A 55,878-nucleotide genomic window follows, 5' to 3' on the forward strand; every position below is an offset into this window, starting at 1 on the left:
CCCACCATGCCGGTCGTCGTGTTGACGTCCACGGCGCTGGCCGTCGCCCTCGCCTTCGTGGCCGACAGCACCTTCGCCCGCACGCTGTTCGCCGCCGCGGCAGTGCTGCTGCTGGGCGTCTCGGCCGTCTCCCACCTGTGCAACGTCCCCATCAACCGGCGGGTCAAGGCCGTGCCGGACCCCACAGCGCTGCCGGACGACTGGGAGGACCCCCGCCCCCTGTGGCGGCGCTGGCACTTGCTGCGTACCGCGTTGTCCCTCGTCGCCCTGGTGCTGAACGCCGCGGCGGTGACGGTCGCCTAGTCGCTCGCGTACCCGGCGTCGGGGTGCTGCGCTTGCCCACCCTGCGCCTGGGGGTACCCCCTGCTCGAAGAGCTTGGGGGAGCAGACTGCCCAAGCGCAGCAGGGGGACGCGGACGCGCCCCGTAAGGGGCGCGGGGAACTGCGCGAGCAACCACAACGCAACCCGCACGCCGCAGTCGGCAGACAGGGGCACCCCCTTAGGCGCGGTGGCCGCTCATCACCGCCAGACTTTCATCGCGAATCGGCCGGGAGGTATCGCGGTCGGGCCGATAGGGGCCCAGCTCAGCGACGGGCGCGGAGGTAGTCAACTCCCGGGCCGCGAGGGCGGCCAGCAGCGGCGCCAGGGTCACCCCACTGTGCGTCGTAATGGTGTAAAGGCCGGGCGCCTCCGGATGCGGGCCGACCAGGGGGAGGCCGTCCTCGGGGACGGGGCGGACCCCGATGCGGGTCCCGGACAGTGCGCGGAAGGCGGGCAGCAGTGCGGCGCACCGGCTGAGCAGGTCCGCCTCGGGAGGTACGGGGGTCTCCGCGGTCGGGGCGAGGAGGGCGTCGACCGGCCAGGAGATGGCGCAGACCCGGTTGCCCGGCGCCGGGCGCAGATCCACGCCGGGCGTCGCGACGATGGCCCGCAGCGGGTCGGCCAGCGGCACGGACTCGCCCACCAGCCCGGGGATCTGCCGCAGCGGCAGCCGTACCCCGGCCAGTTCGGCGATGCGCCCGGCGTCGGGCCCCGCGCAGTTGACGACGTGGTCGGCCTCGAAGCGCCGGCCCCGCGCCTCGGCGCCCCGTACCCGCCCGCCGTCCAGCAGCAGAGCGGTGACGGGGCTGTCGTAGCGGATGTCGGCGCCCAGGGCCGCGGCACGGTCGAGCAGCGTACGGGCGAGGAGGGGCGCGTCGTACCAGGCCGCTTCGTCGTGTACGACAAGCTCGGGCGCGCGGCAGGCCGCGGGGTCGACACCGGGCGCGAGGGTGCGCAGTTCGCCGGGATCGGCGGTGCGGCACGGGTGCCCCCAGCCGGCCAGGCGCTCGGCACGTGCGCGGAGGGTGCGCTGTTCCTCCTCGGTGTGGCCCCACTGGACGAGCGGTGCGGGGTGCCGCCAGCCGGCGCTGCCTCCGGTGGCGCGGACCTCCTCCTCCAGTTCGCGGTGGAGGGCCGCGCTGCGCTGGTTGAGCAGGAAGTAGGAGTGCGGGGTCTTCAGATGGGTGACATCGATGGAGAAGGTGGCGCTGGAGGTGCCCGGCGTACGGCCTCCGGCGTCCAGGACGGTGACGCCGACGCCCGCCTCGGCCAGTCTGTGGGCCGTGGCTGCGCCGATCACTCCGGCGCCGATGACGACGGCTCGGGTGGTCATTGAGTAACTCCCTTGGGGGGTGACGGTTTGCGAAGGGGTGCCGGTCACAGAACCTTGCTGAGGAAGGCGCGGGTGCGTTCATGGCGCGGGGCGGCCAGTACGTCCGCCGGCCGGCCGGTCTCGACGACGACCCCGTCGTCCATGAACACCAGCGAGTCGCCGACCTCCCGAGCGAAGCCCATCTCATGGGTGACGACGACCATGGTCATGCCGTCCTCGGCGAGCGACCGCATCACCTCCAGCACCTCTCCGACGAGTTCGGGGTCGAGCGCGGAGGTGGGCTCGTCGAAGAGCATCAGCTCGGGCTCCATGGCCAGGGCACGGGCGATGGCCACCCGCTGCTGCTGGCCGCCGGAGAGCTGCGCGGGGTAGCTGTGTGCCTTGTCGGCCAGCCCGACGCGGTCGAGCAGCTCTTTGCCGCGTGCCCGTGCCTGCTCCTTCGGTTCCTTCCTGACCTGGACGGGAGCCTCGATGACGTTTTCCAGCGCGGTCATATGCGGGAAGAGGTTGAAGCGCTGGAAGACCATGCCGATGCCCTGGCGGCGCCGGGCGACGGCCTTCTCGCTCAGCTCGTACAGCTTGCCGTCCCGCTCTTCGTAGCCGACGAGTTCGTCGCGCACATACAGCCGGCCCCGGTCGATGCTCTCCAGATGGTTGATGCAGCGCAGAAAGGTGGACTTGCCGGAGCCGGAGGGGCCCACCAGGCACATCACCTCGCCGGGCGCGACGGTCAGCTCGATGCCCTTGAGTACTTCGGTGCGGCCGAAGCTCTTGTGCACGCTCTCGGCTCTGATCACGGCGGGGGTCATGGTCGAGGTCGCTGCTGGGGTCACAGTGCCTTCTCCTCACGGTGGTTCCGGGCTGCGGCGCGCAACCGCTGGAGCGGGGTGGGCGGCAGATCACGGCTGGCGCCGCGGCCGAAGCGCCGCTCCAGATAGAACTGGCCGACATTGAGCACGGAGGTCGCCACCAGGTACCAGAAGCAGGCGACGACCAGCAGCGGGACCTGCTGGAAGTTGCGCGAGTAGATGCCCTGGATGGAGGTCAGCAGCTCCGGTACGGCGATGGCGAAGACCAGCGAGGTGGTCTTCAGCATGGAGATCGCCTGGTTGCCGGTGGGCGGGATGATGATGCGCAGCGCCTGCGGCAGCACGATGCGGCGCAGGGTCTGCCCCCGGGACATGCCCAGCGCCTGGGCCGCCTCGTTCTGGCCGTCGTCCACGGAGGTGATGCCCGCGCGGACGATCTCGGCCATGTACGCGGCCTCGTGCAGCCCGAGGCCGAGGACGGCGGCGGTGAGCTGGGTGATGAGGGTGTTGGTGTCGGCCTGGACGAACGTCGGCCCCCAGGGGATGCCGAGCCCGACGGTGGGGACGACCGCGGACAGGAAGTACCAGAACAGCAGCTGGACCAGCAGCGGGGTGCCGCGGAAGATCCAGATGTAGCCCCAGCTCAGCCGGGACAGGATCGGGTTCGTGGACATCCGCAGGATGGCGAGGACGACACCGCCGACGATGCCGAGCGCCATCGCGAGCGCCGTCAGCAGCAGCGTGGTCCGCAGCCCTTCCATGATCACAGGGGAGAACAGGAACTCGCCGACGGTCCCCCACTGCATCCGCGGGTTGGTGATCCAGCCCTCCAGCAGGAAGACCAGCAGGAAGGTGATGACGACCGCGGCGACGCGCAGCCCTGGACGGCGCAGCGGGACGGCGGTCAGCGACTCGGCCGCGCTGCCACGGTCCGCTCGGGCGAGGGTCTGGCTCATGCCGCGCCCCCGTTCACCGTGGCGCGCTCAAGGGCACCCGACTCGATGTCCCATGCTTTGAGGATCTTCGCGTAGGTGCCGTTGTCGATCAGTTTCTGCAGGGCACCGCGGATGGCCCGGACCAAGGTTCGTTCCTCCTTGTTGATCAGGATTCCGTAGGGCAGGAAGCGATACGGCTTGCCGGCCGTGCGGAGCCTGCCGTGCGACATCTCCGCCTGGTAGATGACGGTGGGGGTACCGCCGACGAAGGCGTCCGCGCGGCCCGTGGACAGGGCCTGGAAGCAGCCGACGGAGTCGGGGAAGACCAGTTTCTCCAGCTCCGGCTTGCCGGCCGCCGCGCACTTCTTGGCCTGCGCCGCCACGTCGTCCACCTGCGAGGTGCCCTGCTCGACGGCGACCTGGCTGCCGCACAGGCTGGAGAGGGAGCGGATGTTTCCGGCGGCCTTCTCGGAGGCCAGGATCGAGCTGCTGGTCTTCATGTAGTCGACGAACGTGACCTGTGACTGGCGTTCCTTCTTGTCGAGCATGGCCTGGATCGCCACGTCGTAGCGGTGGGACCGGACGCCGCCGATGATGCTGTCGAAGTTCGCCTGCACCAGGCGGACGCGGACGCCGAGGATCTGGCCGACGGCACGGATGAGGTCGGGTTCGGCGCCGATGACGGTCTTGTTGTCGATGTCCAGCAGGGACAGCGGCGGATAGTCGTTGCCGACGGCCGAGGTGAGGCTCCCTTTGTCGCGGATGTCCTTGGGGAGCAGCGCACGGAGTGCGGGGTCGGTGCGCTGCTCGGGCACCTTGGACCGGTTGACGGTGTCGGTGCCGCCACACGCCGTCACGGTCGAGGTGATCAGCGCCGCGAGCGCGAGGGGAAGTGCGGTGGCGCGGGCCCGCGGATACCTTCCGGGCACGGTGCCTCCCTTCTTCAGCTGCTGGTCAGACGACCGGTGCAGGGCTGGTGGACGCCCAATCTGCGGGATGGCGGAGGTCCGGGCAAGGTCAGAGAGAGTGAACGTTGCCAGACAGGGTGTTAAGTTCAACTGATGCTGACCCCACCGCAGCTGCAAGCCATATGCGAGGTCGTCGCCGCCGGATCCTTCCGAACGGCGGCGCAGCGCCTCGGCTACACGCCCTCCGCCGTCTCGCAGCAGATCTCCACCGTCGAGCGTGCCCTGGGCGTTCCGCTCTTCGAGCGCTCACCGCGCAGCGTGCGCCCCACTCCGGCCGGGCTCCAACTGGCCCGGCGTGCGGGACGACTGCTGGCCGACCTGGCGGCGACGGAGAACGAGCTGCGCGCCTACGCCGCCGCCGAGCGCGGGCGGCTGCGGCTGGGCAGCTTCTGGTCGGCGGGGTTCCGGCTGGTGCCGACGGTGCTGACGGGGTTCCTCCGCGACCGGCCCGAGGTGGAGGTCCGCTACGAGGAAGGTGACCCGAAGGTCACGGTGCCTGCCGTGCTGGAGGGACGGCTCGACCTGGCGGTGATCTTCGAGTACGGCGTGGTGCCGCACAGCTGGCCCGAAGGACTGGAGCACACGCTGGTCCTGGAAGAGCCGCTCTATCTGCTCCTCCCCGCCGGGCACCCGCTCGCCGGCCGGCCGCACATCCGGCTCGCCGAACTGCGGGACGAGCGCTGGATCAGCTACCACGAGGACACCGACGCCGCCCGCTGTCTGCGGCACATCTGCGCGGCAGGCGGCTTCCTGCCCGAAGTCCTCTTCCGTACGAACGACTACAACCTGCCCTACGAACTGGTCCGGCAGGGCCTGGGAGTGGCGATCGCACCCCAGCTGGCCGTCCCGGACCCGCCGGCCTCGCCCGGCACCTCCGGCACGCGCCTGGTCCGGCTCACCGACCCCACGCACACCCGCCGCGTCTACGCCACCCGGCGCACCACCGACCCCAACCCGTTCCTGCCCCAGGCCCTCACTCACCTGCACACCGCAGCGTCCGGTCTGCCCGAGCGGGCCGAGGGGGAGTGCCACACGGTCACCGGGTGATCTTCATCTGGCCCATCATGCCCATCTGGAGGTGCCCCATCAGATGGCAGTGGTACATGTACAGGCCCTCGTAGTCGCCGAAGCGGAGCTGGATGCGCGCCGACTCGCCGGCCATGACGGTGATCGTGTCCTTGAGCCCGGCCTCCGCCGCCGCGGGCGGCTTGCCGTTGCGGTCGAGGATCTTGAAGGCGTCGAGGTGGGGGTGCATGGAGTGCGGAATGCCGAACTGGGTGTCGGCATTGGTGATCTTCCAGGTCTCGGTGACGCCGAGCTTCGGCCGGATGTCGACGCGGTTGATGTCGAACGGCTTGTTGTTGATGAGGTGTTCGCCCGTCTCCGGGTCGAAGGACATGGTGAACTCGCGCTCGATCTCGGAGGTCCCGAAGTCCGGTGCGGGCCGTAGTTTCGACGGCACACTGCTCGGGTCGTCGGCGTCGCGGACCACGTCGAAGCGCATGACCTCAGGCGATTCACCCTCGTACGGGTAGGCGTTGTTGAGCACCAGCTTCCGGCCGACGCCGTAGCGGGCGAAGTCGACGACGATCTCGTGCCGTTCGCCCGGCCACAGCTGGAGCAGCCGGGTGGTGACGGGCGCCGGAAGCAGCCCGCCGTCCGTCGCGATGTGCGTGAACTCCTCGCCCTCGCCCTCGCCCAGCTGGAGCAGGAACAGCCGCTCGTTGGAGGTGTTGACCAGCCGCAGCCGGTATTTGCGGGCCGCCACCTCGAAGAAGGGCCGCGGCCGGCCGTTGACGAGGATGGTGTGGCGGTTCTCGAAGCCGTGCAGGTCCCACACCAGCGCGCCGTTCTCCGCCAACTCGGCGTCACGCAGCTGAAGCGCCACGTCGTACTGCCCCTTGGGCAGCGGCAGGCTCTCCTCGAACTCGTCGGTGACGATGTAGGTGGCCGCCAGCCCGCGGTAGGCGTTCTCCGCGTGCCCGTGGTGGGTGTGGTCGTGCATCCAAAGGGTGGCGGCGTCCTGGGCGTTGGGGTAGCGGAAGATCCGCCGGCCGCCGGGGTCCACCTGGTTCCTGGGATGGCCGTCCGAGCCCTCCGGGGTGTGGCCGCCGTGCAGATGCATGGAGAACGGCACGTTCAGCCTGTTGATCTGCTCGATGACCACCGGCCTGCCCCGCCGGGCCACGATCAGCGGGCTCATCGTCCCGTTGAAGGAGCGGATCCGGGTCGTGGTGCCCGGCAGTACGGTGACGTCGGCCTCCCGGGTCGTGAGCCGGTAGAAGTCGTGGCCGGCCAGCCGCACCGGGCGGAGCGGGGCGGGCACCTTGAGCGGTGTGGTGAACGGTGACGCGGCCGCCCGTGCGGTGCCCGACCTGCTGCCGACGACGAGGCCGGCCGGTACGGCGGCCAGCACCCCGGCCGCGGTACCGGCCCTGAGCACGTTTCTGCGTGTGAGCAAGGAAAGCTCCTTCTTGCGGTCAGGCGGCGTCCCGCACCGACATCTGCGCCATGCAGGTCAGCAGCGAGCGGCGGAACGTGGCGACGAAGCCCTCGACCGTGTCGGTGGCACGGGGCCGGGACAGATAAGGCGCCAGCTTCTCCTCCACCTCGCGCACCCCCGGCTGGGTCGCCATATGGCGGGCGATGGCCTCCAGGTCGCCCTGGTACTCGATCACCCGGACCATCGTGTCGTCGCGGATGAAGACGGCGGTGGACAGGATGCGTGCCGCCTCGCCGCCCGCCTCGTCCTGGACGACGGGCGAGCCCACCCGCCGGAAGCTGCCGAAGATCTCGGAAATCTCCTTCTCGTACCCCGCCTTGATGTCGTAGGTAATGGCGGCGAACGGCATGGGCTGCTCCTCGCTATTCGCGGACATGGGCGCCCATCTCGCCGCACGCCACTCGCCGAGCACTTGAGCCCCACTCGGGAGGGCCGCGCCCCATAAGGGGCGCGGGGAACTGCTCCCCCAGACTCCGTCCGGGAGGTGCCCCCACAAGCCACGGTGGCCCGCAGCCCGCGAACTACGGGCAGGGGCACCCCGCATCGGCACCGGGAGGGCCATCAATGACGGTTCGAGCGGACTTGTAGGCGCGACTGCAACGGTGCCCGCGCTGGGCGAGGGGGCAGCCACTCGGCGATACCAGCCAAGGACGCGCTGGGCGAGGGGGCAACCACCCGGCGGCACCAGCCAAGGACACCGAAGGAGGCGGGGGTCAGTGACCACCGAGATCACGCGCACCGTCCGGGTGCACGCCGACGACGTCGAGGCCAACACCCGGCGGGGCGGCGACATCAGGACCACGCTCAGCCCGAAGACGACGGGATGCACCAGCGGCTTCGGCGGAGTGCTGAACCTGGCGCCGGGCGAGCACGTCACCGAGCACTACCACCCTTACTCCGAGGAGTTCCTGCACATCGTCACCGGCCGGCTGGAGATGACGATGGACGGGCAGGTCGTACAGCTCGGCCCGGGCGACTCGCTGCTGGTGCCCATCGGCGTACGGCACCGGCTGGTCAACACCGGAACCGAGCCCGCGCACGCCGCCTTCCACCTCTCGCCGCTGGCGCCCCGGCCCGACCTGGGGCACGTGGACACCGAGAAGGTGAGCAGGCCCGAGCAGCCCAACCCGTCGGTCGGCGGTGCCTCGTGACCGGTCGGACAGCTACCGGCCGCCGCGCGGTCGTCACCGGCATCGGCGTGGTGGCGCCCGGCGGCGTCGGCCGGGAGGCGTTCTGGAAGCTGCTGTCCGACGGCCGCACCGCGACCCGCCGCATCTCGCTGTTCGACCCCACGGGCTTCCGCTCCAGGATGGCGGCCGAGGCCGACTTCGACCCCGTCGCGGCGGGGCTCGCTCCCCGGCAGATCCGCCGGATGGACCGGGCCGCGCAGTTCGCCGTCGTCAGCACCCGCGAGGCGGTCGAGGACAGCGGATACGACTTCGCCGCCGCCGATCCGGCCCGTACCGGGGTGAGCATCGGCAGCGCCGTGGGCTGCACCATGGGCCTGGAGGAGGAGTACGTCCTGCTCAGCGACGCCGGCAAGCACTGGCTGGTGGACCACACCTACGGAGTGCCGCATCTGTACGGCTACATGGTGCCCTCCACGCTCGCCGTCGAGGTCGCCTGGGAGGTCGGCGCCGAGGGCCCGGTCGCGCTGATCTCCACCGGCTGCACCTCAGGGCTGGACTCCATCGGGCACGGCGTGCAGCTGATCGAGGAAGGCAGCTCCGATGTGGTGCTGGCCGGGGCGACCGACGCGCCGCTCTCCCCGATCACCTCCGCCTGCTTCGACGCCATCAAGGCCACCTCGCCCAACAACGACGACCCCGAGCACGCCTCCCGCCCCTTCGACGCCGAGCGGGACGGCTTCGTCCTCGGCGAGGGCGCCGCCGTCCTCGTACTGGAGGAGAAGGCGGCGGCCGAGGCGCGCGGGGCGCGGATCTACGGCGAGATCGTCGGCTACGCGGGCCGCAGCAACGCCTTCCACATGACCGGACTGAAGGCCAACGGACGGGAGATGGCCGAAGCCATCCGGGTCTGTCTCGACCGCGCGCGGCTCGACCCCACCGCCGTCGACTACATCAACGCACACGGCTCCGGCACCAAGCAGAACGACCGCCATGAGACGGCCGCGTTCAAGCGCAGCCTGGGTGAGCACGCCTACCGGGTCCCGGTCAGCTCCATCAAGTCGATGGTGGGCCACTCGCTGGGCGCCATCGGCTCCATCGAGGTGGCGGCCTGCGCCCTCGCGCTCGACCGGCAGGTCGTGCCGCCCACCGCCAACCTGCACAACGCCGACCCCGAGTGCGACCTGGACTACGTACCGCTCACCGCGCGCGAACACGACCTGGATGTGGTGCTCAGCGTCGGTAGCGGCTTCGGCGGCTTCCAGAGCGCCACCGTGCTGGCCAGGCCCGGAGTTGTGGCGTACGAGGGGAGGGCCGCATGAGCCCCACCGCGACCGCTCAGGCAACGCCCGGCTCCGCGACCGGCGTCACCACCCCGACCCGGGCCCCCGTGATCACCGGGCTCGGCGTGCTGGCACCCACCGGCATCGGCACCGAGGAGCACTGGAGCTCGGTGCTGGCGGGCCGCTCGGCCATCGACCGGATCACCCTGTTCGACCCGACGCCCTACCCGGTACGGCTCGCCGGGCAGGTGCCCGGGTTCGTGGCCAAGGAGCGGGTGCCCAGCAGGCTCATCCAGCAGACCGACCGCTGGACCCATCTGGGGCTCGCGGCGGCCGAGGCCGCCATCGCCGACGCCGGGGTCACCCCCGCCGAACTGCCCGAGTACGAGATGGCCGTGGTCACCTCCAGCTCCTCCGGCGGCACCGAGTTCGGCCAGCACGAGATGGAGAACCTCTACCAGCACGCACCCGACTGGGTGGGCGCCTACCAGTCCATCGCCTGGTTCTACGCGGCCACCACCGGCCAGATCTCCATCCGGCACGGACTGCGCGGCCCCTGCGGAGTGCTGTGCTGCGAACAGGCCGGCGGGCTGGATGCCATCGGCCAGGCGCGGCGGCTGATCCGTACCGGCGCCAAGCTGGTGATGACCGGCGGCACCGATGCCTCCCTGTGCCCGTACGGGCTGACGGCGCAGCTGACCACCGGGCAGCTGTCCACCGTGCAGGACCCGGCCCGCGCCTATCTGCCCTTCGACGCCGAGGCGTCCGGCTATCTGCCCGGCGAGGGCGGTGCGCTGCTCGTCGTCGAGGACGCCGACGCCGCCGAGGCCCGCGGTGCCGAGCACATCTACGGCCACGTACTGGGCTACGCCGCCGCTTTCGACCCCCCGCCGGACTCGGAACGCGGTCCCGTGCTGGCCCGTACCGTCCGCACCGCGCTGGCCGATGCCCAGCTGGACGCCGCCGATGTGGATGTGGTCTTCGCCGACGCGCTCGGCGTTCCGGAGGCGGACCGTGCCGAAGCCGAGGCGCTCGCCGAGGTGTTCGGACCGCGCGGAGTACCGGTCACCGCGCCCAAGACGCTCACCGGCCGGCTCTACGGCGGGGGAGCCGCACTGGACGCCGCCACGGCGCTGCTCGCACTGCGCGACCAGACCGTCCCGCACACCGCGGGCCCGGCCGCGGCAGCGCCCGGATACGAGATCGACCTGGTGCTCGGCGAGCCCCGCCGGACCGCACTGCGTACCGCGCTGGTCGTCGCGCGCGGCCACGGCGGCTTCAACGCCGCACTCGTGCTGGGGCACCCGCAGGGACAACCCGAGAAGTGAGGAGGGACCGCCATGGCGGGCCACACCGACAACAGCATCGTCATCGACGCGCCGATGGACCTGGTCTGGGACATGACCAACGACCTCAAGTCCTGGCCCCAGCTGTTCAGCGAGTACGCGGCAGTCGAGGTGCTGGAGGAGAACGACGGCGAGCAGGGCCGCGAGATCATCTTCCGGCTCACCATGCACCCCGACGAGGACGGCAACGCCTGGAGCTGGGTCTCCAAGCGCGTCCCCGACCCGAAAGCCCGCCAGGTGCGTGCCCACCGGGTGGAGACGGGGCCCTTCGAGTACATGAACATCTACTGGGAGTACCTCTCCGAGGGTGACGGCGTGCGGATGCGCTGGGTCCAGGACTTCCATATGAAGGAAGCCGCGCCGGTCACCGACGACGGCATGACCGAGCATCTCAACCGCAACACGGCCATCCAGATGAAGCTCATCAAGGAGAAGGTCGAGGCAGCGGCGGGGCGGTCGTGATCGCGTATCTCGCCCCGCTCGTCGTCCTGCTCAACGGGCTGGCCGCCGGAGTACTGTTCGGCACCCAGCTCGGCGGCTGGCCGCTGCTCGCGGAGCTGCCCGCCGACCGGTATGTGCACGCACACGCGTTCTTCGCCACCCGCTACGACCCGGCCATGCCGATCTGCCTGCTCGGCACCCTGGCCGGGGACATCTGGCTGGCGACGGTCAGCCCGCACGCGGTGGCCCGCGGTCTGTTCGTCGCGGGCGCCGCGCTGGCGGCGGCCACCATCACCATCTCGCTCACCAAGAACGTCCCGGTCAACAAGTGGGTGCGCACCCTCGACCCGGACAACCTGCCCGCCGACTTCGCCGACCACGACCCGCGCCGGCACTGGGGCACCTGGAACCAGCGCCGCAGCGCGCTGACCGTCCTCGCCCTGGTCGCCAACTGCGCGGCCCTCACGCTGCTGCTGTGACAGACGACCGCTTAAGGAGAAACTCATGGATCTCGGCCTCAAGGGCAAGAAGGCCCTGGTCACCGGCGGTACCAGGGGAGTGGGCCGGGGCATCGCGCTCGCCCTGGCCGAGGCCGGCGCCGATGTGCTGACCTGCTACCAGCAGGAGAGCGAAGCCGTTGCCTCGCTGGAGGCGGCCCTCAAGGAGACCGACGGCGACCACCACGTGGTCTGCGCCGACGTCTCCGACCCCGACAGCGTCGGCGCACTGATCGCCGAGGCCCGCACCCGCTGGGGCCGGCTCGACCTGGTCGTCAACAACGCGGGCGCCATCAGCCACATCCCCTACACCGAGCTGCCGCTTCAGGAGTGGCGGCGCATCGTCGACACCAACCTCACCGGCGTCCACCTGGTCACCCAGGCGGCGCTGCCGCTGCTGCGCGAGGGCTCGTCCGTCGTCAGCATCGGCTCCAAGGCGGTGGAGGCGGGCATCCCGCTGCGCTCCCACTACACCGCGACCAAGGCGGCGCTGGTGGGCCTGAACCGTTCGCTGGCCAAGGAGTTCGGCAGTAAGGGCATCCGCTTCAACGTCGTCGCGCTCGGCGTCATCGAGACCGAGAACCTGCACAAGATGCCCGAGGACCAGCAGAAACTCATGATCGAGCGGTACAGCGCCAAGACCGCGCTGGGCCGGCTCGGCACCCCCGACGAGGTGGCCGGCGCCGTTCTCTGGCTGGCCAGCGACCTTTCCCGCTATGTCACCGGCGCCACCATCGGCGTGGACGGAGGGATCTCCTGATGCTTACGGAAACCCAGCGCGAAGGCCAGTTCCGGGTGCTGCTGCGGATGCAGATCAACCCGGGCATGGAGGCCGACTTCGAGAAGGTGTGGCGCGGCAGCACCGAGGCCGTCACCGGCCACCCCGCCTGCCTCGGCCAGTGGCTGTCCAAGTCGGCGGACGAGGAGTCCACCTACTACATCGTCAGCGACTGGATCGACGAGCCCGGCTTTCGCGAGTTCGAGACCAGTGAGGCGCACCTCGCCCACCGCGAGCGGCTGCACCCCTACCGCTCCCAGGGCTCCTTCAACACGATGACGGTCGTCGCGCACGTACCCGGCAAGGCGGGCACGGATGCCCGCTGAGGTCCGCGTACTGGTCTACCAGGCGGCCTACGACGACGAGCAGCTGGCCGCGGTGCGCGCGGCGTACCACCAGGTCAGCAAGCGGATGGCGGAGACACCCGGCATGCTCGGCAACGAGCTGCTGCGCTCACCCGCCGACCCCACAGCGCTCGTCGTCGTCAGCCGCTGGTCCGACATGGCGGCCTTCCGCGAGTGGGAGGAGGGCGCCACCCACAAGGACGACACATCGCCGCTGCGCCCGTACCGGGACACACGGCTGAAGGTGCCGTTCGGCATCTACGAGGTGGATGCGGAGTACTGATGACAACCTCCACCGTGCTGAAGACGGAACAACCCTCCTGGGTCTCGTGCACCAGTTGCCGCTCCCTCGTCTACGGCAAGCGGTACAAGCGCCTGCTGCACGTGTGCCCCGAGTGCGGGGCACACGCCCGCCTGGACGCGCCCGCGCGCATCGCGCAGCTCTTCGACGAGGGCAGCATCCACTACCTCGACGTACCGAAGACCCAGCACAACCCCCTCGACTTCGTGGACCAGCGCCCGTACGACGAACGGCTTCAGCAGGCCCGTCACAAGACGGGCCAGCAGGACGCGGTACTCGCGGTACGGGGCCGTATCGAAGGGCGCCCCCTCACCGCGGCCGTGATGGACTTCCGCTTCTTCGGCGGCAGCCTCGGCGTCGCGGCGGGCGAGGCGGTCACCACCGCGGCCGAGCACGCGCTGAAGGACCGCACCCCGCTCCTCCTCGTCACCGCCTCAGGGGGTGCCCGGATGCAGGAGGGGGCGCTGTCGCTGATGCAGATGGCCAAGACCAGCAACGCGCTGGCCGAGCTGGACGAGTCGGGGCTGCTGACCGTCACCCTGGTCACCGACCCGACGTACGGCGGGGTCGCCGCCTCCTTCGCCACGCTCTCCGACGTGGTGGTCGCCGAACCGGGCGCCCGGATGGGGTTCGCCGGGCCGCGCGTCATCGAGCAGACCATCCGCCAGCAGCTGCCCGACGGCTTCCAGACCGCCGAATTCCTCCGCGACCACGGCCTGGTGGACGACGTATGGGAGCGCGGCGAACTGCGCGCCCGGCTGGCCCGGCTGCTCGCCGTCTCCGACACTCCGGCACCGGCCTGGGGAAGCGGCGAGGAGGACCCCGTCGTCCGTGACAGCCAGCTGCTGGACCAACTGCCCGCCTGGGACTGCGTACAGCTCGCCCGCGAGGCGGGCCGGCCCACCACGCTGGAGCACATCGGGTTCTGGCTCGACGGCTTCGTCGAACTGCACGGCGACCGGGCGGGCGAGGAGTGCGCGGCGATCGTCGGCGGGATCGGCTGCCTGGACGGCCTGCCGGTGATGGTCGTCGGGCACCAGAAGGGCCACACCACGGCCGAGTTGGTGGCCCGGAACTTCGGCATGCCCTCGCCCGCCGGCTACCGCAAGGCGGCCCGGCTGATGCGGCTGGCGGCCAAGCTGCGGATTCCCGTCGTCACCCTGATCGACACCCCCGGCGCCTATCCGGGACTGACCGCCGAGGAGACCGGCCAGTCCGGCGCCATCGCCGAGAACCTGCGGCTGATGGGGTCGCTTCCGGTGCCGGTCGTCGCCGTGGTGACCGGCGAGGGCGGCAGCGGCGGCGCGCTCGCGCTGGGCGTCGCCGACCGCGTGCTGATCTGCGCGAACGCGACGTATTCGGTGATCAGTCCGGAGGGCTGCGCGGCAATTCTGTGGAAGAACGCCGCGGAGGCGGCTGTCGCCGCGGATGAACTCGCCCTTGATGCCGCGTCGTTGCTGCGGCTCGGCGTGGTGGACGGGGTGATCCCCGAGCCCGAGGGCGGCGGTCATGTGGACACCGCCGCGCTCAGCGACTCCGTGCGGAGAGCTGTTGTCGCGGCGCTGCGCGAGTTGCGGGCCGCGCCGGATGCGGAGTCGGTGCCGGCGCGGAGACGCCGTTTTCGGTCCTTCGGACTTGCGGAGGGCTAGTGGTGGCCGGTGAGGGGGTGCGTGCCCCTGTGCGTTTCTTGCGGGCTGCCCGTCCGCTGTGGTTGCTCGCGCAGTTCCTCGCGCCCCTGACGGGGCGCCCACGTCCTTCCCCCACTGCGCTTGGGCAGTCTGCGCCAGGGGCGCAGGGTGGGCAAGCGCAGCCCCCATGCCGGGCACGCATTATCAACTGAGAGGCACTCATGAGTGAGCTCACAAAGACACAGGGCTCCGACGACACGTTCGCCGGTCTGGACTATGACGACAACAGCCTTGCCCTCACCGATATCTGCCGGAGCATTGCCGAAGTCGTCCGTGTGGGACCTGACCGGCCGCGCCGGGTGCGGATCGCGCTCGGCGCGGCCAGCGTGGAGGTCGAGTGGGAGAGCGGCCAGACCCCCGCACCGTCGACTGTCCTCACGCCGCAAGGCGAACTCGGCGTCGGGGGGGAGGCCCTCGAAGGGCACCGCGAGTGTGCCCCTCTCGTCGGCACCTTCTACGCCGCTCCCGCGCCCGGCGCACCGCCCTTCGTACAGCCGGGCGACCATGTGGAGAAGGGCCAGCAGCTCGGCATCATCGAGGCGATGAAGCTGATGAACCCGCTGGAGGCCACCCGCCCCGGACGGGTCGTGGAGGTGCTGGTCGGCGACGGCGAACCCGTCGAGTACGGCGAGCCGCTGGTGCTCATCGACCCCGACGCCGCCGACGGCGGCTCGGACGAGGGGGCGTGACATGGGCTTCGGCACTGTCCTGGTCGCCAATCGGGGCGAGATCGCGATACGTGTCATGCGGACCTGCCGCGAGTTGGGCATCCGCACGGTGGCCGTGCACTCCACGGCCGACAAGGACAGCAGCCATGTGCAGGCGGCGGATGCCGCTGTGCAGATCGGCCCGGGGGCGCCCCGTAAGTCGTATCTGTCGGCGCCCGCCGTGATCGAGGCGGCGCTGCGCGCCGGGGCCGACGCGGTGCACCCGGGCTACGGATTCCTCTCCGAGGACCCGGACTTCGCGGAGATCTGCGCGGAGAACGGGCTGACGTTCATCGGCCCGCGCCCCGAAGTGCTGGCCCGGCTCGGCGACAAGGCCGTCGCCCGGTCGCTGATGACGGATGCGGGGCTGCCGGTGCTGCCCGGCAGTCCCGGCACTGTCGACAGCGCCGCCGAGGCGTCCGACCTGGCGTCCCGGATCGGCTACCCGCTGATCATCAAGGCGGCGGCCGGGGGCGGGGGCCGCGGGATGACCGTCGTACGCGGCTCAGCGGATCTGCTGCCCGCCTACCGGCAGACCCGGGCGACCGCGCAGGCGGTCTTCGGCGACAACCGCGTCTACATGGAGCGGTACTGCGACAGCGCCCGCCATATCGAGGTACAGGTTCTCGCCGACGGGCACGGCACCGTACTGCACCTGGGGGAGCGGGACTGCTCCGTACAGCGCCGGCACCAGAAGCTGGTCGAGGAGAGCCCCGGACCCGGACTGCACCCGCAGCTGCGCTCGGCCATGGCCCGGGCCGCGGTCCGCGGTGCGCGTGCCATCGGCTACACCGGCGCGGGCACCTTCGAGTTCCTGGTGCATGACGAGGGCTTCTCCTTCATGGAGATGAACTGCCGCATCCAGGTGGAGCACCCGGTGACCGAGGCGGTGTACGGGGTCGATCTGGTACGCGAGCAGATCCGGGTCGCCTCCGGCGAGGCGCTGACCATGAGCCAGGAGGACCTGGTGCCGCGCGGGGTGGCCGTCGAGTGCCGGGTCAACGCGGAGGACCCGGCACGGGACTTCGCGCCGGCGCCGGGCACCCTGGACGAGTTCGTCCCGCCGGGCGGCCCGTTCGTGCGGGTGGACACCCACGGCCGGGCAGGGTGGAAGGTGCCACCGCAGTACGACTCGCTGCTGGCGAAGGTGATCTGCTGGGCGCCCGAACGGGACGAGGCGCTGGACCGGATGGACCGGGCACTGGCCGAGTTCCGGATCGCGGGACCCGGGGTGCACACCACCATCCCGCTGCTGCGCGAGATCGTCGCCGACCCCGTCTTCCGCGCGGGCCGGCACATCACCTCCTTCCTCGACAGCCGGGGCTGAGCTCGGGCCGGTGGACGGAGCCCGGCGAGGCACCCCGCGCCACCGAGAAGGGCGCCGCCGCAGGCGTACGACAAGAACGTCATGCGCTACGGCATCTTCCGCGCCATCGAACCCGAGTGAGGGAGCCCCGCCACCCCGGTCCGTCACCGTGGCCGGGCGACGGCGGCGGCGAACTCCGCCACCAGGCCGGCTGCTTTGCCCACGCCGCCATCGGCCAACGCACGGATCAGCGGTGAACCGATCACCACCCCGGCCACGCCCGGCCGGCGGACAACGCCGGCAGCCAGGGCGGGCGTGGAGATCCCGATACCGGTGAGGACCGGAGTCGTCGGGGCCGCACGCCGGACGGAGGCAACGAATGAGGACAGGCTGTCGAGGTCCAGGCCGTCGGAGTAGCCCGTGCGTTGACCCGCGACTGCCGGGGCATAGACGAAACCCGTGGCGGCCCGGCAGGTGGCGAGCAACTCGGCTGCCGACGCCTCGCGGGCGGCCAGCAACGGGGCACTGATCCCGGCCTGGGCGGCTGCGGCCGTCCAGGCCGGGACGCTCTCCGGTGGAACGTCGGGGATGAGGCATCCCGCAGCGCCCGATGCAGCCAGCTGGTCGGCTGCGCGCTCCGGGCCGTACGCAAGGACCGTGGCCCAGTAGCTCATCACGATGACGGGCTTGCCGGTGAGCGCGGACACCTGACGCACCGTTGCGAGCGTGACGCCGATGCCGTACCCCGCACGCCGTACCTGGCGATGCGCCGCGGCGATAGCCGGGCCGTCGAGCCACGGATCCGCCGCTGGAGCACCAACCTCCAGCAGACTTGCACCACTTCGCGCATAGGCGACGAGTACGTCCACGCCTGCGCGCTCATCCGGGAAGCCCGCCACCGAGAACGCCCCCAGGACAGGCTGCTGTTCAGCCTGCAGACCGGACAGTCCGGTGGCCGGCCGGCGTGCGTCGGGGCTGGTGGTGCCGCGTATGTCCATGCCAGGCATCATCGAACCCCCGTGCGATCAAGTCCGTATCGACGTGATCATGACTGGTCCCGACGATCAGCGCTACCCTCTTGCGTTGCGTTTGGTTGAACTTTCACAGTGGCCCACCCGGCTTGGGGGGAGTTGCGCCGCGCCAGGGGCGCGGGGAACTGCGCGACCAGCCATGGGGGACGGCGTTGCGGACCTCGGCGACGGCGTGTGCGGCGCCGTGTTCGCTCCTGCCGACGGCTCGCTGCCACTCACGACCAGAGCCCCTGCCCTGAGTTCAGGGCCGGGGCTCCGGTCGTGCGGAAGAGTGGTCGGTCAGCTCTTGGCTTCCTCCGTCTCGCTCTCCTCGCCCCAGCTCTCGTAGCCGCGCACCTCGCGCGGCATCGTCTGGGCGAGCAGTGCGACGACGGCGAGGCCACCGACCGTGAACCACACGAAGCGCCCGAAGGTGTCGGTGAACATCTCGGCGCGGCTGTCGTCGACCGCCTTGTCCACGGCGTGCTGCACCTTGGGGTCGCTGCCGGCCTTCTCGAACACCGGGCCACAGCTCTTCGGCTGCTTGTCGGGGTTCTCCTCCTCGGCGTAGTCGAGGAAGCACGGGCGCAGCTGGGCCGAGAGCTCGCGCGCCTCGGACGCCGAGGCGCCGGCGGCGGTCAACTGGGTGCGCAGCTGCTTTTCGTGCCCGTCGAAGGCGCCGGGTGCGGCGTTGGCGAGTGGCGTGAACAGCAGGACGCCCAGCAGCGCGGCGCCCGTCGCGTTGCCGAGCTGTACGGCGGCGCTCAGCGAACCGGCGGCGGCACCCGCATCCCGGCCCGCCACGTGCGCGCCCGCGACGGTGAAGGCCGGGCCGATGACGCCGCCCATGCCGATGCCCGCCAGGAACAGTCCCGGGGCCAGCTCCCACCAGCTCGCGCCCGGCTCCAGGGCCAGCGCGAACCACAGCATGCCGCCGGCCATCACCACCGCACCGGCGGTGAGCAGATGCCGCCCCAGCTTGCCGACCAGACCGTCGGCGGCGCCGGAGGTGAGCGCTGCGCCGATCGCCCACGGCAGGAAGAGCAGCCCGGTACGCATGGCGCTGTAGCCGAGGCCGATCTGCAGGGTGAGCGAGATCGCGAGGAAGAAGCCGATCATCGTGGCGTCGAAGACGAACAGAACGATGGTCCCCGCGCTGAATCCGGGCTGCCCGAACAGCCGCAACGGCACCAGTGACGAGTCGTCCCTTCGCTCCTTGGCGCGGGCGTGCAGCGCATAGCCGGCCATGACGACCGGCGCTGCGACCATGGCAATGATCATCCAGCTGGGCCACCCGTCGGTGCGCCCCTGCACCAGCGGGTACAGCAGGAGCAGCAGGCTCGCACTGACCAGTACCACTCCGAGGATGTCCATCCGCAGCGGGAAGTCCGATTTCGTCTCCGGCACCAGCATGGAGGCGGCGAACAGCGCGGCAATCCCGATCGGCACATTGACGAGGAAGACCGCGCGCCAGCCGAGTCCCAGCACGTCGTAGGCGACGAACACGCCGCCCAGCAGCGGCCCCGCCACCGCGGCCAGCCCGGTCACGGCGCCGTAGGCACCGCTGGCGCCCCCGCGCTCGCTCGCCGGGAAGATCGCGTAGACCGTTGCCATGATCTGGGGGACCATCAGCGCCGAGGCGATGCCCTGCACCGCGCGCGCGGCCACCAGCGTCTCGACATCGGGCGCGATGCCGCACACCAGCGAGGAGACCGTGAACAGGCCGATGCCCAGCAGGAAGATCCTCTTACGGCCGTAGCCGTCCCCCATCCGGCCGCCGGTGATCAGCCCCAGACCGAACGCCAGGGTGTAGGCCGTCACCACCCACTGGGATGCCGCGTAGCCGGCGTCCAGGTCACCTCGGATGTCGGGTAAGGCGATGTTGACGATCGTGACGTCCAGCAGGTCCATGAAGGCCGCGGCGAGCAGCACCCCGAGCGCCAGCCAGCGCTTGGGGTACGGCCCGGCCGCCGGGGTCACCGAGTTGTCCGCTGTGGTGGTCATGTCTCAAACTCCGCACTGTCGGTGCTATGAGGTTGTGGGCGGTCGGGGGTTTCGGGACGGGTCATGGGCGGGGCCGTCACCAGGCGACGGGCAGCTCGTCCAGACCGCGGATCAGTGACCCCGTACGCCAGGTGAGATCCTCCTCGGGTACCGCCAGCCGCAGGCCGGGAAAGCGGCCGAGGAGCGTGCCGAGCGCGATGTGCAGCTCCATCCTGGCGAGTTGCGCCCCCAGACAGAAGTGGGCGCCGTGTCCCATCGCCAGGTGGTGGTTGGGCTCCCGGTGGAAGTCCAGCTCGTCGGGGTGGTCGAAGGCGGCCGGGTCACGGTTGGCGGCACCCAGGTCCACGATCACCGCTTCGCCCGCGGCGACCGGCACCCCGTGCAGCACCGTGTCCTCGGTCACCAGGCTCGCGAACGCCGAGCCCGCGCCGGTGGGCACGAACCGCAGCAGCTCCTCGACGGCCCTGGGCCACAGCTCGGGGTGCTCGCGCAGCTCCTGCGCGCGTGCGGGATTGCCCAGCAGGACGTAGGTGAAGTTGGTGATCTGGTTCAGGGTGGTCTCGTGGCCCCCGATGAGCAGCGCCACCCCCAGCCACACCAGTTCCTGCTCGCTCAGCTTGTCGTCGTCGTCCCGTGCCGTCACCAGCGCACCGAGCAGATCGTCGGTGGGGTCGGCGCGGCGCTCGGCGACCAGTTGGGCGAAGTAGCCGAAGAAGTTGCCCATGGCGGCCCTGACCTCGTCCGAGTCGAAGGCCGTGGTGCCCATGATCCCCTCGGTGAAGGCGCGGAAGTGCTTCTCGTCCTCGACGGGTACGCCCATCACCTCGCAGATCACCCGCACCGGCAGCGGCACCGCCAGATGCCGCACCAGATCGGCGGGTGCGCCCTGCGCCACCATGCCGTCCAGCAGTTCGTCGACGGCCTTCTGGATGCGGGGGCGCATGGCCTCCACCCGGCGCGCGGTGAACGCCTTGCTGACCAGGCGGCGCAGCCGGGAGTGCTCCGGCGGATCGAGCGTCATGATCGTTCCGGCGGGCGGGGGTTCGGGCAGCAGCCGGGGTATCGCCGGGTTCTCCGCCGCCGCCGCGCGGCTGACGGCGGGCGAGGACATCACCTCGCGCACCGCCTCGTAGCCGGTCGCCAGCCAGGCGCTGCCGCCGTGCGGCATCGTCACCCGGGTGAGGGGGGCCTCGGCGAGCAGCCTGGCGTAGCCGGGGTGCAGATCGAGGCGCGTGGGCTCGCCCAACGGGTAGTCGAGGGGCGGTGGTTCCTGCTGCGGTGCCGGCGGCTGCGGACCTGTCGTGGTCACACCTGGCTCCCTTCGTAGGTTGTTCGTCCATGCGGAGGTTGCAGTGATGTGACCGGCCGCACCGGCCAGGGTCCCAGCCGCGCCTCGAGTCCGGCTCGAGCGCGGCAGGACCTGTTCATGCGCCGCTCCACCCGAAGTCGTGGTTGCTGTGCGTCGTGATCTGCACGTAGTTGCCCTCGGGGTCGGTCACATACGCGTGCCGGTCCCCCCAGGGCTGGTCGCGGGGCTCCAGTACGACCGGAGCGCCCGCCTCGCGGAGTGCGCCGACGGTCTTGTCGACGTCCTCGACGATGACGGTGATGTCGAAGCGATGGCTGCCGGACGTGCCGATGTCCGGCAGCCCGGTCGAGTCGCGTACGGCTGCCGCGTCGGCCAGCGTCAGATGGAAGGCGCTCCACTTGAGCGTGATGAAGACCGGTTCCTCCTTGGTGGGGAACCGGTATGTCTCCACGAAACCGATGGTCCGGTAGAACGCGGCCATCGCCTCGATGTCCCCGGTGAAGAGGGTGGGCTGGCCGGCCCGGATGTCGTTGTCGGCGACGGCCGCTGTGTCGTCCCCTGGCACGTTGGATACCTCCTGCGGGTTCGCGGGTTCGCGGGTTCGCGGGTTCGCTGTTGGCCGGAGCGGGTGGGGTGCGACCGTCGACGAACCGCCGGACCCTCCGCGTTGTGGCTGAGCGGCGTTGCGGCGGAACGGGATTCCGCCGCAACTACCGTGCTCGGCCCGTCAGTTGTTCGGCGGCGGAGGCTGGACCTCCGCGGTGCGCTCGCCGATGTTGAAGAGGGTGCCCAGCGGGTCCTTGAAGTCCGCCGACAGGCCCCAGTGCTCCTCGGTGATGTCGTTTGCGATCTCGACCCCGCGCGACCGCAGCTCCTCGACGGTCTTGTGGATGTCGTCGCAGTAGAACGCCGTGTGCGAGCGCTGTCCTGCCGTGCTGGGCATGCCCTCGGGACGCTGCGCCAGGATGAGGATGGCCCGCTTGTCCGGCGTCACCACCTCGACCCACCCCGCACCCGGGCACTCCTCGGAGTCCAGGTGGAGCCCGAAGCCCATGGTCTTGGTCCAGAACTCTTTGGCCTTTTGCTGGTCGTCGACGAAGATGAAGATCTTGTTCACGCCGTTGATCACTGGGAGTACCTCCGCAGGACTGTGATGGGCTGTCGTCCCCAGGAGTAGCCAGCGGCCCTCGAAGATGTCTGGGGACGCGGTCGGGGCCCGCCGGGAGGCGGGCTGCCGGAGAGCTGCCCGCTACCAGTCGATGACGGTGTCCCGCCGCAGGAAGACCCCGGACGGTCCGTCGTCGGGCAGGGTGGCCGCGCGCACGATGTGTTCGGCGGCCTCCAGCGGCGTCTGCTGCGCCTCAGGCCGCATTCGGGTACGGACAAGTCCCGGGTTGATCGCGTTCACCAGTACGCCGGTGTCCTCCGTCTCCCGGGCGAGCAGCACGGTCAGCGCGTTGAGGGACGCCTTGGAGACGGAGTAGGCGGGGCACGGGCCGGGGAGGCCGAGAGCGAACGAGGCGGTGCCGCTGGAGACGTTGACGACCCGCCCCCATCCGCCGCGCACCATGTCCGGCACGAACGCCTGCGCCATCCGCCAGGCGCCCAGCAGATTGACCTCGAGCGTGCCGTGGACCAGCGCCAGGTCGATCCCGGTCGGCTGCTCGTCCCAGTCGAGCTGCACCCCGGCGTTGTTGACCAGGATGTCGACCCCGCCCACCGTGGCGTGCAGCTTGGCCACCGCCTCGGTGTCGGTGACGTCCAGCTCGGCACCGGACGCCAGCTCGCCCAGCCGCTCGGCGGCGGACCGCGCCTCGTCGCCGTCCCGTGCCGCGACGATCACGCGGTGCCCGCGCTCGTGCAGCAGTGTGGCGACCGCGTATCCGATGCCGCGATTGCCGCCGGTGACCAGAGCAGTCCTGGAGACGTCCGCCATGGGATCGCCCTTTCGGTGTCGTCGTCGTACGCGGACCGCGCGGACCGCGGCGGCACCTTGCCGCGCCCCGCTGGAGCCGCGCTCGACCGAGGGTGCGTCAAGCGCCCCGAGCACCAGCGAAATTCGAGCGTGCTTCGGCATGCTGGAGCGATGACCAGTTCGCCGCACAGCGCCACCAACGACCCCACCGGCGCCGACCAGCCCGACGCCGGAAAGCATGCCGACTCCGCGGCCGGGCCGCCCGCCCGCACTCGCGGGAAGGTCGTCCGCCGCCGCATCCTGATCGGCGCCGGCTCGCTGCTGGGCCTGGGCGCGCTGACCGGAGGCGCGTACGGCATCAACTTCGCGATGGTCTACCGCGACCGCAAGCTCTCCAACGTCGGCGAGCTGGACTTCCGTAATCGCCTGGCCATTCCCCGGCTGCTGGAGCCGGAGAAGGACAGCCGCGGCAGACGGCACTTCACCCTCAAGGCACGCGCCGGCACCAGCACCCTCGTGCCCGGCAAGAAGACGCCCACCTGGGGCATCAACGGGCCGTTCCTCGGCCCGACACTGCGGGCCCGGCGCGGCGATACGGTCTCCGTCGCGTTCACCAACGGGCTGCCGGAGACCACCACCCTGCACTGGCACGGTATGCATCTGCCCGCCGAGATGGACGGCAGCCCGCACCAGGCCGTCGCCCCCGGCTCGGTGTGGCGGCCGAGCTGGCGCCTCGACCAGCCGGCGGCGACGCTCTGGTACCACCCCCACCCGCACGGCAAGACCGCCGACCACGCCACGCGCGGCATCGCGGGACTCTTCCTGATCGAGGACGAGCACTCCGGCGACACCGGTCTTCCGCAGACCTACGGCGTGGACGACGTGCCGCTGATCCTCCAGGACCGCGCCTTCAACGACGACGGCTCCCTGTCGCTGCACGGGTACTCCTTCGGGGAGGAGCTGGCCGGAGCCGGCACCTCCGGTGTCCTCGGCGACACGATCCTGGTCAACGGCACCCACAATCCGCATATGGACGTCGCGACCCGCCTGGTGCGGTTACGCGTACTGAACGGGTCCAACGCCCGCGTCTACAACCTCGGCCTCACCGACGGCCGCTCCTTCCATCTCGTCGCCCAGGAGGCAGGACTGCTGCCGGCCCCGCTCCGGATGCGCCGCCTCCAGCTCGCACCCGCCGAACGCGCCGAGATCGTGGTGCCCTTCGAACCGGGCGACAAGGTGGTGCTGCGCAGCTACGCGCCGGACCTCGGCGTGGGTTTCCCCAGCAGCCGGCTGGACGGCGGCGAGGACACCTTCGACCTGCTCCAGTTCCGCGCCGCGAAGAAGCTGCGCGGCTCCGGCGAGCTGCCCGCCAAGGTGTCCGGAGCCCCCGGGCCGGTCACGGCACCCGACTCGGCGCGCACCAGGGACTTCGAGCTGTCCGGCTTCCAGATCAACGGGCGGACCATGGACATGAACCGTATCGACCAGGTCTCGCCCGCCCGGGCGGTCGAGCTGTGGGACGTGGAGGCCATCGACGGGGCGCCGCACTCTTTCCATGTGCACGGCACCAGCTTCAGCGTCGTCTCGTACGACGGCCGGCCCGTGCCCGAGCGGCTGCGCGGCCTCAAGGACACCGTCTATCTGCCGCAGCAGAAGACGCTACGGCTTGCCGTGCCGATGCCCGAGTACACCGATCCGGCCACGCCGTACATGTTCCATTGCCACATGCTCAAGCATGAGGACCAGGGCATGATGGGCCAGTTCACCGTCGTCAAGCCCGGAACGGAGCGCTCCGCGCCGCGGCGCATTTCGGGGGGCCATCACTAGCCGCCTCCGATGAGGGGGTGCCCCTTCCCGAGGCGCGCGGACTGCGAGTGCGTCGTGGCTGGTCGCGCAGTTCCCCGCGCCCCTTCGGGGCGCAACTCCCGCTGCGAAGCTTGGGCAGTCTGCGCCAGGGGCGCAGGGTGGGCAAGCGCAGCCCTCCATGCCGGGTACGCAAACTCCGCGGGGCAAGCTTCCCGCGGTTCGAGTGGTCCGCAAGGGGGTTTTCCTACGCTCCGGGCACTGTGGCAGAACCGCTGCCCGGTCGTGATGAGAGGCGAGGACGAGCATGGGTAACCCACAAGCGCCAGGGCCGAAGCGGCAGCGTAGGGCGCTGCTCATCGGCTGCGGGATCGCCGGCCCCGTGCTGGCTCTCTTCCTCCAGCGGATCGGCGTCGAGGCCGTCATCCACGAGGCGAGCGAGGCACCACGCGACGACGTGGGCGCTTTCCTCAACCTCGCCCCCAACGGGCTCGCCGTGCTGGAAACCCTCGGCATCAGGGAGAACGTCGAGCAATACGGATCGCCGACCACCAGCACGGCCTTCCTCAACCACCGCGGCAAGCAGCTCGGGGAGAACCCCGCCGAGACCCTGCTCCTCAAGCGCGGCCTGCTCAACAAGGGGCTGCGCGAAGCCGCCGTCGAGCGGGGAATCCGCATCGAGTTCGGGAAGTTCTTCGAGAGCGTCACCCCCCAGGCCGGTGACGGAGTGACCGTACACTTCCGCGACGGCTCCACCGCCGAGGGCGACTTCATGGTCGGCTGCGACGGCATCCACTCCAGAACGCGGTACTCGGTGTTGCCCGACGCGCCCAAGCCGACGTACACGGGCGTCATCGGCACCGCCGGCTACACCCGCTCCCGGTACGGTGCGCCCGAGGACGGCACGATGCGGATGTCGTTCTGCCTCGACGGGTTCTTCGGCCATCAGACCACGCCCGGCGGGGAGATCTACTGGTTCGAGAACTACCACCAGGCCCACGAGCCCGAGCGCGGTGAGATCGAGGCCGTCACCCACGAGGAGTGGCAGCGGCGGCTGCTGGCCAAGCACCGCAAGGACCACTTCCCGGTGCCGCAGCTCATCGAGGACACCCCGGCCGGCATCCTCGGCTACCCCATCTACGACATGCCGTCCCTTCGCACCTGGTACAAGGGGCGGGTCTGCCTGGTCGGTGACGCGGCGCACGCCACCTCGCCGCACGTCGGGCAGGGCGCCTCCATGGCGATGGAGGACGCAATCGTGCTCGCCAAGTGTCTGCGGGACCTCTCCGATGCCGAAAGCGCCTTCGCCGCGTTCCAGGCCATCCGCCAGGGGCGTGTCGAGAAGATCATCAAAGAGGGCCGCAAGACCGGCAACCAGAAGGCCGCCACCAACGGCTTCCAGCGCGCGGTGCGCGATCTGGTATTGCCCTTCTTCCTCAAGCTCGGCGTCAAAGCGACCCAGCCCGTCTACTCCTACCGCGTCCCCTGGGACGAGCCGGTGACCGCCGCCCGCGCCTGAGTACCGCAACCGGCCGAGGGGCGCGCCCGATTCACGGGCGCGCCCTCTTGCGTGCCGGGGTCGGGCGGCGGCGTGCCGACGCCCGGAGTTTCGAGGCCGCCTCCACCGCCGCTCCGGCACCCCGGCGCACCGTGCCGGGGAGGGTCCGAGCCTTCACCCGACCTGTCCAGGACCCCGGAGGAATTGGAGAAGTTCATGCGTGGTTCCACCCAGATCCTCGTCATCGGGGGCGGGCCTGCCGGGTCCACGGCGGCCGGACTGCTGGCGAAGCAGGGCTTCGAGGTCACCCTGCTGGAGCGTGACCAGTTCCCTCGCTACCACATCGGTGAGTCGATCCTCCCCTCGTGCCGGCCGATCCTGGAACTGCTCGGCGTCTGGAAGAAGGTGGAGTCCCACGGCTTCCAGCCCAAGGGCGGCGCCTACTTCTTCTGGGGACCGGAGGAGTGGGAGGTCAAGTTCGACAGCCTGGGCGAGGACGGCACCAACGCCTGGCAGGTCGTCCGCTCCGAGTTCGACGAACTGCTGCTGCGGCACGCCGAGTCGCTGGGCGTCGAGGTCGTGGAGAACATCACCGTCAAGGAGCTGGAGTTCGACGGCGAGCGTCCCGTCGCGGCCCAGTGGGCCGGCACCAAGAACCCGTCCGAGAGCGGACGCATCACCTTCGACTACGTCATCGACGCCTCCGGACGCGGCGGCGTGTTGGCGGCCCGGCACGTGAAGAACCGCCAGTACCACGAGATCTTCCGCAACGTGGCGGCCTGGTCGTACTGGAAGAACGTCAAGCCGCTCGACCGCGGACCCGAGGGGGCCATCGCCGTCTGCTCGGCGCCCGACGGCTGGTTCTGGGTGATCCCGCTGCACGACGGCACCACCAGCATCGGCCTGGTCACCGGCCGGGACATCTTCAACGAGAAGCGCAATCGGCTCGGCGGTATCCAGGAGGTCTACGACCAGGTGCTGGCCGAGTGCCCCGCAGTCACCAAGCTGCTGGGCGGCGCCGAGCAGGTCAGCGGGATGAAGGTGGAGCAGGACTACTCCTACACCGCGGAGAACTTCGGCCGCCCCGGCTATCTGATGTGCGGAGACGCCGCCTGCTTCCTCGACCCGCTGCTGTCCACCGGCGTCCATCTGGCCACCTACAGCGCCATGCTGGCCAGCGCGGCACTGGGCAGCGTCATCCGCGGCGAGGTCGAGGAAGAGGAAGCCTGGCACTTCTTCAACACCGTCTACCGGCACGCATACGAGCGGCTGCTGGTGCTGGTCTCGGTCTTCTACGAGAGCTACCGCGGCAAGGAGCACCACTTCTACAACGCCCAGAAACTCACCTCCTCACAGCGCGAGAACCTCAACCTCCAGGACGCCTTCGACCGCATCATCACCGGCATCGCCGACATGGAGGACGCGCAGGACGTCTACGCGAGCGTGCACGCCCACCTCAACGGCGCGGAGAGCGGTGACCCCAACCCGCTCGCCAACCTCAACAAGGTGCACGAGCAGAAGCAGGCCCCCATGAGCGAGCAGAACGCCGTCGGCGGGCTGTACCTCTCCTTCCGCCCGTATCTGCATCTGGCGCGGGCGACGGGAGCCGAGGCCGAGGGAGGACCCGCAGCATGACAGCCGCAAGCACTGCACCGCGCGAGGACCCCGGCAGCGGGTCCGCCTCGCTGCGCCCCTGGCCCAACTGGTTCCGCACCCTGTTCATGAGCGACCTGTGGGAGCGCTTCGGCTTCTTCGGAATGCAGGCGATCCTCGTCCTGTTCGCCGTTGCGCCCCGCGACGAGGGCGGGCTGGGGCTCGCCAAGGCGGACGCCGCCGCGCTGTTCGGCGCCTGGATCGGGCTCGCCTTCATGCTGTGCCTGCCCGGCGGCTGGATCGCCGACCGGCTGCTCGGCCCCCGCCGCACGCTGCTGCTCGGCGCAGCCGTCACCACCGCGGGACACTTCGCGCTGGCCACGCCGCTGCTGTGGCTCACCCCGCTCGCGCTTGTACTGCTCGCCGTCGGAATGGGCCTGTACAAGCCCAACCACCAGGCGCTGCTCAACCTGATGTTCAAGGACAACGGGCGCCGCGAGGCGGGCATCTCGCTGATCTACGTCGGCATCCAGGTCAGCGCACTCACCTCGCCGCTGATCGCCGGGTTCCTCGGCGAACGCGTCGACTGGCGGCTCGGCTTCGCCGTCTCGGGCACCGCCATGCTCATCGGCACCGTCCAGGTCGCCCTGGCCCGGCCGCAGTTCGAGGGCGTGGGCGAGCAGCCGGGCAGGCCGCTGGACGCGGATGCGGCGCGCCGCGTCAAACGACGCTCCGGAACCGTCGCAGGCATTCTCGTACTGCTGCTGGGCGGCATGGCGGCGACGGGTGCTCTGACGGCGGGCAGCGGCATCGCGCTGGTCGGCATGGCCTCGATCATCGCACCCGTCCTCGCCTATACGGTGCTCTACCGCAGCCGCGAGCTGGGCCCCGGCGACCGCAGGCGGCTGCGCTCGTTCCTGTGGATCTTCCTGGGCTCGACGCTGTTCTGGTCGCTGATCGCCCAGGACGGTTCGTCCCTCACGCTGTTCGCGAAGCACTCCACCGACCGCGATGTGCTCGGCTTCGAAGTCCCGGTCAGCTGGCTCCAGTCGGCCACCCCGCTGTTCATCCTCGTCCTGGCGCCCGTCTTCGCCTGGCTGCTGCTCAAGCACGGCGGCGGACGCGCGGGCGTCCCGGCGAAGTTCTCCGCCGGGCTGCTGCTGACCGGCGTCAGCTTCCTCATCATGGCCCTCGCCGCAGGGCTGGCCTCCGGCGATGACAAGGTCTCGCCGCTGTGGCTGCTGGTGGTCTACCTGATGCACGCCTGCGGCGAACTCATCGTCGCCGCCGTGGGCATCGCCGCCGTCGCCGATGTGCTGCCGCGCCGCTTCATCGCGCACATGCTCGGGCTGCTGTGGCTGTTCGCCGCGCTCGGCGGCGGCGCGGGCAGCGGCCTCGTCCGGCTGATCGACGTCATCCCCGAGGCGCTGTACTACCTGCTGCTCGCCGTCCTGGCGCTGGCAGTCGGCGGCACGCTCGCACTGCGCCGGCACACCGTGGCCCGCGGACTGGCCCCGGAGGACGCCGCGCCGCCCGCGACCGTCAAGGAAGGTGACCCCGTATGACCTCCCTCTCCCAGGTTCCGGAATCCACCACCCTCGACTCGCCGGAAACCTCGGCCCTCGCCCGGCTGGGTCTGGGCTTCGCCGCCTCCAAGCTGCTGCTCAGCGCCCTCGAACTGGGTGTGTTCACCGCCCTCGCCGAGACCGCGGACGGCACCGCTGAGGCCGAGGAACTGCGCGCCGCGCTGAGCCTGCACCCGCGGGCCGCCTCCGACTTCTTCGACGCGCTGACCGCCGTCGGGCTGCTGGAGCGGCAATACGGCCGCTACCGCAACAGCGAGGCGGCCCGCCGCCACCTGGTGCGCGGCCCCGCATACCAGGGCGGCTTCCTGGAGGGCGCGAACTTCGTGCTCTACCCGGCCTGGGGCCGGCTCACCGAAGCGCTGCGCACCGGACAACCGCAGGCCGAGGGCGACTTCGAGGCAATGCTCAGCGACCCGCAAGCGCGCCGGATGTTCCTGGCCATGCAGGACTCGCTCAGCCAGCCGCTGATCCCGCAGTTGCTGGACGCGCTCGACTGGGCCGGGTACACCACCCTCACCGACGTGGGCGGAGCCCGCGGCAATCTCGCCGCGCGCATCGTCCGGGAGCGCCCCGGACTGACGGCAACCGTCTTCGACCGCCCGCAGAACGCCGAACCGTGCGCCGAGCACGCCCGGGACCTCGGGGTACCCGAGAGCGTCACCTTCTTGGGGGGTGACTTCTTCACCGACCCCCTGCCGTCCGCCGATGTCGTCGTCATCGGGCACGTCCTCGCGGACTTCTCCCGCGACGAGCGGCGCACGCTGATCGAGAAGGCGTACGCGGCCGTCCACGACGGCGGCGCGCTGCTCGTCTACGACCCGATGAACGGCGACAAGCCCGAACTGGCCTCGCTGGTCGCCAGCCTCCACATGCTCGTGATGACCCCGGCAGGCGCCGGATACCACCCGGACCACTGCACGGGCTGGATGGAGCAGGCCGGATTCACCGAGGTGACCGGCCACCCGCTGCCTCTGGGCAACACCCTGCTGGTCGCCCGTAAACCGGCGGCATGAAGCCCTGACTCGGTAAGGAGACCGACTGTGGAGATCGGAGTGGGCCTGCCCACCACCGTGCCCGACGTCGACGGGCGGCGGCTCGTCCACTGGGCGGCCCGCGCCGAGGAGCACGGCTTCTCGACGCTGGGCGTACTCGACCGGCTCGTCTACGACAGCTACGAACCCCTCACCGCGCTCACGGCGGCTGCGGCCGTGACGGAACGCATCCGCCTGGCGACGACGATCCTGCTGGCGGCCTACCGCCCCGCCACCCCGCTGCTGGCCAAACAACTCGCCACCCTGCACGAGATCTCCGGCGGTCGGCTGACCGTCGGCACGGCGGCAGGCGGCAGGGAGGACGACTTCCAGGCGACAGGCGCCACCTACGGGGACCGTGGCCGCCGCCTGGACGCCATCCTGAGCGAGCTGCGGGCTGTGTGGGACGGCAAGGAGACGGCAACCGGCGTCGCGGGTATCGGCCCCCGCCCCAGCGGGCCCGGCCCCGAACTGATCGTCGGCGGCCACACCCCCACCGCCATGCGACGCGCAGCGCGCCATGCGAGCGGCTGGATCGCAGGCGGCAGCTCCGCCACGGCCTACGCCGACCTCGCCCAGCAGGCCCGCGCCGCCTGGCGCACCGAGGGCCGCACCGACACCCCGCGCCTGGTCGCCCTCGTCTACGCCTGCCTCGGCCCGAACGCCCGCGATGTTGCGGAGCGCTACCTCCGCGCCTACTACGCCTTCATCGGCCCCAAGGCCGAAATGGCCGCCAAAGCCGTCATCACCGACGCGGACTCGCTCCGCGAGACGGCCACGGCCTATGAGGCGGCAGGCTGCGACGAGCTGTTGGTCTTCCCCTGCACCGCCACCTCAAGCCAGCTGGACCTCCTCGCCGAGGCCGCCCTGAGCTGACACCTTCGGGCCTACCATCGGAAGTGAAGCCACCAACGCCCGAAACCCGCTGGGGTGAACGTGAGCAACTGGGCTGATCTGACGACAGGCAAGCGCATCAAGGCCCTACGGGGCTCCGATCTGACACAGCATGAACTCGCGGAGGCCGCCGGCGTCTCGTACGCGCTGGTGCAGAAGGCCGAACAGGACCGCGGAGAGCTGTCCGTCGGCTCCCTGCTCAAGCTCGCCGCCGCGCTCGGCACGGACGTTGCCGTGATCCTCGGCCAACAGGCACCGCGGCGTGGCATGAGCAGGAACACGCGAATTGCCGTCCGGCGGCTTTCTGACGCGGTGCACGACAGTGCGCTCGGCGGGTGGGAGGGCGTTGAGGAGCCGAGTACGCTCAGCGAACTGTCGGCTGCTCACGACCGTTTGGGTGCCGCCTATTGGCAGGGATCATTCGAGGCATTCAGCGAACTCGTCGCCAAGGTGCTGCTCGAAGGGCGGGCCCGGTACCTGCACGTCACAGGGTACGAACGCGAACGCCTGGGTTCGATCCTGGCGACCACCTACCAGTTCGCTTCCTCGGCTGCGCTCCTCCTCGGGCAGCGCGATCTCGCCCTGAGCGCGCTCACCTCCGCGCGTCATCTCGCGGAGGAATCTGGAGATGAGGCGTTGACCGCGCTCCTGGGATCGACGCTGTCCTGGATCTACCTGCGGAGCGCAAGAGTTCCTCGGGCAGTTGCCGTTGCTGAGCAGGCGGCCTTGCGGGTTGAACCGTCATTCAGCCGAGCCTCCCGTCCTCAGCTGCTCGCGTACGGGCGGCTGATGATCTCTGCGGCCGTAGCCGCATCGCGGCGGAGCGATTCCGTATCCGCCGACGACTATCTGTCGCAAGCTCATGCGGCGGCTGCTCGGCTCGGTGACGACGTGTCGCTGTACGGCACGCATTTCGGCCCTACCTTCGCGAACACCGAGGCCGTGGGAATCGCCGTGGCGCTCGGAAACCACGGGAAGGCGCTCCAGCTGGCCGCACGCACCGAACTGCCCCGATCCATGCCCAAGCTCGCCCGCAACCGGTACAAGCTCGACGTCGCCCTCGCACAAGTCTCGGCCGGGCTGCACGACAAGGCTGGTGACACGCTGGTCGAGGTCGGTCTCGATGCCCCGGAGTGGGTGAAGCTCCAGGCGTTGCCCGGAGTCATCGGGAAGCGGATTGCCCGGGTGTCGACGGCGCGGGTGCGGGCCATCAGCGAAGTGATCGGGGTTCCGTTGGTCGCTTGACGTGCTCCCTGGCCTAAGGTCCAGGGATTCCAGCCTGGGTCGTGTGACCCTTCCGGGGGCTTCCTGCTTCGACGCGCTGTGCGGGCATGTGTGCCCGTCTTACCGGCGCTCCACAGGCGTTTAGCGTCTCCACCCGTCCGGTGGCGACGACTCGTTGTCCTTCGAAGAGGACGTTGCGTGCTGCGTTGTGGTCACCGTCGTGCACGGTGCCGCACTCGCTGCAGGTCCACTCGCGGACGTGCAATGGTTTGGGGCCGTCCCGGAGTCCGCAGGCTGAACAGACCTGGGAGGAGGGGAAGGTCCGGTCCACCTTGGTGAGGGTGCGGCCGTGCAGAGCCGCTTTGTACTCCAGCATGCCGACGAACGTGGACCATCCCGCGTCGTGTACGGGCTTGGCGAGCCGGGTGCGTCCGAGGCCGGACACCGCGAGGTCTTCCACGTACACCGCTTGGTTGTCGCGGATGATCTGTGTGGATGCCTTGTGGTGCCGGTCCCGGCGCCGGTTGGCCACGCGGGCGTGCTGGCGTGCGACCTTGATGCGGGCCTTGGCCCGGTTCTTCGATCCCTTGGCCTTGCGGGACAGCTTGCGCCCGAGCCGCTTGAGCTTCTTCTCGGCCCGGCGCAGGAAGCGGGGGCTGTCGATCTTCCGGCCATCGGACAGGACAGCGAAGGCGGACAGGCCGAGGTTGCACGCGTTCGTGCCGGACCGGCTGTGGCCGGGGACGGCGGGTGGCAACCGGCAAGGCGAGGTGATCGACCGGAGCACCGACCCGGCGGGGTGGTGGGGGAAGGTCTACAGCGACGTACCCCTCACGACGCAATGGGACGACGGCGCGCACACGGGAAACAGCAAGGGCCGCACCCCGACCTCGTCCAACTCCATGCCGAAGATGGTGTTCGCGATGCTCGACGCCCTCAGCGTGGAACGCGGTAACCGTGTGTTGGAGGTTGGCACGGGCACCGGCTGGAATGCCGCGCTGCTCTCCTACCGGCTCGGCCCGGACAACGTCGTCACGATCGAGGTTGACCCGGCCGTCGCGGACGAGGCCCGGCGCCGGTTCACCGCGACCGAGCTCACTCCGTTGTCCGTCGTCGGGGACGGCGCACAGGGTTACCCGGACGGGGCCCCGTACGACCGGATCATCGCCACGTGCGGAATCTCCCGAGTGCCGTACGCATGGGTCGAGCAGGCCCGGACCGGCGGCTTGGTTGTGGCTCCGTGGGGCCCGCCGTACGGCGGGCAGGCCGTGGCACGGCTCCAGGCGGGGGAGGGCGGTATCGCCTCGGGCCCGTTCGTGATGTCGTCGGCATTCATGCGCCTCCGCGACCAGCGCGACCAGTTCCCCCCGACCGCGTCGTTCCCGGGCGCCGCCGACTGGCCGGCCGAGGGCGAACGGCGTACGACGGCGCTCTCGCCCGACGACATGGGCGACTGGCACCACATGTTCACACTCGGCGTGCAGGTGCCCGATCTGTTCTGCCGTGTCGAGTGTGGCCAGGGCGGCGCCTACCGGCTGTGGCTGCTGGAGATGTCCGGCCAGTCATGGGCGACCGCGGACTACGAACACGGCCGAACCGCGTACGAGGTCGTCGAGTCGGGCCCGCGCCGGCTGTGGGCCGAGGCCGAGGCCGTCATGTCCTGGTGGCGCGAGCAGGGCGAGCCGCGGTTCGAGCGCTACGGGCTGACGGTCACACCGCATGGACAACGCGTCTGGCTCGACCACCCGCGCAACCCGGTTCCCGTGCTGGTTCCGTAGGGCTCGGCACGCCAACTCGCCGTCCTCGCCCGTAAAGCCGGGTGGCACGACCAAGGGCTCTCCCTCGCACGCAACGCCGCCGAGGCGCCCGAGCTGCGCGAGGTCGACACGTGGGGCACGTCTGACCAGCTTCGGCTCCACTTGGTCGGGGAAGTTGACCGGCCCCGAGAGGGCTAGCTCTTGCCGGCGGGAGTCCCAGCGTTGGGAGCCGACTCAGTGCTCTCTGTGGAGAAGGTGAAATCCCCCAGTGCCGCCGGCCCGCCCCGGCGGCGGCCGAATACGGCGAGCAGTGGGCCGGCCATGGCGGTGGTCACCAGGGCCATGACGACCATGAGGGCGTACAACTCGGGGCCGATGACGTCGAGTTGGAGTCCCACGGTGAGGATGACCAGTTCCGTCAGTCCGCGGGTGTTCATCAGCGCGGCCAGCACCCCGCTCTGCACGCGGGGCACCCGGTTGAGGCGGGCGCCCACATAGGCGCCGGCGAACTTGCCGGTGATCGCGGTCAGCAGGATCAGCCCGAGCTCGCCCAGTTCCCGGGTACCGGTGCGGGAGAGGTCGACCTGGAGACCGGCGACGACGAAGAAGGCGGGCAGCAGCAACAGCCGGGTCACGTACTCGAGCCGGTCGGTGATCTGGAGCCGCAGCCGGCGCGAGGGGTCGCGGGGCATCACCGCACCGAACAGGAAGGCGCCGAAGACGAAGTGGGCGCCCATCCACGCGGTGGCCAGGGACGAGAGCAGCAGCCCTCCCAGCACCACGATCAGCTGGTCCGCGGTCACATGCTCACGTGCCCACCCCGCCCAGCCGGCCTGCGTCCCTGGTCCGCGCCGCCCCTCGAACAGCCGCCGCAGACAGGGCCGTACGACGAGCAGCATCACGGCGAGGTACACCGGAGCCAGCAGCATCCGCCACTGGCCGCCGCCGCCCGCGACGGTGACGACGACGGCCAGCAGCGACCAGGCGAGGATGTCGTCGAGTGCGGCACTGGCCAGCGCGATGCCGCCGACCCGGGTGCGGCCGAGCCCGCTGTCGGCCAGTATGCGGGCCAGTACGGGGAAGGCGGTGACCGCCATGGCGGCGCCGAGGAAGAGTACGAAGGCCGTCCGGCTGCTGGTGGCGTGCTGGTCGGCGAGGTACAGCGCGAGCAGCCCGCCGAGGATCAGCGGCGCCAGTACGGAGCACAGGGACACGCTCGCCGCGACGCGTTCTTTGCCGCGGAGCCGGGCCAGGTCGAGCTCGTAGCCGACCACGAACATGAACAGCACCAGGCCGAGGTCGGCCAGCGCGCCGAGCATCGGCCGGATGTCGGTGGGGAAGAGAAGCCGGGCCAGCGCGCCGTCGAACAGGGTGGGCCCGACGAGCACCCCGGCAAGCAGTTCGCCCACCACGGGCGGCTGTCCGATCCTGCGCGCTGCGGCGCCCAGCAGCCGGCTGAGCGCCAGTATGGCGGCGAGTCCGATGAAGAAGGACTGGACCTGCTCCGGAGTCATGAGTGCGCCCCCTGCGCGGTGCCGAACGGTGCCGAGCCGTCTCGGCGGGTGCCGAGCGAGCGATGCAGCCGGTCGGCCGACCAGCCGTCACGCCGTGACCGACCGGCCGGTATGCCGCGACCACCAACCGACCGGTCGACCGACCGACCGGCCGTTATGCGTGACCGGGCAGGACCGGCGCCGGACGGCGAAGGTAAGGGGGCGCACTCGACGGGGCGTCGAGGCTCAGCGGGACGGGCCCGCGGCCGCCTTGCGGTGCTGCTCCGCGTCCGGGTGCTCGTACTCCCGGCCGGGGTCGGGCAGTACCGGCCAGGTCCCGTCCCGGTGTGCGGTGCGGCAGTCGTCGATGAACTCGCGGGAGAACATCGCGGTCAGCGTCGCGACGCCGCCGCGTGCGACGCGGATCTCGCCGCGCTGGAGCGTACCGGTCAGCCGGACGACGCGGCCGTGGTGCGGGACGTGCCGCTCGCGGTCCTTGATCTTGCAGCGGCCGACCAGGGCCAGCTCCCGCTCGTCGAGAACGGCGTCCTCGGGGAGCAGCAGCTTGAGCGTGCTCCGCTCGCTCAGCAGCCGCAGCTCGATGACGCCCTCGGGGAGTTCCGCCGAGCGCAGGTCGAGGTGGACGGAGGAGCGGCGGGCGCGGACGTCGATCGTCCGGCTCCGCGTCCAGTGGCCCAGCCGTTTCACACTGGTGTAGAAGGCTTCGACCCGTTCGGTGTGGAGGTCCGGCGTGTGCTCTGTGTGCTGATTGCTCTCGCTGTGCTGGTTGCTCATCGCAGCGTTCCTTCCAGGAACCCGGGCAACAACCCGATAGTGGATGCGTACCTTGAGAACCGGCTATCTTGGTAATCAAGCTAGCCGGATGCCTTTATTTTGAGAGTCGAGATACTTGTATGTCAAGCGAAGAGATTTCTCCGCCGCAGGAGTCGAAGGAAACCGAGCTGCGCCGGCAGCTCGGCGAGGAGGTCCGCGCCCTGCAGAGCGCGACCGACGCCGTGGACGCCGCCACCGCAGACCGGCTCGGCATCAACCGCACCGACCTGCACTGCCTCGACGTCCTCACCCAGCGCGAGAGCGCCACCCCCAGCCAGTTGGGCGCCGCGCTCGGGCTGACGACCGGCAGTGTCACCGCGATGCTCGACCGGCTGGCCCGGCTGGGCTATCTGACCCGCGAGCCGGACCCGCACGACCGCCGTAAGTCCGTCGTCCGCGCCACCGAGCAGATCCAGCGCGGTGCCGACGACCTCTACGGCCCCCTCGCGGAGGAAGGTGTCGCGCTGCTGGAGCGCTACTCGCTGCCCGAACTGGAGCTCCTCCTGGACTTCGCCCGGCGCAGCCGCGAGATCCAGGAACGGCACGCGAAGCGGGTGCGGGACGACAAGCACGAGAAGTGAGCTGAGCCGCCACTCAGCCGGATGCGGGGCGCATGGGAGGGTGCGGGCCGGGAACGCGCGGGGCGGGAGCCACGCCCCCGCACAGGAAGCAGGTGTTCGCCATGCCCGAGGCCATCGCCTTCGCCGCGTACGGCGGTCCCGAGGTGCTCCAGCCCACCGGCATCGACATCCCGGAGCCCGATCCCGACCAGGTGCGCGTCGCCGTCCGGGCCGCGGGTGTCAATCCTCTGGACTGGAAGCTCCGCAGCGGCGCCCTGGCCGCCGTCATGCCCGTCCCGCTGCCGCACATCCCCGGGCTGGAGTTCGCGGGCTCCGTCGACGCGGTGGGCGACGGCGTCAGCGGCCTGGAGCCCGGCGACGAGGTCTTCGGCCGCGCCCAGTACGCCTACGCCACGCTCCTCGTCGCCGACACCGCCCTGCTGCGGCTGCGGCCGGACGATCTGGACGTTCACCGGGCCGCGGGGCTGCCCGTCGCCGCGGAGGCCGCCTACCGCGCGCTGGAGGAGCTGCACGTCGCGGCGGGGGAGACGGTGCTTGTCCACGGTGCGGGTGGCGCCGTCGGCAATCTCGCCGTCCAGTTTGCGTCGGCGCGCGGTGCGCACGTCGTCGGTACGGCCGCCGAGCGGGTGCACCGGCGCCTGGCCGATCTGGGGGCAACCCCCGTCACCTACGGAGCGGGCTGGGCGGAACGGGTGCGCGCGGTCGCCCCGCGCGGGGTGGACGCCGTCCTGGACACCTCGGGCGCCGATGTGCTGGGTGACTCCGTCAGGCTCGCCGGCGGTGGGGCCGCGAGGGTGCTGACCCTCGCCGATCCGCAGGCCGCGGAGGCGCACGGGGTGCGGTTCTCCGGGGGTGCGGCGGGGGTCAACCGCACCGGTGCGGCGCTCGATCAGGCCCTCGCCCTGAACCGGCGCGGCACGCTTACCGTGCCGCTGGCTGAGCCGTTGCCGCTTGCGGACGCTGCGCGGGCCCACCGAGCCGGCGAAGCCGGCGGCCTCTCCGCCAAGCTGGTCCTCACCACTGCTGCTGAGTAGGGGCTGCCCCTGTCTGCCGCCCGCAGCCTGCGGGTGCGCAGTGGTTGCTCGCGCAGTTCCCCGCGCCCCTTCGGGGCGCGTCCCCCAACTGCGCTTGGGCAGTCTGCGCCAAGGGCGCAGGGTGGGCAAGCGCAGCCCCCATGCGGGGTAAGCGAGATGGAACCCCGCCCACCGTGCCCGGAAGGGGTGGGTGGGCGGGGGAAAAACCGGGCCGACGCTCAGTGGGCCTTGTGGGCGATGACCAGGGTGACATCGTGGCCCAGAGCGCGGTGTTCCACGCGGGCGAAGCCCGCATCGCGCATCCACGCCGCACACTGCGCGAGGGTGTAGCCCTTCCCGTGCGGGGTCATCAGTTGAAGGTTCAGGCTGCGCAGCAGATTGCGGAGGTAGCTCTCCTCGTCGGGCACGATCACCGGGTCCCACACCAGGAAGGCCCCACCGGGCCGCACCCCGGCGAAGGCGTTCTTGACCAACTGGGCGCGCTGGTCGTCGTTCCAGTCGACCAGCGCGTGCCCCAGCATCAGCACGTCGGCCTCGGGCAGCGGCCCGGCGAAGAAGTCACCGCCATGGAAGCCGAGCTTGCCGGTCATCCCCAGCGCGGCCATGTGCGCCTCGAAGTCCCCCTCCAGCTGCGGCAGGTCGAAGACCCGCGCGTCCAGGTGCGGATGGGCCGCCACCAGCCCGGCCAGTACGTTGCCGCGGCAGCCGCCGAGCTCCAGTACGGAGCCGTACGAAGCCCAGTCGAAGACCTCGGTCAGTGCCGGGATCAGCGGCCGGCTGGCGTCCTCGGCCATACCGACCAGTCCGTCCTTCTTCTCCTCGCTGTCGTAGAGCTGATCGAACATGTCCTCGCCGGAGTACGTCGCCGCCTGCGGCTCACCGGTCCGCAGCCCCTCGGCCAGCCGCTCCCACGCCGGGTACATCACCCGGTCGGCGAGCTGCAGAAAGCCGCTGAGCGAGGCCGGGTCACCGGGCACCAACAGCTGTGCCGAAACAGGGGAGTTGGCCCAGGCGCCGTCCGCAGCCCGCTCCAGGAAGCCGAGTTCGGCCAGCGCGGCGAGGAAGTGGTCACAGCCGCGCGGGTGCAGACCCAGCAGCTCCCGCAGCCGCTCCTCGGGCTGCGGGCCCTCGGCCAGCGCGGAGAAGAGGCCGAGCCGCACTCCGGCCAGCACCAACTTCGCCGGCTGGAAGGCCATGGCCTGACCGAGCACCTGCCCGGCCCGGGCCGTCACATCGTCACCCACGAAGCCACCTCCCGGTCACGAGCCGACCGCCGAGGGGGCCGCCGCCGAGGGGGCCGCCGCCGAGGCGCGCGCCAGCACATCGTCGAGCACCGCGTCCGGGTCCACCGCGGAGGCGTCGCCCGCGGAGCGCCAGGAGACGAACGCGTCCGGCCGTACCAGCACGGCGCCGCCCGCGTTCACTCCGTACGCCGTCGCCCAGTCCCGGTCCTGGGGCCGCAGCTCCTCGTCCGGACCGACCGCGTGGGTGCGCAGCGGTACGCCCAGCCGCTCGGCCGCCTTGACCGCCGCCTTCGCCCAGGCGCCGCCGTCGGGGCCGTGCAGCAGGACGAAGTCGTCCCAGAACAGGTCGATGGTGGAGATCCGCTCGGCACCCCGGCGCAACCACACATGCGGGGCGCGGGTGCCCGGCTCACCGGTCAGCTCCAGATCGGGGGTGAGGACCTTGGAGCCCTCGGCTCCGACGATGGAGGAGGAGCGGTAGCGGTAGCCGAGCGTGATGATCACGTCGTCGACGAAGTCCTGCCGGTCCTGCTCGGTGGCGTACCCGTGCCGGATCCGGTTGCGCACCAGTGCCTGCTCGGACATCGCGGTGCCCAGCGGACGGCGTTCCGCGTCGTAGGTGTCCAGCAGCGCGTCGGTGCCCCAGCCGGCCTGCACGGCGGCCAGCTTCCAGGACAGGTTGTGCGCGTCGTGGATACCGGTGTTGGCGCCGAAGCCGCCCGCGGGCGGGTGCACATGCGCGGCGTCGCCCGCGAGGAAGACCCGGCCGGCGCGGAACGTCTCGGAGACCAGCTGGGCGCCCTGCCACGGCACCTTGTCCATGATCTCGACGTCGATGTCCTTGCCCGCCGCGCGGCGGACGATCTCCACACACCGCTCGTCGGTGTAGTCCTCGGGCGTCTCGCCCTTCTCCGGGTAGTAGATCGGCGCCGCCAGCCACGGGTCGCAGCCGTGCAGCCGGGAGAGCCCCATCAGTGAGCCGCCGGCCGAGGCGTAGCACAGGATGAACTTGCGGTCCTTGAGCAGTGTCTCCAGCTCGGGCGCCCGGAAGTAGATGCTCAGCGCGTTGAAGACGGTGCCGCGGCCCACCCGCTCGACGCCCAGCGCCTGCCGGATGCGGCTGCCCGCGCCGTCGGCGCCCACCAGATAGTCGGCGCGGATGGTCAGCCGGTTGCCCGTCGCGGCCTCCTCGGCGATGGCGGTGACGCCCTCGTCGTCCGCCTCGAAGGAGAGCAGCCGGGTGTTGAAGCGTACGTCGGCGCCGTACTCCTGGGCCTTGGCGACCAGCACCTTCTCGTAGCGGTCCTGGCCGCAGCCCATCACCCGTTCGGGGCTCACGGTGGGGCCGTCCAGCGACGGGGACTCCAGCAGCTCGGCGTTGTCGATGTCGGAGAAGGTGTCGACCTTGATGATCCCGCCCTCGAAGTAGGCGTGCGAGTTGCCCTTCTCCAGCGCGCGGATGTCCTTCCCGAGCCCCGCGGCGCGGAACAGCTCCATCGTGCGGGCCTGCAGGCCGGGGGCGCGGGGAAGCATGGAGGTGCTGTCCCGCTTCTCCAGCAGCATCGTGCGGACGCCACGCCGGCCGCTGAACAGCGCGGTGGAGAGTCCGACGGGACCACCGCCGACGATCAGCACCGGGATCTTCACGTCATACATGCATGTCCCCTCTGAACGGCTGGGCTTGGCCGGTTTCGGCACCCCTGATGAGTAGCCACGGCCCCTTGAGGGCTGCTGGAGATATGGCGGGGGCGGGCACCCGGAGCGGTCCGGAGCCGCCCCCACCGCCGTTCGAGGGGCGCTCAACTTCGCGGTGTGACCCTCCCGGGGCGGCCCTGGCGCCAGGCCATGTGCCGTTTCGGAAGGAGTCCTGCGCATGACGCACACCAGCCTGGATGTCAGCACCCCGGCCGGAATCATCCGGCTGAGCAACGCGTTCTGCGACGCGAAGGCGCTGCTGACCGCCGTCGAACTGGGCCTGTTCACCACCCTCGCCGAGAAGGGCCCCCAGACCCAGGAGGAGATCCGTAAGGAGCTGGGTCTGCACGGCCGCGGGCTGAGCGACTGGCTCAACCTGCTGGCCGCGCTGGGCCTGCTCACCCGCGAGGAGGGCGGCAGGTTCGGCAACGCCGAGGGCGCCGGCACCTATCTGGTGCGCGGCCGGAAGACCTACGTCGGCGGATTCCTGGAGCGCTCCAACCGCAACCTCTACCCCGCCTGGGGAAAGCTGTCCGAGGCGCTGCGTACCGGTCAGCAGCAGTCCGGCAGCGACTTCGAGGCAGTCACCAAGAACCCGCACATCCTGCGGCAGTTCGTCGGCATGATGGACGCCCTCACCCACGTCGTCGGGCCCGAGCTGGTGGGCAAGTTCGACTGGAGCGGCCACAGTTCCGTCCTCGACATCGGCGGCGCCCGCGGCAATCTGTGCTCCCTCATCGTCAAGGCACAGCCGCATCTGCAGGGGCACGTCTTCGACCTGCCGCCCATGGAGCCGCTGTTCGACGAGAAGGTCGCCGAGTACGGGCTGACCGGCAAGGTCACCTTCCACGGCGGCAGCTTCTTCACCGACCCGCTGCCCAGCGCCGACGTCGTCACCCTCGGACACGTGCTGCACGACTGGGACGAGAAGCAGCGCGGCGAGCTGGTCACCAAGGCGTTCGGCTCCGTCAACCCCGGTGGCGCGCTGCTGATCTACGACCGGATGCTGGACGACGAGCCCGACCACGTCGAGAACCTGGTCATCAGCCTGGACATGCTGCTGGTCACCGACGGCGGCTCCGAGTACCCGGTCTCCGAGGCCGTCGCACACGCCGAGCGCGCCGGGTTCGCCTCCACCGAAGTGCTGCCGCTGAGCGACTACGACACGCTCGTGATCTGCCGCAAGGCCGGCTGAGCGGGCCGCCCGAGAAGAGGAGTCCGTATCCCATGAGCGACCCCAGGACCGATACTCAACAGGCTCCCGAGCAGGTGCCGGTGCTCGTCGTCGGAGGCGCGGTGACCGGGCTGTCCACCGCGGTCTTCCTCGGCTGGCACGGCATCCGCTCGCTCGTCGTCGAACGCCACCCCGACACGCTCAGCCACCCGCGCTCGCGCGGCGTCAACCCGCGCACGGTGGAGCTCTACCGGCAGGTCGGGCTGGAGGACCCGATCTGGTCCGAGGCAAGTCTCGCCACCGACTTCAGCAAGCTGCTGATGATCCGCGCCGAGACCCTCGCGGGCCCGGAAATGTTCAGCGGCCCCACCGACCAGCCCGACCCCACCGGCGGCGTCAGCCCCTGCGAGTGGGCCCCCATCGACCAGGACCGGCTCGAACACCTGCTGCGCGGCCGCGCCACCGAGCTGGGCGCCGAGCTGGCCTTCGGCACCGAACTGGTCTCCTTCACCCAGTCCGACGAGGGAGTCACCGCCGTCCTCCGCGATGTCGCGAGCGGCCAGGAGCGCACCGTGCGCGCCGCATACCTCGTCGCGGCCGACGGCAGCCGCAGCCCCATCCGCCAGGAGCTGGGCATCGTCGCGGACGGGCCCGGCGAGTTCGCCACCACCCTCTCGGTGCTCTTCGAGGCCGACCTGAGCCAGGCGGCGCAGGGCCGCGACGTCGGCGTCTGCTACCTCGACAAGCCCGCGCCCTCCACCATCCTGTTCGCGCACGACGGCAAACAGCGGTGGATCTTCGCCACCGCCATGCCCGAGGGCGAGACGCTGGAGACCATCACCGAGGACCAGGCGGTCCAGCTGGTCCGCGCCGCCATCGGCCAGCCCGACCTGGACGTACGGATCGTCCCCCAGCTGCCCGCGGGCGGCGCCAAGTGGCTGAGCTTCATCATCGGCGCCCAGGTCGCCCGCGAGTACCGCAGAGGACGGGTCTTCCTCGTCGGCGACGCGGCCCATCTGGTGCCGCCCACCGGCGGGTTCGGCGCCAGCCTCGGCATCCAGGACGCCAACAACCTCGCCTGGAAGCTGGCCGCCGTCCTCGACGGCGAGTCCGGGCCCGAACTGCTGGACACCTACCAGGCGGAGCGCCACCCGGTCGCCTGGATGACGCTCCAGCAGGCCCTCGGCATGATGCAGGAGCGCACCGGTCCGGACGGTGACGGTGACGCAGCGGGCCCCGACCCCGCGGAGGCGTACAGCACCACCGTCTTCGGCTACCGCTACGGCGACGGTCCGCCGGTCCCGCCGAACGCCCTGCGCGGCGAGCCGGGCACGCGGGCCCCGCATCTGGAGCTGGACCGCGCCGGCGAGCGGATCTCAGCCCTCGACCTGTACGGCCGCGCGCCCGTGCTCCTGACCGCGGAGGGCGGCGGACCGTGGGCCGACGCCGCTGCGGCCGTCGCCGCGGAGACCGGAGTGCGGGTGGACGCCCACCGGGTGGGCGGCCCCGGCGCCACGCTGACGGCCTCCGGCGGCCGGACCGTCACCGAGGCGTACGGCATCGGTGCCGACGGCGCCGTCCTCGTCCGCCCGGACGGATTTGTCGCCTGGCGCTCCGAGAGTGCCGCCGCCGACCCGAAGGCGGCCCTGCGGGAGGCGGTGGGCTCGCTGTACCCGCGTATCTGAGTGCCTCTCACCCGGTTCCGGACAGGGGTCGGCAGCATCAGATGCTGCCGGCCCCTGTCCGCGTACTGACACCCATTAGGGTGTGCGCGGTAGTTGATTCTCCGTCGTACTCAGGGGGCCACCGCATGACCGTCACACCGAAGCCACACAGCACCGACAAGGAAGCCGTACGGAGGCCGCGGCGAAAGCTGCGCTCCTCGACCGTCGTGCTCGGCAGCATGGGCGCTCTCGCGGTGGCGCTGTCCGGCTATTCGTCCGAGCCGGACCGGCGGTGCGTCGACCCCGAGAGTTACGACGCGGTGCGCGGTTACCGCATCCTGCCGCCGAGCCAGTGCGAGACCGGCGGCGGCACCGGGGCCACGGCAGGGACCGCGGCCTTCCCCGCGGCTGCCACCGCGGGCCGTTCCACGGACGCCGGGCGCGCCGAGGAGCAGGACAAGATCTGGTACTACGGCGGCCACGAGGCGAAGGGCAGGGCCAAGGGCGGCACGTTCATCCACACGGCGGCCGTCGAACGGGCCGGCTTCGGCTGCGACGACGATGACGACGGCGGCAGCAGCGGCGGTGGCGGGTACGGCGGCTGAGGCGGCGCGGCACGGCGGCGGACGAAAGGAAGAGGAAGCCCGAGTGGAACGCCGGACCATCGCTCCCCGTCCCAACTGGCAGGAGATCGTCGAGGAACAGGGCTGCATCTACCCGCTGACGCGGTACCCCGACGGTTCGCTGCGCCCGTACTGGGACGAGAGCGCCTACTACACCTTCACCCTTCCCGAGGTGGAAGCCCTGGAGGAGGTCGTGGAGGAGCTGCACGGCATGTGTCTGCGGGCCGCCGCGCACATCGTGGAGGCGGGCCGGTTCGCGGATCTGGGCATCACCGACCCGGCCCTGGTGGACCGCGTCGCGGAGAGCTGGCGGCGGCGTGCCGAACTGCCCAGCCTCTACGGCAGGTTCGACCTGCACTACGACGGGAGCGGCGGCCCGGCGAAGCTGCTGGAGTACAACGCGGACACTCCCACCTCGCTGGTGGAGGCGGCCTCCCCGCAGTGGTTCTGGATGGAAGAGTGCTTCCCCGGCGCCGATCAGTGGAACTCGCTGCACGAGCGGCTGGTCGACGTATGGAAGAAGCAGGCGGCGCTGCTGCCGCCGGGCGCACCCGTGCACTTCGCCCACTCGGCGCGCGACGAGCTGGGCGAGGACCTGATGACGGTGGCCTACCTCCAGGAGACCGCCGAGCAGGCGGGTCTGGAGACCGTCGCCATACCGATGGAGGAGATCGGCTGGGACCGGCTCTCGGGCCGGTTCGTCGACCAGCGGCTGAAGTTCGTCCGCGCCTGCTTCAAGCTCTATCCGTGGGAGTGGCTGGCCTCCGACCGGTTCGGCCCGCACGTGCTGGAGACCCTCGACAACGGGGGCGGCACCGGCAGCACGCTGTGGATAGAACCGGCGTGGAAGATGCTGCTGTCCAACAAGGCGCTGCTGGCCATCCTGTGGGAGCTGTTCCCCGGCCATCCCAACCTGCTGCCCGCCTATCTGGACGGGCCGCGCGAGCTGGCGGCCACGACCGGGTGGGCGGCCAAACCGCTGCTGGGCCGCGAGGGCGCGGGCGTCACCCTGCACGAGTCGGGCGCCGAGCCGTCGGTACGGGACGAGCCGTGCTGCTACCAGGCCCTGTGCCCGCTGCCGGACTTCGACGGCAACCGGACAGTGCTCGGCACCTGGGTCGTGGACGGTGAGGCGGCAGGGCTGGGCATCCGCGAGTCCGCGGGCCCCGTCACGGACGAGTACGCACGGTTCCTGCCGCACGTCATCCTGTAGCGGGCACTCCCGCGATCCTGTAGCTGCCCCTGGAGGGCGTCCGCGGTCCTCAGCAGCGTCGTGGCTGGTGGGGGCACCTCCCGGCCGAAGTCCCCCAGCCTCCGGCCGGGAGGTACCCCCAGGGGAGCAGTTCCCCGCGCCCCTGACGGGGCGCGTCCACACACGGGAGGGCCCCGGCAGCTGCCGGGACCCTCCCGTGTCGGGCCGGTTCGCGCTCCGCGGGGAGGCGGTGGGCCGGAACCGGCCGGACGTCAGTCACTCCTCCGTGACGTGGATGGACTTGGTGGGGCAGCCCCGGGCCGCGCGGCGGACCTCCTCGTGCAACTCCCCGTCAGGGGTCTCGTCGAGGACGACGACCAGCCCGTCCTCGTCCTGGTCGAAAACGCCGGGCAGCCGGTACACACACAGGCTGCTGACCGCACACGTCTCGGAATTCGCCGTCACCCGGAGCATGTCACCACTCCACGGGGATCTCGGTGAAGCCCTCCATGAACCCGCCCAGCGCCCGCGGCAGTTCCTCGGCGGGCGCCGCCAGCCGGATGCCGGGGAAGCGCCGCAGCAGCGACTCCGTGGCCACCTGGAGCTCCATCCGGGCCAGCGCGGCGCCCACGCAGTAGTGGATGCCGGCGCCGAACGTCATGTGGTGGTTCTCCTGGCGGCGGATGTCCAGCTCGAAGGGCTTGTCGAAGACCTCGGGGTCCATGTTGGCCCCCTCCTCCGACAGCAGCACGCTGGTCCCCTTCTTGATGACCGAGCCGTCGGAGAGGGGGATGTCCTCGATGGCGTACCGCATGGTGCCGACCGAGGAACCCATGATCTGGGTGCGCAGCAGCTCCTCCACCGTGGAGGGCACCAGCGACCAGTCCGCCTGGATCTCCCGCACCAGCTCCGGGTGGTGCAGCAGCACAGCGGTGCCGGTGCCGATCTGGCTGGCGGTGGTCACATAGCCGGCGATGAGCAGCCCCTGGCACCAGAAGTGCAGCTCGTGGTCGTTGAGCCGGTTGTCCTCCTCGTCGCGGACCCGGATCAGCTCGCTGACCAGGTCGTCACCGGGCTCGGCCCGCTTGGCGTCGATCAGGTCGCCCAGGTACTTCCACAGGTTCTGCCGGCACTGTCCGACCTCCTCGGGCGGTAGCTTGGTGACGGACAGGAACCCGTCCACATAGGTGCGGAACTGGTCCCGGTCCTCTGCCGGGACGCCCAGCAGTTTGCAGATCACCTTGATCGGCAGCGGGAAGGCCAGCGCCTCGTTCAGCTCCACCGGCTGCGGCCCGGCCGCCATCTCGTCCAGCAGCTCGTCGGCGACCTGCTGTACGTACGGCCGCAGGGCCTCGATCCGGCGGGCGGTGAACGCCTTGGTCACCAGCGAGCGCACCTGGGTGTGCTTGGGCGGGTCCGGGTCGATCTCCGGGTCCATGAACAGGTCGTTGTCCTTGGAGATCCGCGCGCAGTCGGGCCGCGCGATGTTCCGGGACAGACGCTTGTCGGCGAACAGGGCGCGCACGTCCTTGTAACGGGTCACGAGCGTCGCCACGTCCCCGCTCGGCAGCGTCACCTCCATCGCGGAGCTGCCGTGCACGTGCCGCAGCGCTTCGGGCACCTGCATGGGCGGGGTCCAGGCGAACGGATACCTGGGCGGGGTCTGAGTGCTCACGGTTGTCCCTTCGGGTTGCGGTGATCAGGTGCGGGAGACGGGCGGGCTGTACGGGGCGAGCCGCAGGGAGCGCGTCATACGGGCCACTCCGGGCGCTCCCAGGCCGCTTCGGCGAACGCCCACTCGTGCCGGATGCCGGTACGGAAGTGCTCGACCAGCCGCGCTTCTTCGGCCGGTGAGGCGGTCTTGCCCAGCTCGTCGGCCAGCCCCATGAAGGCCCGCACCGCGTAGCCGTAGCCCTCGCCCGGGTGGTAGACCTCGATCCACTTCGCGTACCGGGAGCCTGCCGAGCGGCGCTCCAGCAGATCGTTGGAGACCTGGAAGTTGAACCACACCATCGGCAGCAGCGCCCCGACGCCCGCGGCGTACGAGGCCGCGCTGGAGGCGTTGAAGAACGCACAGTGCGCATGGGTGACCGGGCCCGCGGGCGGCATCCCGCCGGCCGACGCGGGCAGCCCCAGCCCGTCCGCCAGTTCCGCGTACTTCTCCCGCAGCCGGTCGCGGGCCTCCAGCGTGCCGGTGATCGAGCGGCCCAGCAGCGCTGTGTGCGCGTCCTGTTCGGCAGCTGCCGCCGTACGGGCCAGCGCCCGCGCGTACGCGGGCAGCAGATGCCCCGTGTCCTGTTCCACGAAGTACGTCAGTGACTCGCCCGGCAGGGAGCCGTCCCGCAGCCCCGACCAGAACGGGTGGGCCAGCACCTTCTCCAGCACCGGCGCGGCCAGCTCCTTCAGCTGATCGCTCAGCAGCATCGTCTCTCGCCCCTCTCCGTTCGCTCTCACAGATCCAGCCGGACGCGGTAGTGGCGCAGCCACGCGTCGAGCTGGAGGACCATCTCGACGTTGCGGCGCTCTCCCCACCCGTCCACGGCGATCGGCCGGTCCTCGGCGGCCAGCTCGGCGCAGGCGGGCCCGTCCAGCAGCGGCCGCACCGGACTGGCCGGATCGGCGACGACCGCGTTGAAGCGCCGCCGCAGCACCTGCCCGTAGTGCGGGTCCTGGGTGATCGGGAAGGGGCTCTTACGGCGCTGGGTCACCGACTCGGGCAGCAGGTCGGCGACGGCCGAGCGCAGCACGCTCTTCTCGCGGCCGTCCGCCGTCTTCATCGCCCAGGGGATGTTGTAGACGTACTCCACCAGCCGGTGGTCGCAGTAGGGCACCCGCAGCTCCAGTCCGACGGCCATGCTCAGCCGGTCGTCGCGGGAGAGCAGCAGCGGCAGCCAGCGCGTCAGATGCGCATGGCCGACCCGCCGCATGACCCGCTCGGTCTCCGACTCGCCGGGCACGTCGGGCACTTCGGCAACCGTCTCCGACCAGCGCTGTGCCGAATAGCCGGGAACGTCGATCTTGCGTAGCAGCCCCGGGTCCAGCAGCCCGGTGCTCATCCCGTGCGGCGCCACCCGCAGCCCCATCGTCACCCAGGGGAAGTTGGCGGTGTCCACCAGCGTCGGGTCGCGGAAGGACTGGTAGCCGCCGAAGAGTTCGTCGGCGACCTCGCCCATCAGCGCCACCGTTGAGCGCTGCCGTACCGCGCGCAGCAGCAGATACAGCGAGCGGTCCATGTCGGGGATCGGCCGGGGCAGATCCTGGGCGCGCAGCGCTGCCGCATCCACCACATCGTCGGCCAGATCGGCGGTACGCAGTACGACAGGCTCGTGGTCGGTGCCCACATGCCGGGCGACCTCGGCCGCGTACGGGGCGTCCGGGTCCTCGTGCCAGAAGTCCTTGCGGAACCGCTCCGTGTGCCCCTCGAAGTCCACCGCGAAGGTACGCGGCCGTCCGGCGCCCGCACGGGCCGCGAAGGCCGCCAGCGCGCTGGAGTCGACACCGCCCGACAGCAGCGTGCACAGCGGTACGTCGGCGACCAGGTGATCGCTGACCGACTCCTGGAGCAGCCCCCGCACCGTCTCGACGGTGCGCTCAAGCGTGTCCGGATGCTCGTGGTCGGGCAGCGACCAGTACCGCGACTCGCTCAGCACCGCACCGCCTGCGCCCTCCCGCAGCACCGCCGTATGCCCGGCCGGCAGCTCCCGGATGCCGCGGTAGACGGCGTGCCCCGGGGTGGCGATGTAGGCCAGCAGCTCGGCCAGCCCCTCCGCGTCGACCACGCACTCCAGCCACGGGTGTGCCAGCAGCGCCTTGGGCTCGGAGCCGAAGAGGAGACCGTGTGCCGTGCGCGCGTAGTACAGCGGTTTGATGCCCAGCCGGTCGCGGGCCAGCAGCAACCGGCGGCTGCGGGGGTCCCACACGGCGAACGCGAACATCCCGTCCAGCCGCTGCGCGCACTCCTGGCCCCACTCCAGATAGGCCCGCAGCACCACCTCGGTGTCCCCGGCGGTGCGGAACCGGTGCCCGAGGGCCGTCAACTGGTCCCGCACCTCACGGTAGTTGTAGATCTCGCCGTTGTGCACCAGGACCGCGAGGGTGCGTCCGTCGTGCTCGGCGGTCATCGGCTGGGTGGAGTCGTCGACGTCGATGACGGCGAGCCTGCGGTGCCCCAGCGCGGCGTCCGCGTCCGTCCATACCGCCTCGTCGTCCGGGCCGCGGTTGGCGAGGGTGCCCGCCATCGCCCGTACGGTGCTGCCCTCCTCGCTCATCTCCCGCGCGAAGTCGATCCAGCCCGCTATGCCGCACATGCGACCACCCGCTCCGCCAGCTCGCCGACGACCGTGGCGGGGGCGGGCTGCTCCAGCATTCCGTCGCGCAGAGTCCGCGCCGCCTCGCGCCGCCCGGCGCCCTCTTCGCGGTCCAGCAGCCCGGCCGCCTCCGCGCGGAGCCGCTCGGCGCTCGCCTCGTCCCTGGTGAGCACCTCACCGGCGCCGGTCGCCAGCACCCGCGCCGCGTGCCCGGCGTGGTCCGGCAACTGGGGTACGAGCAGCAGCGGCAGGCCCGCACGCAGCGAGGTGAGCACCGTGCCGGCGCCGCCGTGTGCGACCACCAGATCGGCGCTGCCCAGCAATGTGTGCAGCGGTGCGTCGAGCACGACCCGTACCCCGTCGGGCACCTCGCCCAGCAGTGGCCGCTGCGCCGCGGTGACGGCCAGCACGACCTCCGTGCCCGGCAGCGCGGCCAGCGCCCGCGCGGCGTGCCCGGCCAGGAACAGCGCGGGATCCAGCCGCGCCATCGTGTGCCCCCAGGTGATCACGACCCTGCGGTGGCCGCTGCGCGGCAGGGGCAGCGGCGGATCGGGCGGGGTGCCGGGCCCGTTGAACGGCACGTACCGCATGGGCACCCGGGGGTGCTCCGCAGGGGCGGGGGCCTGGAACCCCGGCGGGCACGGGTCGATGGTGAAGTCCCCGAACGGGTGGTAGCCCTCCGGGTCCACGCCCACCCGCTCGGCCAGCGGCGCCAGCGCACCCGGCAGCAGCGGGCGGGCCCGCGCCATCAGATCGGCGCCGTACAGCAGCCGCACGGCCGGAATCCCCGCGGCGGCAGCAGCCAGCGGGCCCGCCAGCGCGGTCGGCTCGGACACCACCACATCGGCGCCCCACCCACGGGCCGTCTCCGTGACCCCGTCGACCATCGAGTCGGCGTGCGCGGTGAACATCTGCAGCGCCCGCGGCCCCTTGCCGCCCCGCGGCGCCCGCCGGTCGGCCGTGGGGTCGTCCTTGCTGGGCAGCACATAGCCGCGCACCATGCCGACCCCGTCGACGTCCTTGCCGACTGCGGTGCCCGGCAGCCCGGTCCGCTCGATGAGGGGCAGCAACTCCGGCTGGCTGACGACCAGCACCTCGTGCCCCGCACTGCGGCAGGCCCACGCCAGCGGCACGAGTGCATACAGATGAGAGGGCCAGGCCCAGGTCGTGAACAGTACCCGCATCGCAGCCCCAAACCCTTCCGCCGCCGACTCCTGACGAGGCAGACGGTGACCCAGCGCCCTAGTGCAGGGGTCGGCGCTCGCTAGAGCGGGGCCGTTGTGCCCCGAAGGGGCGCGGGGAACTGCGCGAGCAACCACGACTCACCCGCAGACCGCGCGCTACGGGAAGGGGCACTCTCTCAGCGGCACAACGGGGACCGGGCCCTCCCGAAGCGGGGCTCGATCAGATGTCGAGCGCCGGTGGCAACGGTGTAAGGCGTACCCCGCGGCCCGGCGGCCGCAGGCCCACGCTTTGGAGGCGGACACATGGAAGCTGACTCGCGCCCACCGTTCCGCGTCATGCTGCGGATGGAGATCCACCCGAACAAGCGCCAGGAGTTCGAGAACACCTGGCGCCAGGTGGCGGCCGGCATCGCGCGCGAGCCCGCCAACCGGGGCCAGACGCTGGTGCGTTCGGTGGAGGACGAGAACGTCTACTACGTCCTCACCGACTGGGCCGACGAGCCCTCCTTCCGTACGTTCGAGCTGAGCGACGCCCACGTCGAGAACCGGCGCAGGCTCCAGCCGTTCCGCCGCGGCGGCGAGATGGTCGTCACCGAGACCGTGTACGAGGTACCGCCGGCACCGGAACCGCCCCGGAACGCGGCGCCCGCCGACCCCGCTCCCGGCGACCCCGACCCCGCTCCGGCCACCGAGCCGCTGGCCTTCGTCGGCCTGGGCAACATGGGCGGGGGCATGGCGCACCGGCTCCTGGAGACGGGACACACGCTCACCGTCCACAACCGCACGGCCGCCAAGGCCGCACCGCTGGCCGAAGCGGGCGCCACCGTCGCTGCGAGCCCCGCCGAGGCCGCCAAAGGCCGCTCGGTCGTGCTGCTCAGCCTGGCCGACGAGGCGGCGGTCGAGGAGGTGCTGTTCGGTCAGGTGGCCGATGTGCTGGCGCCGGGCGCGGTCGTCATCGACACCTCCACCGTCTCACCCGCGTACGCCCGCGAGTGCGCCGATCGGCTCGCCGGGCGCGGGCTGCGCCGGGTGGAGGCGTGCGTCGTCGGCAACCCCTTCCAGGCCCGCGAGGGCAAGCTCCGCGTCTACACCAGCGGCGACGAGGGGGACATCGCCCGGGTCGGCGGCATCCTGGACACCCTCGGGGCGCAGGTCGTCCACCTCGGAGCGCCCGGCACGGCCGCCACCCTCAAGCTCATCTTCAACCTGCTGCTCGGCGCGCAGGTGGCCTCTCTCGCCGAGGCGGTGGCCTACGGCGTCGCCGCCGGGCTGGACCGCGACCGGCTGCTGACCTCCGTAGCGGAGAGCGGCTTCAGCTCGGTGGTGCTGCGCTTCCGTGCCGAACTGATGCGCAAGGGCGCCTACGAGCCCGCGTTCTTCCGCTCGACGCTGATGGAGAAGGATCTCCGCCTCGCCCTCGGCGACGCGGCGGTGGCCGGGGTGCCGCTGCCCGTCCTCGACTCCGTACGCGAGCGCTTCGCCGGCGTCAACGAGGCGGGGGACGGCGACAAGGACGCGTCCGTACTGCTCGAACACACGGTGCACGGCGGCTGTTCGGAGGCGGCGTCGTGACCGCGCCCGAAGCGATGTTCCACCAGCTGCGCAACATCGCCCGCTCCAGCGCTGCCGCCACCCCCTCGCCGCCGCCCGACGAGGTGGAGGCGCTGCTGGACCTGGTCTTCGAGTGGTTCCGCACCCGGTTCAGCCCGGAGCGCGCCGCACGTGCGTCCGGTGTCTTCCACTACGAGATCGACACCCCGCTCGGCGTCCGCCACCGGTACGTCGCCGTCGGCGAGGGCGCCTGTACCACGTCCGCCACGCTGGACGGCGCGCCCGACGCCACCATCGGTCTGGCGCTGCCCGACCTGGTGGCGCTGGCGGTGGGGGAGTTGAAGGGCACCGACGCGTTCGTCGGCGGCCGGCTGAAGATCTCGGGCGATGTGTTCTTCGCGATGAACTGGATCGAGTGGTTCGGCGCCCGCAGCGGCCATCCGCCCGGCTCCGGCCTGGACACGGCCTGACCCCTTCCGCAGCGCTCCATCCGAGCAAGGAGAATTCCCGTGCGCATAGCCGTGACAGGTTCGATCGCCACGGACCATCTGATGACGTTCCTCGGCCGCTTCAGCGACCAACTCCTGCCCGACAGCCTGCACACGGTCTCGCTCTCCTTCCTGGTGGAGGAGCTGGAGATCCGGCGCGGCGGGGTCGCGGCCAACATCGCCTTCGGCCTCGGCGGGCTCGGACTGACCCCCGTGCTGGTCGGCGCCGCGGGCAGCGACTGGGCGGACTATCAGCTGTGGCTCAAGGAACACGGCGTCGACACCGACTCCGTGCACGTCAGCACCAGCCGGCACACCGCCCGCTTCGTGTGCACCACCGACGCCGACCACAACCAGATCGGCTCCTTCTACCCGGGCGCCATGAGCGAGGCCCGCGACATCTCGCTGCGCGAGGTGGCCCGGCGCACCGGAGGGCTCGATCTGGTCGTGGTCGCCCCCGACGACCCGGAGGCGATGCTGCGGCACACCCGCGAATGCGCCGAGCTGGGCATCCCGTTCGCCGCCGACATCTCCCAGCAGCTGGCCGTGCTGGACCGGGAGGGCGTACGGGCGCTGCTGGCCGGGCCCGCCTATCTGTTCACCAACGCCTACGAGGCGGTGCTGCTCCAGGAGCGCACCGGCTGGACCGAGCAGCAGATCCTCGGCCGCGTCGGCACGTGGGTCACCACCCGCGGCGCCGAGGGGGTGCACATCGAACAGGCGGGCATCTGCCCCGTCGACGTACCCGCCGTGCCCCTCGGGCCGTCCGCAACCGTCGACCCCACCGGGGCCGGTGACGCCTTCCGCGCGGGCTTCCTCGCGGGCCTCGCCTGGCGCCTCGGCCCCCGCCGCGCCGCCCAGTTGGGCAGCGCCCTGGCCACCACGGCGCTGGAGGTGATCGGCACCCAGACCTACACCCTGGCCCGGGCCCCATTCCTGGCGCGGCTGCGCGATGCCTACGGCGTTGAGGCCGCAGAGGAGTTGGCCCCGCACCTGGGGGCGTTGGCCTAGCGGCCGAAGGAGGGCCGGTCCGGCGGGGTCAGGAGGCCAGCCGGGAGGGGAAGCCGCCCTTGGCGATGGGCCCCCAGCGGCGCGGAGTCACCCGGATCAGTGACTTGCCCTGCTTGAGCATGGCCGCCCGGTACTCGTCCCAGTCCGGGTGTTCGCCGGAGATGACCCGGTAGTACTCGACCAGCGGCTCCACCGCCTCGGGCACGTCCAGCACCTCGGCCGCCCCGTCGATCTGTACCCAGGGCCCGTTCCACTCGTCGGACAGCACGAGCACACTCACCTCGCCCTCGCGGCGTGCGTTGTGCGTCTTGGCGCGCTCCGGATACGTCGAGATGACGATCCGGCCTGCGGAGTCGACCCCGCATGTCAGCGGCGACGCCTGCGGCGTGCCGTCCTCCCGCCGCGTCAGCAGGATGGCCCGGTGCCGGGGCCGTACGAACTCCAGCAGTTCATCGAGGCCGACCCGGGTGTTGGTAGCGATCGAAGGAGCCATGCCGTCGAACCTACGCCATGACCTGCCTCCGCTGCCCCGTGCGGGGACGGGAAGCAAGAATCCATTTGTGTCATAGGACATTTCCCGTAAGCTGCGGTCCATGGACGGACGCATCCGGGGTGCGAACGCGGCGGAGATCGCGGAGTCGGTACGGGAACTGGTCGAGACCGGAGCCCTGGCCACAGGTGCCGCACTGCCGCCGATCCGCGCGCTGGCGGCCGAGTTGGGGGTGAACCGGAACACGGTGGCCTCCGCGTACGCGCAGCTGGGGACGGCGGGCGTGGTGGAGAGCCGCCGCCGCGGAGGCACGGTCGTGCTGGGCGTGCCGGCCGTCGACGGCGAGGGGTTCGCGGCGTCGTCGGCGCTGGTGAACCTGGCCGACGGCAATCCGTCGCGGGAGTTCCTGCCGGATGTCACCGCCGCCTACCAGGGGTACGAACCCCCGCTGTACGGGCACGAACCGGTCAGCGGCGCCCTCGCCGCCTGGGCACGGCAGGCCATGAGTCCCGACGCGGAGAGCGAGCACCGGCTGGTTCTCACCCACGGCTCGCTCGACGCGGTCGAACGCTGTCTGAACAGCCACCTGACCCGGGGCGACGCGGTGGCCGTCGAGGACCCCTGCTTCCTGTCCAGCATCGGGACGGCACGCGCGAACGGCTTCCGCCCGGTGCCCATACCCATCGACGCCGAGGGCATGGACCCCGACGGGCTGCGTGCCGCCCTGGTGGCGGGAGCACGCGCGGTGGTGTGCACCCCTCGCGCGCACAATCCCACCGGTGCCGCGCTGTCGGCGGGCCGGGCCCGGCAACTGCGCGAGGTGCTGGCCGACTTCCCCGGCGTGCTGGTCATCGAGGACGACCACTTCTCGGCGATCTCCGCACAGCCGTACCACCGGATCACCCCGCCCTCCGCGCCCCGCTGGGCCCTGCTGCGCTCCGTCTCGAAGTTCCTCGGCCCCGACCTGCGCCTGTCGTTCGTACTGGCCGACCCGGCCACAG

Annotated in this window: 53 protein-coding genes and 1 pseudogene (2 of these 54 running past the window's edge); 31 read left to right on the forward strand and 23 right to left on the reverse strand. The window is 71.1% G+C overall.

Annotation, left to right across the window (positions count from 1 at the left end):
• Positions 1–303, forward strand: partial view of an anthrone oxygenase family protein gene (locus tag ACTWP9_RS14480; protein ID WP_443246726.1) — the 3' portion only. The gene continues 153 nt to the left of window position 1, outside the view; only the last 303 of its 456 coding nucleotides appear in the window; its start codon lies off the left edge, out of view; the stop codon is at positions 301–303.
• A gap of 197 nt (positions 304–500) precedes the next feature.
• Here the strand turns inward: ACTWP9_RS14480 and ACTWP9_RS14485 are convergent, their stop codons facing one another.
• From ACTWP9_RS14485 to ACTWP9_RS14500, 4 genes are read right to left on the reverse strand one after another with little or no spacing between them, the layout of a single operon-like run.
• Positions 501–1,655, reverse strand: a complete 1,155-nt coding sequence (locus ACTWP9_RS14485; RefSeq protein WP_443246526.1) for an NAD(P)/FAD-dependent oxidoreductase — start codon at positions 1,653–1,655, stop codon at positions 501–503.
• Between the two features lie 44 nt (positions 1,656–1,699).
• Positions 1,700–2,464: an amino acid ABC transporter ATP-binding protein gene (locus tag ACTWP9_RS14490; RefSeq protein ID WP_443246727.1), complete on the reverse strand. Its 765-nt coding sequence runs from the start codon at positions 2,462–2,464 to the stop codon at positions 1,700–1,702.
• A gap of 20 nt (positions 2,465–2,484) precedes the next feature.
• Positions 2,485–3,420, reverse strand: coding sequence for an amino acid ABC transporter permease (locus ACTWP9_RS14495; RefSeq protein WP_443246527.1), 936 nt, complete (start codon positions 3,418–3,420; stop codon positions 2,485–2,487).
• Complete coding sequence (locus ACTWP9_RS14500; RefSeq protein ID WP_443246528.1) at positions 3,417–4,328, reverse strand: ABC transporter substrate-binding protein; 912 nt, start codon at positions 4,326–4,328, stop codon at positions 3,417–3,419. Before ACTWP9_RS14500 ends, ACTWP9_RS14495 begins: the two co-directional genes overlap by 4 nt.
• Positions 4,329–4,460: 132 nt before the next feature.
• Between ACTWP9_RS14500 and ACTWP9_RS14505 the strand changes: the two genes are divergently transcribed.
• Entirely contained in the window at positions 4,461–5,414 is a 954-nt protein-coding gene (locus ACTWP9_RS14505; protein WP_443246529.1) for a LysR family transcriptional regulator, read from the forward strand.
• Here ACTWP9_RS14505 and ACTWP9_RS14510 read toward each other — a convergent pair.
• On the reverse strand, positions 5,404–6,828 hold the full coding sequence (locus ACTWP9_RS14510; protein WP_443246530.1) for a multicopper oxidase family protein: 1,425 nt from the start codon (positions 6,826–6,828) through the stop codon (positions 5,404–5,406). The two genes, ACTWP9_RS14505 and ACTWP9_RS14510, sit on opposite strands and share 11 nt — an antisense overlap.
• Before the next feature lie 19 nt (positions 6,829–6,847).
• Entirely contained in the window at positions 6,848–7,219 is a 372-nt protein-coding gene (locus tag ACTWP9_RS14515; RefSeq protein WP_443246728.1) for a SchA/CurD-like domain-containing protein, read from the reverse strand.
• 367 nt (positions 7,220–7,586) lie between these two features.
• Between ACTWP9_RS14515 and ACTWP9_RS14520 the strand changes: the two genes are divergently transcribed.
• The 11 genes from ACTWP9_RS14520 to ACTWP9_RS14570 all read left to right on the forward strand — a co-directional run bounded on the left by ACTWP9_RS14520 (position 7,587) and on the right by ACTWP9_RS14570 (position 16,709).
• Positions 7,587–8,021, forward strand: a complete 435-nt coding sequence (locus ACTWP9_RS14520) for a cupin domain-containing protein (protein ID WP_443246531.1) — start codon at positions 7,587–7,589, stop codon at positions 8,019–8,021.
• Complete coding sequence (locus tag ACTWP9_RS14525) at positions 8,018–9,319, forward strand: beta-ketoacyl-[acyl-carrier-protein] synthase family protein (RefSeq protein ID WP_443246532.1); 1,302 nt, start codon at positions 8,018–8,020, stop codon at positions 9,317–9,319. Before ACTWP9_RS14520 ends, ACTWP9_RS14525 begins: the two co-directional genes overlap by 4 nt.
• Positions 9,316–10,608: a ketosynthase chain-length factor gene (locus ACTWP9_RS14530; protein WP_443246533.1), complete on the forward strand. Its 1,293-nt coding sequence runs from the start codon at positions 9,316–9,318 to the stop codon at positions 10,606–10,608. The genes ACTWP9_RS14525 and ACTWP9_RS14530 overlap by 4 nt, the downstream gene beginning before the upstream one ends.
• Before the next feature lie 12 nt (positions 10,609–10,620).
• Positions 10,621–11,088, forward strand: coding sequence for an SRPBCC family protein (locus ACTWP9_RS14535; RefSeq protein ID WP_443246534.1), 468 nt, complete (start codon positions 10,621–10,623; stop codon positions 11,086–11,088).
• Positions 11,085–11,546 carry an anthrone oxygenase family protein gene (locus tag ACTWP9_RS14540; RefSeq protein WP_443246535.1) on the forward strand — a complete coding sequence of 154 codons (462 nt, stop codon included), beginning with the start codon at positions 11,085–11,087 and terminating at the stop codon, positions 11,544–11,546. Before ACTWP9_RS14535 ends, ACTWP9_RS14540 begins: the two co-directional genes overlap by 4 nt.
• Before the next feature lie 25 nt (positions 11,547–11,571).
• Positions 11,572–12,324 carry an SDR family NAD(P)-dependent oxidoreductase gene (locus tag ACTWP9_RS14545; protein ID WP_443246536.1) on the forward strand — a complete coding sequence of 251 codons (753 nt, stop codon included), beginning with the start codon at positions 11,572–11,574 and terminating at the stop codon, positions 12,322–12,324.
• Entirely contained in the window at positions 12,324–12,668 is a 345-nt protein-coding gene (locus ACTWP9_RS14550; RefSeq protein WP_443246537.1) for an antibiotic biosynthesis monooxygenase family protein, read from the forward strand. The genes ACTWP9_RS14545 and ACTWP9_RS14550 overlap by 1 nt, the downstream gene beginning before the upstream one ends.
• On the forward strand, positions 12,658–12,969 hold the full coding sequence (locus ACTWP9_RS14555) for an antibiotic biosynthesis monooxygenase family protein (protein WP_443246538.1): 312 nt from the start codon (positions 12,658–12,660) through the stop codon (positions 12,967–12,969). Before ACTWP9_RS14550 ends, ACTWP9_RS14555 begins: the two co-directional genes overlap by 11 nt.
• Complete coding sequence (gene accA, locus ACTWP9_RS14560; protein WP_443246539.1) at positions 12,969–14,636, forward strand: acetyl-CoA carboxylase carboxyl transferase subunit alpha; 1,668 nt, start codon at positions 12,969–12,971, stop codon at positions 14,634–14,636. Before ACTWP9_RS14555 ends, accA begins: the two co-directional genes overlap by 1 nt.
• A gap of 200 nt (positions 14,637–14,836) precedes the next feature.
• Complete coding sequence (locus ACTWP9_RS14565) at positions 14,837–15,364, forward strand: acetyl-CoA carboxylase biotin carboxyl carrier protein (protein ID WP_443246540.1); 528 nt, start codon at positions 14,837–14,839, stop codon at positions 15,362–15,364.
• Between the two features lies 1 nt (position 15,365).
• Entirely contained in the window at positions 15,366–16,709 is a 1,344-nt protein-coding gene (locus ACTWP9_RS14570; protein ID WP_443246541.1) for an acetyl-CoA carboxylase biotin carboxylase subunit, read from the forward strand.
• Positions 16,710–16,852: 143 nt separating this feature from the next.
• Here ACTWP9_RS14570 and trpA read toward each other — a convergent pair whose 3' ends face one another.
• The 6 genes from trpA to ACTWP9_RS14600 form a co-directional block, all read right to left on the reverse strand.
• Entirely contained in the window at positions 16,853–17,686 is an 834-nt protein-coding gene (gene trpA, locus ACTWP9_RS14575) for a tryptophan synthase subunit alpha (protein ID WP_443246542.1), read from the reverse strand.
• A gap of 312 nt (positions 17,687–17,998) precedes the next feature.
• Positions 17,999–19,702 carry an MFS transporter gene (locus tag ACTWP9_RS14580; protein ID WP_443246543.1) on the reverse strand — a complete coding sequence of 568 codons (1,704 nt, stop codon included), beginning with the start codon at positions 19,700–19,702 and terminating at the stop codon, positions 17,999–18,001.
• 76 nt (positions 19,703–19,778) lie between these two features.
• The gene (locus ACTWP9_RS14585) at positions 19,779–21,011 is read right to left on the reverse strand and encodes a cytochrome P450 (protein ID WP_443246544.1); all 1,233 of its coding nucleotides are present in this window, start codon (positions 21,009–21,011) and stop codon (positions 19,779–19,781) included.
• A 115-nt stretch (positions 21,012–21,126) separates the two neighbouring features.
• Positions 21,127–21,576 (reverse strand): VOC family protein, encoded by a 450-nt coding sequence (locus ACTWP9_RS14590; protein WP_443246545.1) that lies wholly within the window; start codon positions 21,574–21,576, stop codon positions 21,127–21,129.
• Between the two features lie 162 nt (positions 21,577–21,738).
• Positions 21,739–22,140, reverse strand: coding sequence for a VOC family protein (locus ACTWP9_RS14595; RefSeq protein ID WP_443246546.1), 402 nt, complete (start codon positions 22,138–22,140; stop codon positions 21,739–21,741).
• A 120-nt stretch (positions 22,141–22,260) separates the two neighbouring features.
• Complete coding sequence (locus tag ACTWP9_RS14600) at positions 22,261–22,947, reverse strand: SDR family NAD(P)-dependent oxidoreductase (RefSeq protein WP_443246547.1); 687 nt, start codon at positions 22,945–22,947, stop codon at positions 22,261–22,263.
• Between the two features lie 150 nt (positions 22,948–23,097).
• On the opposite strand from ACTWP9_RS14600, the gene ACTWP9_RS14605 reads away from it, so the two are divergent.
• From ACTWP9_RS14605 to ACTWP9_RS14635, 7 genes are all read left to right on the forward strand, one after another.
• Positions 23,098–24,753 (forward strand): multicopper oxidase family protein, encoded by a 1,656-nt coding sequence (locus tag ACTWP9_RS14605; protein ID WP_443246548.1) that lies wholly within the window; start codon positions 23,098–23,100, stop codon positions 24,751–24,753.
• A gap of 283 nt (positions 24,754–25,036) precedes the next feature.
• Positions 25,037–26,248 (forward strand): FAD-dependent monooxygenase, encoded by a 1,212-nt coding sequence (locus ACTWP9_RS14610; protein WP_443246549.1) that lies wholly within the window; start codon positions 25,037–25,039, stop codon positions 26,246–26,248.
• Between the two features lie 195 nt (positions 26,249–26,443).
• The gene (locus ACTWP9_RS14615; protein ID WP_443246550.1) at positions 26,444–27,862 is read left to right on the forward strand and encodes an NAD(P)/FAD-dependent oxidoreductase; all 1,419 of its coding nucleotides are present in this window, start codon (positions 26,444–26,446) and stop codon (positions 27,860–27,862) included.
• Entirely contained in the window at positions 27,859–29,385 is a 1,527-nt protein-coding gene (locus ACTWP9_RS14620; protein WP_443246551.1) for a peptide MFS transporter, read from the forward strand. The genes ACTWP9_RS14615 and ACTWP9_RS14620 overlap by 4 nt, the downstream gene beginning before the upstream one ends.
• Positions 29,382–30,419 carry a methyltransferase gene (locus tag ACTWP9_RS14625; protein WP_443246552.1) on the forward strand — a complete coding sequence of 346 codons (1,038 nt, stop codon included), beginning with the start codon at positions 29,382–29,384 and terminating at the stop codon, positions 30,417–30,419. Before ACTWP9_RS14620 ends, ACTWP9_RS14625 begins: the two co-directional genes overlap by 4 nt.
• 27 nt (positions 30,420–30,446) lie before the next feature.
• Positions 30,447–31,313: an LLM class flavin-dependent oxidoreductase gene (locus tag ACTWP9_RS14630; protein WP_443246553.1), complete on the forward strand. Its 867-nt coding sequence runs from the start codon at positions 30,447–30,449 to the stop codon at positions 31,311–31,313.
• Positions 31,314–31,373: 60 nt separating this feature from the next.
• A complete protein-coding gene (locus ACTWP9_RS14635; protein WP_443246729.1) occupies positions 31,374–32,576 on the forward strand; it encodes a helix-turn-helix domain-containing protein in 1,203 nt (400 codons plus the stop codon).
• A gap of 13 nt (positions 32,577–32,589) precedes the next feature.
• On the opposite strand, the pseudogene ACTWP9_RS14640 reads toward ACTWP9_RS14635, so the two are convergent.
• Positions 32,590–33,264 (reverse strand): annotated as a pseudogene (locus tag ACTWP9_RS14640) (RNA-guided endonuclease InsQ/TnpB family protein); the annotation flags it as partial.
• A gap of 61 nt (positions 33,265–33,325) precedes the next feature.
• Between ACTWP9_RS14640 and ACTWP9_RS14645 the strand changes: the two are divergent.
• Positions 33,326–34,333 carry a methyltransferase domain-containing protein gene (locus ACTWP9_RS14645; RefSeq protein ID WP_443246554.1) on the forward strand — a complete coding sequence of 336 codons (1,008 nt, stop codon included), beginning with the start codon at positions 33,326–33,328 and terminating at the stop codon, positions 34,331–34,333.
• Positions 34,334–34,506: 173 nt separating this feature from the next.
• Here the strand turns inward: ACTWP9_RS14645 and ACTWP9_RS14650 are convergent, their stop codons facing one another.
• Both ACTWP9_RS14650 and ACTWP9_RS14655 read right to left on the reverse strand, forming a co-directional pair.
• The gene (locus tag ACTWP9_RS14650) at positions 34,507–35,826 is read right to left on the reverse strand and encodes a cation:proton antiporter (protein WP_443246555.1); all 1,320 of its coding nucleotides are present in this window, start codon (positions 35,824–35,826) and stop codon (positions 34,507–34,509) included.
• Positions 35,827–36,051: 225 nt separating this feature from the next.
• Positions 36,052–36,600 carry a hypothetical protein gene (locus tag ACTWP9_RS14655; RefSeq protein ID WP_443246556.1) on the reverse strand — a complete coding sequence of 183 codons (549 nt, stop codon included), beginning with the start codon at positions 36,598–36,600 and terminating at the stop codon, positions 36,052–36,054.
• A 119-nt stretch (positions 36,601–36,719) separates the two neighbouring features.
• Here ACTWP9_RS14655 and ACTWP9_RS14660 point away from each other — a divergent pair, with 119 nt between their 5' ends.
• Both ACTWP9_RS14660 and ACTWP9_RS14665 read left to right on the forward strand, forming a co-directional pair.
• Entirely contained in the window at positions 36,720–37,220 is a 501-nt protein-coding gene (locus ACTWP9_RS14660) for a MarR family winged helix-turn-helix transcriptional regulator (RefSeq protein ID WP_443246557.1), read from the forward strand.
• A 101-nt stretch (positions 37,221–37,321) separates the two neighbouring features.
• The gene (locus tag ACTWP9_RS14665) at positions 37,322–38,254 is read left to right on the forward strand and encodes an NADP-dependent oxidoreductase (protein WP_443246558.1); all 933 of its coding nucleotides are present in this window, start codon (positions 37,322–37,324) and stop codon (positions 38,252–38,254) included.
• A 218-nt stretch (positions 38,255–38,472) separates the two neighbouring features.
• On the opposite strand, the gene ACTWP9_RS14670 is transcribed toward ACTWP9_RS14665, so the two are convergent.
• Together ACTWP9_RS14670 and ACTWP9_RS14675 are read right to left on the reverse strand one after the other, a co-directional pair.
• Positions 38,473–39,498 (reverse strand): methyltransferase, encoded by a 1,026-nt coding sequence (locus ACTWP9_RS14670; RefSeq protein ID WP_443246559.1) that lies wholly within the window; start codon positions 39,496–39,498, stop codon positions 38,473–38,475.
• Positions 39,499–39,513: 15 nt separating this feature from the next.
• On the reverse strand, positions 39,514–41,154 hold the full coding sequence (locus ACTWP9_RS14675) for an FAD-dependent monooxygenase (protein WP_443246560.1): 1,641 nt from the start codon (positions 41,152–41,154) through the stop codon (positions 39,514–39,516).
• A 217-nt stretch (positions 41,155–41,371) separates the two neighbouring features.
• On the opposite strand from ACTWP9_RS14675, the gene ACTWP9_RS14680 reads away from it, so the two are divergent.
• The 4 genes from ACTWP9_RS14680 (at position 41,372) to ACTWP9_RS14695 (ending at position 45,867) form a co-directional block, all read left to right on the forward strand.
• Positions 41,372–42,388 (forward strand): methyltransferase, encoded by a 1,017-nt coding sequence (locus tag ACTWP9_RS14680; RefSeq protein ID WP_443246561.1) that lies wholly within the window; start codon positions 41,372–41,374, stop codon positions 42,386–42,388.
• A gap of 32 nt (positions 42,389–42,420) precedes the next feature.
• The gene (locus ACTWP9_RS14685; protein WP_443246562.1) at positions 42,421–44,052 is read left to right on the forward strand and encodes an FAD-dependent monooxygenase; all 1,632 of its coding nucleotides are present in this window, start codon (positions 42,421–42,423) and stop codon (positions 44,050–44,052) included.
• Between the two features lie 125 nt (positions 44,053–44,177).
• Positions 44,178–44,636, forward strand: coding sequence for a hypothetical protein (locus ACTWP9_RS14690; protein WP_443246563.1), 459 nt, complete (start codon positions 44,178–44,180; stop codon positions 44,634–44,636).
• 43 nt (positions 44,637–44,679) lie between these two features.
• Entirely contained in the window at positions 44,680–45,867 is a 1,188-nt protein-coding gene (locus ACTWP9_RS14695) for a glutathionylspermidine synthase family protein (RefSeq protein ID WP_443246564.1), read from the forward strand.
• 255 nt (positions 45,868–46,122) lie between these two features.
• Here ACTWP9_RS14695 and ACTWP9_RS14700 read toward each other — a convergent pair whose 3' ends face one another.
• The 5 genes from ACTWP9_RS14700 to ACTWP9_RS14720 form a co-directional block, all read right to left on the reverse strand.
• Positions 46,123–46,320: a ferredoxin gene (locus ACTWP9_RS14700; protein ID WP_443246565.1), complete on the reverse strand. Its 198-nt coding sequence runs from the start codon at positions 46,318–46,320 to the stop codon at positions 46,123–46,125.
• 1 nt (position 46,321) lies between these two features.
• A complete protein-coding gene (locus tag ACTWP9_RS14705; protein ID WP_443246566.1) occupies positions 46,322–47,521 on the reverse strand; it encodes a cytochrome P450 in 1,200 nt (399 codons plus the stop codon).
• A gap of 74 nt (positions 47,522–47,595) precedes the next feature.
• Complete coding sequence (locus tag ACTWP9_RS14710; protein ID WP_443246567.1) at positions 47,596–48,270, reverse strand: TenA family protein; 675 nt, start codon at positions 48,268–48,270, stop codon at positions 47,596–47,598.
• 26 nt (positions 48,271–48,296) lie between these two features.
• A complete protein-coding gene (asnB, locus tag ACTWP9_RS14715; RefSeq protein ID WP_443246568.1) occupies positions 48,297–50,153 on the reverse strand; it encodes an asparagine synthase (glutamine-hydrolyzing) in 1,857 nt (618 codons plus the stop codon).
• Entirely contained in the window at positions 50,141–51,337 is a 1,197-nt protein-coding gene (locus ACTWP9_RS14720; protein ID WP_443246569.1) for a nucleotide disphospho-sugar-binding domain-containing protein, read from the reverse strand. Before ACTWP9_RS14720 ends, asnB begins: the two co-directional genes overlap by 13 nt.
• Before the next feature lie 303 nt (positions 51,338–51,640).
• Between ACTWP9_RS14720 and ACTWP9_RS14725 the strand changes: the two genes are divergently transcribed.
• From ACTWP9_RS14725 to ACTWP9_RS14735, 3 genes are read left to right on the forward strand one after another with little or no spacing between them, the layout of a single operon-like run.
• On the forward strand, positions 51,641–52,909 hold the full coding sequence (locus ACTWP9_RS14725; RefSeq protein WP_443246570.1) for an NAD(P)-binding domain-containing protein: 1,269 nt from the start codon (positions 51,641–51,643) through the stop codon (positions 52,907–52,909).
• Positions 52,906–53,358 (forward strand): SCP2 sterol-binding domain-containing protein, encoded by a 453-nt coding sequence (locus ACTWP9_RS14730; protein WP_443246571.1) that lies wholly within the window; start codon positions 52,906–52,908, stop codon positions 53,356–53,358. Before ACTWP9_RS14725 ends, ACTWP9_RS14730 begins: the two co-directional genes overlap by 4 nt.
• A gap of 39 nt (positions 53,359–53,397) precedes the next feature.
• Positions 53,398–54,387 carry a carbohydrate kinase family protein gene (locus tag ACTWP9_RS14735; protein WP_443246572.1) on the forward strand — a complete coding sequence of 330 codons (990 nt, stop codon included), beginning with the start codon at positions 53,398–53,400 and terminating at the stop codon, positions 54,385–54,387.
• A 28-nt stretch (positions 54,388–54,415) separates the two neighbouring features.
• Here ACTWP9_RS14735 and ACTWP9_RS14740 read toward each other — a convergent pair whose 3' ends face one another.
• Positions 54,416–54,880: a PPOX class F420-dependent oxidoreductase gene (locus ACTWP9_RS14740; protein ID WP_443246573.1), complete on the reverse strand. Its 465-nt coding sequence runs from the start codon at positions 54,878–54,880 to the stop codon at positions 54,416–54,418.
• A gap of 100 nt (positions 54,881–54,980) precedes the next feature.
• Between ACTWP9_RS14740 and ACTWP9_RS14745 the strand changes: the two genes are divergently transcribed.
• A protein-coding gene (locus tag ACTWP9_RS14745) for an aminotransferase class I/II-fold pyridoxal phosphate-dependent enzyme (RefSeq protein WP_443246574.1) crosses the window boundary here: on the forward strand, positions 54,981–55,878 show its 5' portion. 392 nt of this gene lie beyond the right edge of the window; 898 of the gene's 1,290 nt are visible here — the first part of the coding sequence; the start codon lies at positions 54,981–54,983; the stop codon falls past the right edge of the window.

Origin of the sequence: Streptomyces sp. 3N207 (assembly GCF_052246355.1) — a bacterium.
In the GTDB taxonomy this organism is placed as follows: Bacteria; Actinomycetota; Actinomycetes; order Streptomycetales; family Streptomycetaceae; genus Streptomyces.

Bases quoted from the DNA above. Each gene is read 5' to 3' on its own strand.
- ACTWP9_RS14485 (WP_443246526.1), bottom strand. From the start codon at position 1,655: ATGACCACCCGAGCCGTCGTCATCGGCGCCGGAGTGATCGGCGCAGCC.
- ACTWP9_RS14490 (WP_443246727.1), bottom strand. From the start codon at position 2,464: ATGACCCCCGCCGTGATCAGAGCCGAGAGCGTGCACAAGAGCTTCGGC.
- ACTWP9_RS14495 (WP_443246527.1), bottom strand. From the start codon at position 3,420: ATGAGCCAGACCCTCGCCCGAGCGGACCGTGGCAGCGCGGCCGAGTCG.
- ACTWP9_RS14505 (WP_443246529.1), top strand. From the start codon at position 4,461: ATGCTGACCCCACCGCAGCTGCAAGCCATATGCGAGGTCGTCGCCGCC.
- ACTWP9_RS14515 (WP_443246728.1), bottom strand. From the start codon at position 7,219: ATGCCGTTCGCCGCCATTACCTACGACATCAAGGCGGGGTACGAGAAG.
- ACTWP9_RS14530 (WP_443246533.1), top strand. From the start codon at position 9,316: ATGAGCCCCACCGCGACCGCTCAGGCAACGCCCGGCTCCGCGACCGGC.
- ACTWP9_RS14535 (WP_443246534.1), top strand. From the start codon at position 10,621: ATGGCGGGCCACACCGACAACAGCATCGTCATCGACGCGCCGATGGAC.
- ACTWP9_RS14545 (WP_443246536.1), top strand. From the start codon at position 11,572: ATGGATCTCGGCCTCAAGGGCAAGAAGGCCCTGGTCACCGGCGGTACC.
- ACTWP9_RS14550 (WP_443246537.1), top strand. From the start codon at position 12,324: ATGCTTACGGAAACCCAGCGCGAAGGCCAGTTCCGGGTGCTGCTGCGG.
- ACTWP9_RS14555 (WP_443246538.1), top strand. From the start codon at position 12,658: ATGCCCGCTGAGGTCCGCGTACTGGTCTACCAGGCGGCCTACGACGAC.
- accA (WP_443246539.1), top strand. From the start codon at position 12,969: ATGACAACCTCCACCGTGCTGAAGACGGAACAACCCTCCTGGGTCTCG.
- ACTWP9_RS14565 (WP_443246540.1), top strand. From the start codon at position 14,837: ATGAGTGAGCTCACAAAGACACAGGGCTCCGACGACACGTTCGCCGGT.
- ACTWP9_RS14570 (WP_443246541.1), top strand. From the start codon at position 15,366: ATGGGCTTCGGCACTGTCCTGGTCGCCAATCGGGGCGAGATCGCGATA.
- trpA (WP_443246542.1), bottom strand. From the start codon at position 17,686: ATGGACATACGCGGCACCACCAGCCCCGACGCACGCCGGCCGGCCACC.
- ACTWP9_RS14580 (WP_443246543.1), bottom strand. From the start codon at position 19,702: ATGACCACCACAGCGGACAACTCGGTGACCCCGGCGGCCGGGCCGTAC.
- ACTWP9_RS14600 (WP_443246547.1), bottom strand. From the start codon at position 22,947: ATGGCGGACGTCTCCAGGACTGCTCTGGTCACCGGCGGCAATCGCGGC.
- ACTWP9_RS14605 (WP_443246548.1), top strand. From the start codon at position 23,098: ATGACCAGTTCGCCGCACAGCGCCACCAACGACCCCACCGGCGCCGAC.
- ACTWP9_RS14610 (WP_443246549.1), top strand. From the start codon at position 25,037: ATGGGTAACCCACAAGCGCCAGGGCCGAAGCGGCAGCGTAGGGCGCTG.
- ACTWP9_RS14615 (WP_443246550.1), top strand. From the start codon at position 26,444: ATGCGTGGTTCCACCCAGATCCTCGTCATCGGGGGCGGGCCTGCCGGG.
- ACTWP9_RS14620 (WP_443246551.1), top strand. From the start codon at position 27,859: ATGACAGCCGCAAGCACTGCACCGCGCGAGGACCCCGGCAGCGGGTCC.
- ACTWP9_RS14625 (WP_443246552.1), top strand. From the start codon at position 29,382: ATGACCTCCCTCTCCCAGGTTCCGGAATCCACCACCCTCGACTCGCCG.
- ACTWP9_RS14650 (WP_443246555.1), bottom strand. From the start codon at position 35,826: ATGACTCCGGAGCAGGTCCAGTCCTTCTTCATCGGACTCGCCGCCATA.
- ACTWP9_RS14655 (WP_443246556.1), bottom strand. From the start codon at position 36,600: ATGAGCAACCAGCACAGCGAGAGCAATCAGCACACAGAGCACACGCCG.
- ACTWP9_RS14660 (WP_443246557.1), top strand. From the start codon at position 36,720: ATGTCAAGCGAAGAGATTTCTCCGCCGCAGGAGTCGAAGGAAACCGAG.
- ACTWP9_RS14665 (WP_443246558.1), top strand. From the start codon at position 37,322: ATGCCCGAGGCCATCGCCTTCGCCGCGTACGGCGGTCCCGAGGTGCTC.
- ACTWP9_RS14675 (WP_443246560.1), bottom strand. From the start codon at position 41,154: ATGTATGACGTGAAGATCCCGGTGCTGATCGTCGGCGGTGGTCCCGTC.
- ACTWP9_RS14680 (WP_443246561.1), top strand. From the start codon at position 41,372: ATGACGCACACCAGCCTGGATGTCAGCACCCCGGCCGGAATCATCCGG.
- ACTWP9_RS14685 (WP_443246562.1), top strand. From the start codon at position 42,421: ATGAGCGACCCCAGGACCGATACTCAACAGGCTCCCGAGCAGGTGCCG.
- ACTWP9_RS14690 (WP_443246563.1), top strand. From the start codon at position 44,178: ATGACCGTCACACCGAAGCCACACAGCACCGACAAGGAAGCCGTACGG.
- ACTWP9_RS14700 (WP_443246565.1), bottom strand. From the start codon at position 46,320: ATGCTCCGGGTGACGGCGAATTCCGAGACGTGTGCGGTCAGCAGCCTG.
- ACTWP9_RS14710 (WP_443246567.1), bottom strand. From the start codon at position 48,270: ATGCTGCTGAGCGATCAGCTGAAGGAGCTGGCCGCGCCGGTGCTGGAG.
- asnB (WP_443246568.1), bottom strand. From the start codon at position 50,153: ATGTGCGGCATAGCGGGCTGGATCGACTTCGCGCGGGAGATGAGCGAG.
- ACTWP9_RS14720 (WP_443246569.1), bottom strand. From the start codon at position 51,337: ATGCGGGTACTGTTCACGACCTGGGCCTGGCCCTCTCATCTGTATGCA.
- ACTWP9_RS14725 (WP_443246570.1), top strand. From the start codon at position 51,641: ATGGAAGCTGACTCGCGCCCACCGTTCCGCGTCATGCTGCGGATGGAG.
- ACTWP9_RS14740 (WP_443246573.1), bottom strand. From the start codon at position 54,880: ATGGCTCCTTCGATCGCTACCAACACCCGGGTCGGCCTCGATGAACTG.